This window comes from Streptomyces sp. NPDC054796 (genome assembly GCF_053611545.1).
In genome coordinates this window covers 57,672-113,401 of the sequence record NZ_JBSHAO010000023.1, presented here as the reverse complement: position 1 = coordinate 113,401, position 55,730 = coordinate 57,672, and the positions used below count along the sequence as shown (strand labels likewise).

General features: G+C 72.9%; 48 protein-coding genes, 1 tRNA gene and 1 pseudogene (1 of these 50 only partly in view). 25 read left to right on the top strand and 25 right to left on the bottom strand.

The features are described from left to right. Positions 1-170: 170 nt before the first annotated feature. Complete coding sequence (locus ACWGJ2_RS20585) at positions 171-248, top strand: 50S ribosomal protein bL37 (protein WP_370443954.1); 78 nt, start codon at positions 171-173, stop codon at positions 246-248. A gap of 130 nt (positions 249-378) precedes the next feature. On the opposite strand, the gene ACWGJ2_RS20580 is transcribed toward ACWGJ2_RS20585, so the two are convergent. Continuing rightward, positions 379-1,134, bottom strand: a complete 756-nt coding sequence (locus ACWGJ2_RS20580) for a MerR family transcriptional regulator (protein WP_453347578.1) — start codon at positions 1,132-1,134, stop codon at positions 379-381. 282 nt (positions 1,135-1,416) lie between these two features. Here ACWGJ2_RS20580 and uvrA point away from each other — a divergent pair. Beyond that, a pseudogene (uvrA, locus tag ACWGJ2_RS20575) lies at positions 1,417-1,686 on the top strand (ABC-ATPase UvrA); the annotation flags it as partial. Between the two features lie 76 nt (positions 1,687-1,762). On the opposite strand, the gene ACWGJ2_RS20570 reads toward uvrA, so the two are convergent. Beyond that, positions 1,763-2,437 carry a class I SAM-dependent methyltransferase gene (locus ACWGJ2_RS20570; protein ID WP_453347577.1) on the bottom strand — a complete coding sequence of 225 codons (675 nt, stop codon included), beginning with the start codon at positions 2,435-2,437 and terminating at the stop codon, positions 1,763-1,765. 95 nt (positions 2,438-2,532) lie between these two features. On the opposite strand from ACWGJ2_RS20570, the gene ACWGJ2_RS20565 reads away from it, so the two are divergent. Next, a complete protein-coding gene (locus ACWGJ2_RS20565) occupies positions 2,533-3,570 on the top strand; it encodes a phosphotransferase enzyme family protein (protein WP_453347576.1) in 1,038 nt (345 codons plus the stop codon). A 54-nt stretch (positions 3,571-3,624) separates the two neighbouring features. Here ACWGJ2_RS20565 and ACWGJ2_RS20560 read toward each other — a convergent pair whose 3' ends face one another. After that, on the bottom strand, positions 3,625-4,065 hold the full coding sequence (locus ACWGJ2_RS20560) for a nitroreductase family deazaflavin-dependent oxidoreductase (protein ID WP_453347575.1): 441 nt from the start codon (positions 4,063-4,065) through the stop codon (positions 3,625-3,627). A gap of 400 nt (positions 4,066-4,465) precedes the next feature. Between ACWGJ2_RS20560 and ACWGJ2_RS20555 the strand changes: the two genes are divergently transcribed. Further along, the gene (locus ACWGJ2_RS20555; RefSeq protein ID WP_453347574.1) at positions 4,466-4,972 is read left to right on the top strand and encodes a MarR family winged helix-turn-helix transcriptional regulator; all 507 of its coding nucleotides are present in this window, start codon (positions 4,466-4,468) and stop codon (positions 4,970-4,972) included. A 184-nt stretch (positions 4,973-5,156) separates the two neighbouring features. Here the strand turns inward: ACWGJ2_RS20555 and ACWGJ2_RS20550 are convergent, their stop codons facing one another. Then, on the bottom strand, positions 5,157-6,416 hold the full coding sequence (locus ACWGJ2_RS20550) for a PP2C family protein-serine/threonine phosphatase (protein ID WP_453347573.1): 1,260 nt from the start codon (positions 6,414-6,416) through the stop codon (positions 5,157-5,159). Between the two features lie 499 nt (positions 6,417-6,915). Here ACWGJ2_RS20550 and ACWGJ2_RS20545 point away from each other — a divergent pair, with 499 nt between their 5' ends. Next, positions 6,916-7,257: an ANTAR domain-containing protein gene (locus ACWGJ2_RS20545; RefSeq protein WP_453347572.1), complete on the top strand. Its 342-nt coding sequence runs from the start codon at positions 6,916-6,918 to the stop codon at positions 7,255-7,257. 95 nt (positions 7,258-7,352) lie between these two features. Here ACWGJ2_RS20545 and ACWGJ2_RS20540 read toward each other — a convergent pair whose 3' ends face one another. Continuing rightward, positions 7,353-8,438, bottom strand: a complete 1,086-nt coding sequence (locus ACWGJ2_RS20540; RefSeq protein WP_453347571.1) for an alpha/beta fold hydrolase — start codon at positions 8,436-8,438, stop codon at positions 7,353-7,355. Between the two features lie 230 nt (positions 8,439-8,668). Next, positions 8,669-9,385: a class I SAM-dependent methyltransferase gene (locus ACWGJ2_RS20535; RefSeq protein WP_453347570.1), complete on the bottom strand. Its 717-nt coding sequence runs from the start codon at positions 9,383-9,385 to the stop codon at positions 8,669-8,671. Positions 9,386-9,527: 142 nt separating this feature from the next. On the opposite strand from ACWGJ2_RS20535, the gene ACWGJ2_RS20530 reads away from it, so the two are divergent. From ACWGJ2_RS20530 to ACWGJ2_RS20515, 4 genes are all read left to right on the top strand, one after another. Beyond that, the gene (locus tag ACWGJ2_RS20530) at positions 9,528-10,151 is read left to right on the top strand and encodes a TetR/AcrR family transcriptional regulator (RefSeq protein WP_453347569.1); all 624 of its coding nucleotides are present in this window, start codon (positions 9,528-9,530) and stop codon (positions 10,149-10,151) included. 221 nt (positions 10,152-10,372) lie between these two features. Continuing rightward, a complete protein-coding gene (locus tag ACWGJ2_RS20525) occupies positions 10,373-11,245 on the top strand; it encodes a HalD/BesD family halogenase (RefSeq protein ID WP_453347568.1) in 873 nt (290 codons plus the stop codon). Between the two features lie 53 nt (positions 11,246-11,298). Then, positions 11,299-12,147 (top strand): class I SAM-dependent methyltransferase, encoded by an 849-nt coding sequence (locus tag ACWGJ2_RS20520; RefSeq protein ID WP_453347567.1) that lies wholly within the window; start codon positions 11,299-11,301, stop codon positions 12,145-12,147. Between the two features lie 118 nt (positions 12,148-12,265). Next, positions 12,266-14,143: a choline/carnitine O-acyltransferase gene (locus ACWGJ2_RS20515; RefSeq protein ID WP_453347566.1), complete on the top strand. Its 1,878-nt coding sequence runs from the start codon at positions 12,266-12,268 to the stop codon at positions 14,141-14,143. Between the two features lie 78 nt (positions 14,144-14,221). Here the strand turns inward: ACWGJ2_RS20515 and ACWGJ2_RS20510 are convergent, their stop codons facing one another. The 4 genes from ACWGJ2_RS20510 to ACWGJ2_RS20495 form a co-directional block, all read right to left on the bottom strand. Further along, the gene (locus ACWGJ2_RS20510) at positions 14,222-15,760 is read right to left on the bottom strand and encodes a nickel/cobalt transporter (protein ID WP_453347565.1); all 1,539 of its coding nucleotides are present in this window, start codon (positions 15,758-15,760) and stop codon (positions 14,222-14,224) included. 71 nt (positions 15,761-15,831) lie between these two features. Next, the gene (locus ACWGJ2_RS20505) at positions 15,832-17,205 is read right to left on the bottom strand and encodes a hypothetical protein (RefSeq protein ID WP_453347564.1); all 1,374 of its coding nucleotides are present in this window, start codon (positions 17,203-17,205) and stop codon (positions 15,832-15,834) included. A 248-nt stretch (positions 17,206-17,453) separates the two neighbouring features. Next, positions 17,454-18,992 (bottom strand): DUF4331 domain-containing protein, encoded by a 1,539-nt coding sequence (locus ACWGJ2_RS20500; RefSeq protein ID WP_453347563.1) that lies wholly within the window; start codon positions 18,990-18,992, stop codon positions 17,454-17,456. 415 nt (positions 18,993-19,407) lie between these two features. Further along, entirely contained in the window at positions 19,408-20,241 is an 834-nt protein-coding gene (locus ACWGJ2_RS20495; protein WP_453347562.1) for a TetR/AcrR family transcriptional regulator, read from the bottom strand. A gap of 183 nt (positions 20,242-20,424) precedes the next feature. Between ACWGJ2_RS20495 and ACWGJ2_RS20490 the strand changes: the two genes are divergently transcribed. The 3 genes from ACWGJ2_RS20490 to ACWGJ2_RS20480 are packed head-to-tail and all read left to right on the top strand — an operon-like array spanning position 20,425 to position 24,196. Then, positions 20,425-21,036 carry a (2Fe-2S)-binding protein gene (locus ACWGJ2_RS20490; protein ID WP_453347561.1) on the top strand — a complete coding sequence of 204 codons (612 nt, stop codon included), beginning with the start codon at positions 20,425-20,427 and terminating at the stop codon, positions 21,034-21,036. Then, positions 21,033-22,016, top strand: coding sequence for an FAD binding domain-containing protein (locus ACWGJ2_RS20485; RefSeq protein ID WP_453347560.1), 984 nt, complete (start codon positions 21,033-21,035; stop codon positions 22,014-22,016). The genes ACWGJ2_RS20490 and ACWGJ2_RS20485 overlap by 4 nt, the downstream gene beginning before the upstream one ends. Next, positions 22,013-24,196: a xanthine dehydrogenase family protein molybdopterin-binding subunit gene (locus ACWGJ2_RS20480; RefSeq protein WP_453347559.1), complete on the top strand. Its 2,184-nt coding sequence runs from the start codon at positions 22,013-22,015 to the stop codon at positions 24,194-24,196. Before ACWGJ2_RS20485 ends, ACWGJ2_RS20480 begins: the two co-directional genes overlap by 4 nt. 142 nt (positions 24,197-24,338) lie before the next feature. Here ACWGJ2_RS20480 and ACWGJ2_RS20475 read toward each other — a convergent pair whose 3' ends face one another. From ACWGJ2_RS20475 to ACWGJ2_RS20460, 4 genes are all read right to left on the bottom strand, one after another. Continuing rightward, complete coding sequence (locus tag ACWGJ2_RS20475; RefSeq protein WP_453347558.1) at positions 24,339-25,640, bottom strand: maleylpyruvate isomerase family mycothiol-dependent enzyme; 1,302 nt, start codon at positions 25,638-25,640, stop codon at positions 24,339-24,341. Beyond that, on the bottom strand, positions 25,637-26,251 hold the full coding sequence (locus tag ACWGJ2_RS20470) for a sigma-70 family RNA polymerase sigma factor (RefSeq protein WP_453347557.1): 615 nt from the start codon (positions 26,249-26,251) through the stop codon (positions 25,637-25,639). The genes ACWGJ2_RS20475 and ACWGJ2_RS20470 overlap by 4 nt, the downstream gene beginning before the upstream one ends. 287 nt (positions 26,252-26,538) lie before the next feature. Further along, positions 26,539-27,921, bottom strand: a complete 1,383-nt coding sequence (locus ACWGJ2_RS20465) for an aminotransferase class III-fold pyridoxal phosphate-dependent enzyme (protein WP_453347556.1) — start codon at positions 27,919-27,921, stop codon at positions 26,539-26,541. A 15-nt stretch (positions 27,922-27,936) separates the two neighbouring features. Then, positions 27,937-29,445 (bottom strand): CoA-acylating methylmalonate-semialdehyde dehydrogenase, encoded by a 1,509-nt coding sequence (locus tag ACWGJ2_RS20460; RefSeq protein WP_453347555.1) that lies wholly within the window; start codon positions 29,443-29,445, stop codon positions 27,937-27,939. A gap of 175 nt (positions 29,446-29,620) precedes the next feature. Between ACWGJ2_RS20460 and ACWGJ2_RS20455 the strand changes: the two genes are divergently transcribed. Then, complete coding sequence (locus ACWGJ2_RS20455) at positions 29,621-31,315, top strand: PucR family transcriptional regulator (protein WP_453347554.1); 1,695 nt, start codon at positions 29,621-29,623, stop codon at positions 31,313-31,315. Positions 31,316-31,356: 41 nt separating this feature from the next. Here ACWGJ2_RS20455 and ACWGJ2_RS20450 read toward each other — a convergent pair whose 3' ends face one another. The 4 genes from ACWGJ2_RS20450 to ACWGJ2_RS20435 form a co-directional block, all read right to left on the bottom strand. Further along, positions 31,357-33,318: a hypothetical protein gene (locus tag ACWGJ2_RS20450; protein WP_453347553.1), complete on the bottom strand. Its 1,962-nt coding sequence runs from the start codon at positions 33,316-33,318 to the stop codon at positions 31,357-31,359. A gap of 261 nt (positions 33,319-33,579) precedes the next feature. Next, positions 33,580-36,732, bottom strand: a complete 3,153-nt coding sequence (locus ACWGJ2_RS20445) for an AfsR/SARP family transcriptional regulator (protein ID WP_453347552.1) — start codon at positions 36,730-36,732, stop codon at positions 33,580-33,582. A gap of 356 nt (positions 36,733-37,088) precedes the next feature. After that, positions 37,089-37,514: a DUF3662 domain-containing protein gene (locus tag ACWGJ2_RS20440; RefSeq protein WP_453347551.1), complete on the bottom strand. Its 426-nt coding sequence runs from the start codon at positions 37,512-37,514 to the stop codon at positions 37,089-37,091. A 324-nt stretch (positions 37,515-37,838) separates the two neighbouring features. Then, positions 37,839-38,651, bottom strand: a complete 813-nt coding sequence (locus ACWGJ2_RS20435; protein ID WP_453347550.1) for an amidohydrolase family protein — start codon at positions 38,649-38,651, stop codon at positions 37,839-37,841. A gap of 225 nt (positions 38,652-38,876) precedes the next feature. Between ACWGJ2_RS20435 and ACWGJ2_RS20430 the strand changes: the two genes are divergently transcribed. Together ACWGJ2_RS20430 and ACWGJ2_RS20425 are read left to right on the top strand one after the other, a co-directional pair. Then, positions 38,877-39,617 (top strand): Clp protease N-terminal domain-containing protein, encoded by a 741-nt coding sequence (locus tag ACWGJ2_RS20430; RefSeq protein ID WP_453347549.1) that lies wholly within the window; start codon positions 38,877-38,879, stop codon positions 39,615-39,617. Positions 39,618-39,718: 101 nt separating this feature from the next. Further along, positions 39,719-40,372: a CatB-related O-acetyltransferase gene (locus ACWGJ2_RS20425; protein WP_453347548.1), complete on the top strand. Its 654-nt coding sequence runs from the start codon at positions 39,719-39,721 to the stop codon at positions 40,370-40,372. A 146-nt stretch (positions 40,373-40,518) separates the two neighbouring features. Here the strand turns inward: ACWGJ2_RS20425 and ACWGJ2_RS20420 are convergent, their stop codons facing one another. Beyond that, entirely contained in the window at positions 40,519-42,405 is a 1,887-nt protein-coding gene (locus tag ACWGJ2_RS20420) for a PIG-L family deacetylase (protein WP_453347547.1), read from the bottom strand. A gap of 194 nt (positions 42,406-42,599) precedes the next feature. On the opposite strand from ACWGJ2_RS20420, the gene ACWGJ2_RS20415 reads away from it, so the two are divergent. Beyond that, complete coding sequence (locus ACWGJ2_RS20415; protein WP_453347546.1) at positions 42,600-43,541, top strand: Rieske 2Fe-2S domain-containing protein; 942 nt, start codon at positions 42,600-42,602, stop codon at positions 43,539-43,541. A gap of 213 nt (positions 43,542-43,754) precedes the next feature. Next, a complete protein-coding gene (locus ACWGJ2_RS20410) occupies positions 43,755-45,080 on the top strand; it encodes an FUSC family protein (protein WP_453347545.1) in 1,326 nt (441 codons plus the stop codon). A gap of 22 nt (positions 45,081-45,102) precedes the next feature. On the opposite strand, the gene ACWGJ2_RS20405 is transcribed toward ACWGJ2_RS20410, so the two are convergent. After that, the gene (locus ACWGJ2_RS20405; RefSeq protein ID WP_453347544.1) at positions 45,103-45,702 is read right to left on the bottom strand and encodes a short chain dehydrogenase; all 600 of its coding nucleotides are present in this window, start codon (positions 45,700-45,702) and stop codon (positions 45,103-45,105) included. Positions 45,703-45,771: 69 nt separating this feature from the next. Here ACWGJ2_RS20405 and ACWGJ2_RS20400 point away from each other — a divergent pair, with 69 nt between their 5' ends. Next, positions 45,772-46,785 carry a LysR family transcriptional regulator gene (locus tag ACWGJ2_RS20400; protein ID WP_453347543.1) on the top strand — a complete coding sequence of 338 codons (1,014 nt, stop codon included), beginning with the start codon at positions 45,772-45,774 and terminating at the stop codon, positions 46,783-46,785. Positions 46,786-46,809: 24 nt separating this feature from the next. Here the strand turns inward: ACWGJ2_RS20400 and hemC are convergent, their stop codons facing one another. After that, entirely contained in the window at positions 46,810-47,736 is a 927-nt protein-coding gene (gene hemC / locus ACWGJ2_RS20395) for a hydroxymethylbilane synthase (RefSeq protein ID WP_453347542.1), read from the bottom strand. 200 nt (positions 47,737-47,936) lie between these two features. Here hemC and ACWGJ2_RS20390 point away from each other — a divergent pair, with 200 nt between their 5' ends. After that, positions 47,937-48,071, top strand: a complete 135-nt coding sequence (locus tag ACWGJ2_RS20390) for a hypothetical protein (RefSeq protein WP_453347541.1) — start codon at positions 47,937-47,939, stop codon at positions 48,069-48,071. A gap of 57 nt (positions 48,072-48,128) precedes the next feature. Here the strand turns inward: ACWGJ2_RS20390 and ACWGJ2_RS20385 are convergent, their stop codons facing one another. The 3 genes from ACWGJ2_RS20385 to dgoD form a co-directional block, all read right to left on the bottom strand. Next, the gene (locus ACWGJ2_RS20385; RefSeq protein WP_453347540.1) at positions 48,129-48,866 is read right to left on the bottom strand and encodes a FadR/GntR family transcriptional regulator; all 738 of its coding nucleotides are present in this window, start codon (positions 48,864-48,866) and stop codon (positions 48,129-48,131) included. 38 nt (positions 48,867-48,904) lie between these two features. Then, complete coding sequence (locus ACWGJ2_RS20380) at positions 48,905-49,546, bottom strand: bifunctional 4-hydroxy-2-oxoglutarate aldolase/2-dehydro-3-deoxy-phosphogluconate aldolase (protein WP_453347539.1); 642 nt, start codon at positions 49,544-49,546, stop codon at positions 48,905-48,907. Between the two features lie 73 nt (positions 49,547-49,619). Further along, the gene (gene dgoD, locus ACWGJ2_RS20375; RefSeq protein WP_453347538.1) at positions 49,620-50,765 is read right to left on the bottom strand and encodes a galactonate dehydratase; all 1,146 of its coding nucleotides are present in this window, start codon (positions 50,763-50,765) and stop codon (positions 49,620-49,622) included. Positions 50,766-51,085: 320 nt separating this feature from the next. Here dgoD and ACWGJ2_RS20370 point away from each other — a divergent pair, with 320 nt between their 5' ends. The 6 genes from ACWGJ2_RS20370 (at position 51,086) to ACWGJ2_RS20345 (ending at position 55,100) form a co-directional block, all read left to right on the top strand. Further along, positions 51,086-51,604, top strand: coding sequence for a hypothetical protein (locus ACWGJ2_RS20370; RefSeq protein WP_453347537.1), 519 nt, complete (start codon positions 51,086-51,088; stop codon positions 51,602-51,604). Between the two features lie 96 nt (positions 51,605-51,700). Continuing rightward, positions 51,701-52,198, top strand: coding sequence for a winged helix-turn-helix transcriptional regulator (locus ACWGJ2_RS20365; RefSeq protein WP_453347536.1), 498 nt, complete (start codon positions 51,701-51,703; stop codon positions 52,196-52,198). Between the two features lie 133 nt (positions 52,199-52,331). After that, positions 52,332-52,916, top strand: coding sequence for an SRPBCC family protein (locus ACWGJ2_RS20360; protein ID WP_453347535.1), 585 nt, complete (start codon positions 52,332-52,334; stop codon positions 52,914-52,916). Further along, positions 52,916-53,971, top strand: coding sequence for an LLM class flavin-dependent oxidoreductase (locus ACWGJ2_RS20355; protein ID WP_453347534.1), 1,056 nt, complete (start codon positions 52,916-52,918; stop codon positions 53,969-53,971). The genes ACWGJ2_RS20360 and ACWGJ2_RS20355 overlap by 1 nt, the downstream gene beginning before the upstream one ends. A gap of 69 nt (positions 53,972-54,040) precedes the next feature. Beyond that, a tRNA-Pro gene (locus ACWGJ2_RS20350) sits at positions 54,041-54,114 on the top strand. A gap of 380 nt (positions 54,115-54,494) precedes the next feature. Then, complete coding sequence (locus ACWGJ2_RS20345; protein ID WP_453347533.1) at positions 54,495-55,100, top strand: lytic polysaccharide monooxygenase auxiliary activity family 9 protein; 606 nt, start codon at positions 54,495-54,497, stop codon at positions 55,098-55,100. Between the two features lie 151 nt (positions 55,101-55,251). Here ACWGJ2_RS20345 and ACWGJ2_RS20340 read toward each other — a convergent pair whose 3' ends face one another. Continuing rightward, positions 55,252-55,730 carry the 3' portion of a hypothetical protein gene (locus ACWGJ2_RS20340; protein ID WP_453347532.1) on the bottom strand. Its footprint extends 169 nt past the window's final position, so only the last 479 of its 648 coding nucleotides appear in the window; its start codon lies beyond the right edge, outside the window — the gene reads right to left on this strand; it ends in the stop codon at positions 55,252-55,254.

Below are 55,730 nucleotides of genomic sequence, written 5' to 3'. Positions count from 1 at the left end.
GGTGATGCGGGTGGCCCGTGCGGCCGTTGCTCTGCCTGTGGCACCGTGAGGTGCTTCACGGGGCAGGTGAGGGCCGGGCCGCTGGGCACGGGGACCCGTGATCGCCAAGAGGGACACCCGTATGAAAGGGTGGAAACTTGGCGAAAAGCATCACCCAGAAAGGAGACGCCATGTCCTCGAAGCGCCGCCGCAAGAAGAAGGCACGTCGTAAGAACGGGGCCAACCACGGCAGCCGTCCCCAGTCCTGAACGGACGGGTTCCGACGGACCCTACCTGAGAGTTCCCCGCGCCCGGCCGCGCACCGCCGCTCCGGACGCGGGGACTCCACGGGGCGGCCCCGCCGCCCCCCTCCCGGCCGGACTTCCCCGCCCCCGGCCGCTACGGCGCGACGAGGCCCTCGTCGGTGAGATACCGGTGCAGCCGCCCCGCGCCTTCGAGCATGGCCGCCCCCTTGCGCACGCCCTCCGCGCGCCGCTGTGCAATCGCCGCGCGCAGCGCGTCGCTGCTGCCCGTCCGCCGGAGCCCGTCGAGCACAGGGCGGATCCGGGGCAGCGGGTAGTGGCTCTGGCGGAGGATGCTGATCAGCCGCGCGTCGCGGACGTCGGCCGCGTGGAAGCGGCGGTAGCCGGTGGCCCGTTCGCGTTCCGGGGTGAGCAGTCCGGCCGACTCCCACACGCGCAGCGCCGACGTCCGCACCCCTACGGCCGCGGCCACGTCCCCGATGCGCATCCCCGACGACGGCGAAGCCGGGGCGCCTGGCTTCTGCCGCGCGAGGGCTTCCAGTGCCTCGCTCGCCGCTTCGAGCGAGAGCCGCTGCCCGTGCAGCGCGGCGTGGTCCGCGTGCACGAGGGCGAGCGCCCCTGTCACGTCGCCTTCGTGGACGGCCAGCATGACGGCCCGCGCCGTGCCAGGCCCGTACCCCTTCGCCAGCGCCCGGTAGGTGAGCAGCGCCCCCTCGTGTCCGGCGTCGAACGTGCGGTAGCCGGAGGGGGTGCGCGCCGCCGGGGGCAGGATGCCCGCCTCCTCGTAGTTGCGGACCTGCTGCGTCGAGATCCCCGCCGCGCGTGCCAGGTCGACGGGCCGCAGCCCCGCCCTCTCCCGGCGTCCCTTCCCCTGCGCCTGCTTCCCGCTCATCGCCCGTCCCCTTCGGCCATCGGCTTCACCCCGAGTTGAAGGTTATGCGGGCCTCTCCCCTGTCTGTTCAGGCCCCCGCCGGGAAAAAGTCCACACAAGAAGTTCAATGGAAAACTTGAAAGTATGGACGTCATCGACAGCAAGCGCACATCCGAGGCTCCCGTCCACCGTGCGGACGGCTCGATCCGCGTGCGGGGCGCGCGCCTGCACAACCTCAGGAACGTCTCCCTGGACATACCGAAGAACCAGCTCGTCGTCCTGACCGGCCTCTCCGGCTCGGGCAAGCTCGCCAGGGAACTGGGCGCACGCGCGACGGGCCGCACCCTGTACCTGCTCGACGAACCCACCACAGGGCTGCACGCGGCGGACACGGCCCGGCTGCTCGACGTGCTGCAACGGCTCGTGGACGCGGGCAACACCGTCGTCGCCATCGAGCACGACCTCGATGTGGTCCGCGCCTCCGACTGGGTCGTCGACCTCGGTCCCGCGGGAGGCGCGGCGGGCGGCGAGGTGATGGCGGTGGGCAGCCCGAAGGAGGTGGCTCCCGCGTAGTGCCCCGGGCTCGGGTGTGCCTGCCGGCCCGGCTCCCGCCCGGCCCGGCAGGCACACCCGTACGCGGTGCGGGCGTTCAGCCGCGTGGACCGTCCTGGCGCATCAGCAGATGGCCCCGGCGGAAGCGCTCCTCCTCGCCCGGCTCGCGCAGCATCCGGCCGATCTCGGTGAAACCGGCGGCACCGGCCAGCGCGGCGAGGTCGTCGACCGGCCACCGGTAGGCCGTCGCCACCTTGTGGTCGAACGGCGTCACAGGGCCGCCCTCCGACTCGAAGAAGGCGAGCAGGAGGTGGCCGCCCGGCGCGATCACCCGCTGGAACTCGGCGAGGTACGCTGGCATGTCCTCGGGCGGGGCGTGGATGACCGAGTACCAGGACACGATGCCGCTCAACTCGCCGTCGGGCAGGTCCAGAGCGTCCATGGAGCCGACCTCGAACCGCAGGTCCGGGTACGCCTCGCGGGCGAGGGCGATCATCGCGGGCGACAGGTCGACGCCGAAGACGTCCAGCCCGAGGTCCCGCAGGTGCGCGGTCGTCTGCCCGGGGCCGCAGCCCAGCTCGGCGACGCGGCCGGGACCGGAGCCGGAGCCCGTGCCGGGCCCGGTGGCCCGCACCTGCTCGGCGAAGGCGGCCAGCACCGCGCGGTCCAGCGGAAAGCCGTCCAGCGCGTCGCGGGCGAGTTCGGCGTAGAGGGTGGCCACGGCATCGTAGGCATCGGCCGTCGCGTCGAGGTGTGCGGAGGTTTCGGTCACGAGCGAGGAGACTAGAGCGTTCCCCGGCGCGCCCCGCGCCCGGGTGCCTTCCCCGGACACGCCCGCCACGGCGGCCACTTGCGACACTGTGTCCCGTGATCGCGAAGCCCGGCGCCGGGGACGGCGCGCTCGTACGGCATCTGGAGGATCTCTACGGCCTGGAGGTCTCGGAGGTCGCCTTCCTGAACCTCGGCGCGGACGCCGACGCCGCCGCGTACCGCGTCGTCGCGGACACCGGCGTCCACTTCCTCAAGCTCCGGCGCGGCGGCGTGGACACCTCGAAGGTGGAGTTGCAGGACTTCCTCGCCCGCGCGGGGGCGGCACGCGTCGTCGCTCCCGTGCCCGACCGTCACGGCAGGCTCGTGACGGATCTCGACGGGCACGCCGCCGTCCTCCAGCCGTTCGTCGAGGGGCGCAGCGGCTTCGAGACGGAGCTGACGCCCGAGCAGTGGACGGAGCTGGGTGCCTCGGTCCGCGCGCTGCACGAGATCGGCGACCTGCCGACGGCGCTGCGCGCGTCGGTCCGCGTCGAGACGTACGGCGGCGAGTGGCGCGACAAGGTGCGTGCCCGGCTCGCCTCGGGCCCGCCGGAGCAACTGCCCGACGCGCCGGCGCGGGGTCTGGCGGCGCTGCTCGTGGAGCACCACCGGCAGCTGTCGGGCATCGTCGCGCGCGCCGAGCGGCTGGCGGCTGTGCTGCGGGACCGGGGGCGTGCGACGGTGCTGTGCCACGGGGATCTGCACGGGGGCAACGTCATGGCCGGGGACGACGGTTCGCTCACCGTCGTCGACTGGGACGACCCCGTGCTGGCGCCCAGGGAGCGCGATCTGATGTTCGTCGGCGGCGGCGTGGGCGGCACCTGGAACCGGGCTGAGGAGTGCGCCGCGTTCTACCGGGGGTACGGCAGGGACGGGACGGACGGGGCGCCCGACCGCGAGACGCTGGCCTACTACCGTCTGGAGCGCATCGTGCAGGACGTCGCCGAGTTCTGCGACGCACTGCTTTCCGGCGAGGGCGACGACGGCTCGGTGACCGGCGCCGATGACCGGGCTCAGAACCTGCGGCACTTCGCGGGCCAGTTCCGCCCTGGCAACGTCATCGACATCGCGGAACGCACCTACGCGGCACTGTGACGGGGGCGCGGCGCCGGTCCCACCCGGACGGTCCAGCGCAGCGCCCCCCGCGATCTAGCCGTCGACGGGCTCCAGGACGAAGACCGGGATCTCGCGGTCCGTCTTGCTCTGGTACTCGGCGTAAGGGGGGAACGCCGCCACCGCGCGGTCCCACCACTCGGCCTTCTCTTCGCCGGTGACCTCGCGTGCGACGTACTCCTTGCGCACCGGACCGTCCTGGAGTTCCACCGTCGGGTGGGACAGCACGTTGTGGTACCAGACCGGGTGCTTCGGCGCGCCGCCCAGTGACGCCACGGCCGCGTAACGCCCGTCGCGCTCCACACGCATCAGCGGCGTCTTACGGATCTTGCCGGACTTGTTCCCCTTGGTGGTCAGCACGATCACCGGCATTCCGTTCATCGTCGTGCCCTCGGTGCCGCCCGAGCGCTCGTACTGCTCGACCTGGTTCCGTACCCACTCCGTCGGGCTGGGCTCGTACTCGCCGGTCAGTGGCATCCCGCTGGTCCTCTCTCCACGTGTGGACACCGCCCGTCACGGGCGTGTTCAGGCGCCAACAATGCCAGGGCCCGCGCTATTTCACGGGCCTCCGGAACGGCGCGCCCCGTACGCGGCCCAGGCCGGCGCCGGGGCGGGCCGATCACCCGGAGGCACCGGGAAGCACCGGGAGGCGCCAGGAGGCACCCGGAATGACATCGCCCAGGGCGGGAACAAGCGAGGGGCAAGGATAGGGTTGCCGCGTGGCGGACGCCTCAGTGTGCCGATGGCCATCTCGCGCATCCGGGGCAGCAGCACCTCCGCGCGACGCGCGCCCTGTCCGCTTCCCGGGAACGCAAGCGAGCAGGCAAGCGCGGACCCCCCGCCCGGGGCCGCGCCGCCGAGATGGAGTGTCACTGTCATGGGCGCGAACCGCACACCCCCCGGCCATGACCCGCACGAGACCGCCCAGACGGCCACCGAGGTCATCGAGTTGCTGGAAGTACTGTGGGAACGCGGCAAGGACGCCGCGTCCACCGCGCCGGTCTCCGCCTCGCAGCTCCGGGTCATGCACTGCATCGACCGGGACGAGGGCATCAACCTGCGCACGCTCGGCGAGGCACTGGGCGCCGCGTCCTCCTCCGTCAGCCGGCTGTGCGACAGGCTCGAAGCGCTCGGTTTCGTGGAGCGGCTCCCCAGCCCCACCAGCAGGCGCGAACTGGAGCTGCACCTCACAGGGCACGGCAAGGCGTATCTGAGAAGGCTGCGGAGCCAGCGCGAGGACGCCCTGCTGGCCGTCCTCTCCTCGATGCGCCCGAGGGATCGCGAAGCACTGCTCAAGGGGCTCAGGAGCTTTCGCGGGGCGGTCGATGCCTCGCTCCCAAAATCACGTCCCGCGAGCGGTGACAGCGCCGTCAGACCCGCCTGACCACCTCGGCCCTCTCTCCCTCGCTCCACGCACACCCGGCAGCGCACGGTCCACGCACGCCACGGGACACCTTCCGTGCCCGCGCACCCCGGCACACCGCAGAGTGCCGGGACACGATCCAATTGTTGTCATGCGTGGACAGTTGTCAAGCGGCAAGTGTCTTGGGGTGGCCCGCGGTTCGGGCTCACCCCTCCGGCGACGACCGCATCCGGGCCGCCACCCCGTCCTCCTCGCGTCCGTCCCGCCCGTCGTGCCCGTCGCGCTCGTCCCGTCCGTGCCAGTCGAGACACATCACGAGGGCGTCGTCGTGCACCGGAGAGTTCTCCCGGTACTCCCCCAGCTCGCGGAGCACCGCGCGCGGCACCTGCGCGGCGGGCAGCAGCCTGGTGGCCATGAGCGTGCGGCCGAGGGCGCGTTCGCCGTACGACTCGCCCGCGGAGGACGAGGTGTCGTAGACCCCGTCGCTCCCGATGAGCAGCCGGTCGCCGGGACGCACACGGAAGCGCTCGGCCACGTACCGCGTGTCCTCGAACATGCCCAGCGGAAGCTGCGCCTCGCAGGACAGGGGCTCCACGCCGTCACGCAGCCGCCAGATGCGCGGCGAACCGGCGTCGATCGCCTCCACCTCGCCCGTCGCCAGGTCGAAGCGCAGCAGCAGCACGGACAGATGCGCTGCCCCCTGGTACTGCGCGTAGATCGCCTGGTCGGCGAGGACGGCCTGGCCCGCGAGGTCGAGACCGGCGCGCCGGGCGTTGCGCAGCGCGTTGACCCCGAGGTTGGTCAGCAGTGAGGCGTCCATCCCCTCGTTCATACCGTTGACGACGGAGAGGGTCAGATGGTCGGCGGTGACGGCCCAGTCGAAGCTGTCGCCGAAGATCGCGTAGGCGGGTTCCAGGTGCGCCCCGAGCGCGAACTCGGGCCGCACGCAGGAGCGCCCCGGCAGGAGCTGCCACTGCATCTCGGCGGCGAGGGTGAGCCGCGCGGTGCGGCGCGCGAGCAGGTACAGGTCGGTGTCGCGCTCGGCCACCAGGACCTCGTGCCCGAGCGCCTCGCAGATGTACTCCAGCCCGCTCAGCAGCTCCTTGCCGCACTCCTCCTCGGGGAGGGTGACGGAGAGCACGCCCATCCGGTCCCCCCGGATGGTCACCGGGAGATGCGCCGTCACGCGCCCGCCCCGCGCTTCGGGCACGAGCACCGGCTCCTGGGCGCCGAAGGCACGGCCCTGGGGGGTGTTCCACGCGGACACGGGCGCGGGTGCCGCGCCGGGCGCCGGGGCGGTGCCGGAAGCGCCCACTGCCTGGAGCGTGGTCAGCCCGTAGTCGATCATGCGCAGCTCGACGCCGGAGGCGCCGTAGTGCTCCCGCAGCGCGTCCGCGATGACCTCCGGCAGCGTGTCCGGCAGCGCGGTGCGCAGTGCCCGTTCGACGGCGAAGAGTTTGTCCACCACGTCTCCCAGTTCTCGTGCAGTCCTCGTCGCCCACGCGACCGTCGTCGGACGGGCCGGCACACGCCACCGGCGGCGCCACCGCGAAACGGCCAGCTAACCACGTCGCGCCCGCCTTCCCGCGCGTACCCCGGCAGGCCGTCGCCGTTCAGGACCCGGCCGTACGCCCGCACGCCCGCCCGGCGCCCCGCTCGCGCTTCCGGGCCCCCGGCGTAGGGCGGATCACACGTGTGCGGTGGAATGCACAGGGCAGAGAAAACATGCCGCCCGACAACAATTGCCCTCTGGAGACCATCGTGGACCACGTCACCCCGGCCTTCGGCACCCGGGTCCGGCGTGCCGGTGCCCCGGCGCACGGTGTCTCCGGCGAGGCCGAGTGGACGAGATCCAGGTGAACAGCGCTTATACCTCTTGCGGCGACGAATCGGGGGACACGGCCGCGGACACGCGGGATGCGCAGGACGCGCGGGAAACGTGCGATGTACGGGAAACGCCGGACGTGCGGGGAGTTCCGCGCGACGAGCTGGTCGGCGAACTGCGGAAGGAGGTCAGGCAGTTGCGGCAGGCCATGAAGACGCGGCCCGTCATCGATCAGGCGTGCGGCATCATGATGGCCTCCTGGCGGTGCGACGCGGACACCGCCTGGGGGATCCTGGTGGACACCTCCCAGCGCACCAACACCAAGCTCCACGCCGTCGCGGCGCTGGTGGTCGACAGCACCCACACCCGGCCCATGCCCTCCTGGCTGCGCAGCGCGCTCCTGGTCTCCCACGGCCGGGTCACGGGCACCGCGGGGAGCGAGGACGGCGGGCCCGGTGACGCGGACGGGGGCACCGGCTGAGGGGGTGGGAGCGCCCGCTGAGGAGTGGTGGCCAGGGGCGTCGGACGCTCTCCTCCGAGAGCCCGCGCGGCGCCCCTGGCCACCCGGCCACCCGGCTACTCGGCGGGCCGGGCCGGGTCCGGGGAGCCGGGCAGGACCTGGAGCCAGTCCGTGAGGAGGGCGTTGACCTCCTCGGGGCGCTCCTGCTGGACCCAGTGCCCGCAGCCTTCGAGCAGGTGCGAGGAGAACAGCCCGGGCAGGGTGGTCGGGTACGCGGCGATCGCGTCGGACATCCAGGTGGTGGAGGCGTCCAGGGCGCCGCCGATGAACAGGGAGGGCTGGGTGACCGGCTGCCCGTGCCAGGCGGCGAGGTCCGCCCAGTCCCGGTCGACGTTGCGGTAGCGGTTGAGCGCCCCCGTCAGTCCGGTGCGCTCGAACTCCTCCGCGTAGACGTCGAGATCGGCCTCGGACAGCCAGCCGGGCAGGGGCCCGGCCGGGAAGCGGTCGGCGAGGCGCCCGCCGGGCGGGACGAAGAAGACGTGTCCCCCGCTGTCCCCGCCGCTCTCGCCGGACGGCATCGTGTCGCCGGAGACCGCGGCGTAGAAGCCCGCCAGCCACGCGCGCACGTCGGGCTCGGCCTCCGCCTCGGCGCGGCCCGGCTCCTGGAAGTAGCTGACGTAGAACTCCTCGTCCCCGCCGATCGCCGCGAAGGTGCTCGTCGGCCGGGGCCCGCCGGGCGGTGAGTAGGGGACGCTGAGCAGGCCGACGGCGGTGAACACGTCCGGGCGCAGCAGCGCCGAGTGGGCGGCGATGGGCGAGCCCCAGTCGTGGCCGATGACCGTCGCGGTCTCCTCGCCGAGGGCGTGCACGACACCGACGTTGTCGGCGACGTGGGCCAGCATCCGGTACGCGTCCACGGCTTCGGGCCTGGAGGAGCGGCCGTAGCCGCGTACGTCGATGGCGACCGCGTGGAAGCCCGCGGCGGCGAGCGCCGGGAGCTGGTGGCGCCACGAGTACCACGACTCGGGGAAGCCGTGCACCAGCAGGACCAGGGGCCCCGTGCCCGCCTCGACGAGGTGGATACGGCCTCCCCGCACGTCCACCAGCCGGTGCCGTGCCTCCGGCACCAGGGTGCTGGGGCGCGTGCGGGGTTCGGCGCGGGGCGTGGACGGGTCGGCGGGCGGGTCGGTGGGCTGCGGCATCCGTACTCCCTGTGGGCTGGTCCGGTACTCGGGTACCTGGTGGCAACGGTCCTCCGCGACCGCCCGCCACGTCACATCACGATCATGGGGGGCCGTTGCGGAGCGGGCGAGCCGCGTTGCCGAAACGGCAACGGAACTCGCCCATACGCGTGGGCCGGCGCGCGCCGGACCACCGGCATCGGACCATCGCCGTCAGGCCGCGTTCGTCAGCGCCTCGGACTGAGCGTCCGTCAGCCCGATCTCCGCCGGGCGGCCACGAGCCGCCAGCGGGGGCTGCCGTCGGGGCGGCGGCCGAACTCCTCCATCGGCAGCAGCTCCACCTCGAAGCCGGCCCGCACCAGGTCGTCCCGCACTCCGCTCAGGGGGAAGGTCCGGTAGTACATGACGAAGGGCGGGCGCCACAGGGCGTTGCGCACGCGCATGGCCACGTCGAACCCGAGGAGCGTCCAGTACAGGGGAGAGCGCAGCGGCGGAGGCGCGCCGAGAGGGAAGGCGAAGACGCCGCCCGGGCGCAGCGCCGCGTGGACCCGGGCGAAGAGGCCGGGGCGCTCGGAGGGCAGGAAGTGGCCGAAGGCGCCGAAGCTCACCGCGAGGTCGAACGCCCCGGCGAAGGGGAGGGCGCGCGCGTCGGCCCGTACCCAGTGCGCGGCGGGGTCGGCCTCGCGCGCCGCCGCCAGCATTCCGGCGCTCAGATCGACGCCGGTGACCTGCCCGTGGCACAGGGGCCGCAGCGTGCGCAGGCCCGCGCCCGTGCCGCAGCACACGTCGAGGCCGGAGCCGAAGGGGCCCAGCGGGCGCAGCGTCTCGGTGATCGCGTCGAGGACGCGCGCGGGCGTGCGGAACGGGGTGTGGTCGAACTTCGGAGCGAGGAGGTCGTATCCCCGCTCGACGGAGGAGAGTGCCTGCACCGTCAGTTCGCGGAAGGTGGGGCCCTGGGGTGTGAACACCGGGCCAGGATAGGTCTGGACAGGAGTTGGCCACGCGCCTAAATTGTTGGCCGGTCGGCCAGAAAATCAGGCCGAGGGTTTCGGAGGACTGCGCGGGCCGGAGAATCGGTGTTCCCGGGAGGCGGGGAGGAGGAGCGAGCAGGTGAAGGGCCCGAGGACGGAGCGCTCGTTCATCGAGAAGGCGCGCCGTGCGCAGATCATCGAGGCCGCCGTCGAGGTCATTGCGGAACGGGGGTACGCAATGGCGTCGCTGGCGCGGATCGCCCAGCACGCCGGGATCAGCAAGGGCGTCATCTCGTACCACTTCGCCGGCAAGGACGAGCTGATCGAGCGGCTCGTGGAGCAGGTGTACGGGGAGATCGGCGCCTTCATCGGGCCCCGGCGGGACGGTCGGGCCGAGGCCGCCGCACGGCTGCGCATGCACATCGAGTCACTGGCGGAGTACATGCGCAGCCACCGGGCCCGGCACATCGCGCTCATCGAGATCTTCGGCAGCTTCCGCACCGGGGACGGCGCGCTGTACTACGGCGTCGAGAGGGCCGAGCCCGTCTACTCCACGCTGGAGGAGATCTTCCGCGACGGCCAGCGGTCCGGCGAGTTCCGGGACTTCGACGTGCGGGTCATGGCCGTCAGCCTCCAGTCGGCCATCGACGGCATGTTCGCGTACTGGAGGGCCCACCCGGACGTGGATCTGACGGCCTACGCGGGCGAGCTGGCAGACCTCTTCGCGCACGCCACCCGCGCCGGGGGCCCGGCGGGCCACTGAGCACACCCCGCCCGCCCGGCTCTCCGCGCACAGCAAAGAAGCCCTCCGTGTCATCACACGTGCGACGTGTGACGTGTCACAGACAACGGGTCGGCGGTATGGAAGCGTCAACTGCGTTACCGCTCAGTAGAGTTGCCGGTGATCCGAAGGCGGGCCCGCGCGGGCGCACGGCTCGGCGCTGTCGGCTCGGGGGCGACGGGCCGCACGCGGAGAGGGATCGGATGAGCACTTCGGAGCAGCGGCGAACGCTCGACCACCTGGTCGACACCGCCCGCTACCCCCTGTCGGAACCCGAGAGCCCCGGTGCGCGGGCCGTGGTCGACCGTGCCCGGCGTGAACTGCTGGACGTCGGCTGCACCGTACTGCCCGACTTCATCCGCCCGTCGCTGCGCGAGACCCTGCGGCAGGACTGCGCGGCCATCGCACCCCGCGCGCACTACGACGTCGAGACGGTCAACGTCTACAACACGGCCGCCGACCCCTCCCTCCCCGCCGACCACCCCGGGCACATGTCCTTCGACAGGGGCAACGCGTTCGTCCCCCGCGACCGCATCCCCGACGAAGCGCTCGTCAGCCGCCTCTACTCCCACGAACTGTTCAAGGACTTCCTCGCGCGCTGCTTCGAGCTGGAGCGGCTGCACGAGCTGGCCGATCCGCTCTCGGGCCTGGTCGTCAACGTCGTCGCGCCCGGCATGGAGCACCCGTGGCACTTCGACACCAACGAGTTCACCGTCAGCATGCTCACCCAGGAGGCGCGGACGGGCGGGGTCTTCGAATACTGCCCCGGCATCAGGTCGGCGCGGGACGAGCACTTCGACGATGTCAGGGACGTGCTGACCGGGCGGGGCGAACGGCTCGTCAGGCGGCTGCGGCTGCGCCCCGGCGACCTTCAGCTCTTCATGGGCCGCTACTCGCTGCACCGGGTGAGCCCCGTGCGGGGCGACACGGCGCGCCACTCGGCGATCTTCGCGTACAGCGAGCGCCCTGGCGTGATCGGGAGCGTGTCCCGCACCCGTCAGCTCTTCGGCCGGGTGCTGCCCGAGCATCTGGAGGCGGAGGGCAGGGCCGTGCGGGGTGACCGGCTGCTCGACTAGGACGGCGGGCCCCGCACACCGTATGCGACGGAATCCTCGGAGGAGTAAGCCCCGTGCGCTTTGACGCCACCGGAAAAGTCTCGCTCGACCACATCTACAACCGCCCCGATCCGCGCGCCTACTTCGGCTCGCTGCGCCGTCTCGACTACTGCGTCCCCCAGCAGGCCAAGCCCTACTTCGCGAAGCTCATCAAGGAGTACCGCGACTCCCAGCACGTCGCCGTGCCCCAGATCCTGGACATCGGCTGCTCGTACGGTGTGAACGCGGCCCTGCTCACCTACGACATGACCATGGACGAGCTGTACGCGCGCTACGGCGGCGGCTTCGAGGACGGCATCGACCCGGACGCGCCGCATGAGCCGGATCCGGAGGCCGACGGCTCCCGCGCGGCGCTCCTCGCCCGGGACAGGGAGCTGACGAGGTCCCGTCGCCCCGCGCACGCGCCCCGCTTCGTCGGCCTCGACACCTCGGGCAACGCCCTCGCGTACGCGAGGGAGGCGGGCTACCTCGACGACGCGGTGCACGCCGACCTGGAGCGGCACGACCCCACGCCGCGACAGCGCGCCCAGCTCGCTGGAACCGACCTGGTGATCTCCACCGGCTGCCTCGGCTACGTCACCGAGCGGACGCTGACCCGCGTCGTGCGGAGCCTGGAGGGCCGCAGGCCGTGGATGGCGCACTTCGTCCTGCGGATGTTCCCCTTCTCCCCCGTCGAACGCGCGCTGGACGGTCTGGGCTACCGGACCGAACGCGTCGAGGGGGTTTTCAAGCAGCGGATGTTCGCCTCCCCCGAGGAACAGGCGCAGATGCTGGAGACGCTGTCGGCTGCCGGTGTGGACGCCAGGGGCCTGGAGACGGACGGCTGGCTGTACGCGCAGCTCCATGTCTCCCGGCCCGTGTGAACGTCCGCGCCCCGAACGGGGAAGGCTCAGGCCCGGAGGCCGCCCCCGTGAAGCCCACGCCTCATGCCCCACGTGCCACGACCACCGGAAACGCAGAAACGCGGAAACGAGAGCCGAATTGAAGACCAGTCAGGAAACAGCCGTCCCGGCGACCTTCGCGAAGGAGGACACGCTGCCGCGCGTACCGCTGCCCACACTGGAGGCGAGCTGTGAGCGGTTCCTCGCCTGGTGCGCGCCGCTGCTCTCCGCCGACCAGCGTGCGGCGACCGAGGCCGAGGTGGACGCCTTCCTCAGCGCCGACGGGCCGGGGCGGGTGCTGCACGCCGCGCTGGAGGAGTACGACGCGCGCGAGGACACGCACAGTTGGCTCGACACCTTCTGGCCTTACCGCTATCTGGGCCGCAGGGACCGGATCGCGCTCAACGCCAACTTCTTCTTCCTCTTCGAGGACTCCGGGCAGTCCCAGTTGGAGCGCGCCGCCGGGCTCGTCGCGGGCGCCGTCGACTACAAGCGGCAGGTGGACGAGGGGCTCATCGAGCCGGTGGTGCAGCGCGGGCAGCCCCAGTCCATGGAGCAGATCAAGTACCTGTTCTCCAGCACCCGCATCCCCGGCGCCGAGCAGGACACCTCCCGCACCCCCTACTCCGCCGAGTGGCCCGGCCCCTCCGAGGCACGGCACATCGTCGTGTTCTTCCGGGGCCGCATGTTCCGGCTGGACGTGCTCGGCGCCGACGGTGTGCCGCACAGCCTCGACGATCTGACGGCCGGACTGCGCGCCGTCACGGAGGCGGGAACCGGCACGGAGGCGGGAACCGGCACGGAGGCGGGAACCGGCACGGAGGCGGGGAAGGACGCGCGCTGCGCGGACGCGTCCGTCGGGCACCTCACCACGATGGCCCGCGCGGAGTGGGCCGCCGCCCGCGCGTCGCTGCTCGCCTGCCATCCGCGCAACGCGGACGCGCTGGACGACGTCGAGACCGCGCTGTTCTGCCTCTGCCTGGAGGACTTCGCGCCCGCGGACGTCCAGGAGGCGTGCGACGAGCTGCTGTACGGGGACCGCGGCAACCGCTGGTTCGACAAGGCGCTCTCGCTGATCGTGTTCGCCGACGGGCGCGCGGGCATCAACGTCGAGCACTGCGAGCTGGACGGCACCACCATCCTCGGCTTCGTCGACGCGCTCCTGAGCAGCCCCGCCGAGGAGCAGTCCCGCCGCTCGGGCGCCCGCACGCAGGGCGCGCCGGCGCCGCGGCCGCTCGTGTTCGAGCTGGACGAGGAGCTGCGGACGCGGGTGCGGGAGGCGGCCGGCGCTTTCGCGGACTACGGCGCGGCCACCGCGACCCGGTGCGTCTCCTTCGAGGACTTCGGCGGCAACACGGCCAAGGCGCTGGGCGTCTCGCCCGACGCGTTCGTCCAGATCGCCTACCAGCTCGCGCACCAGCGCGCCAAGGGGCACCTGGGCGCGACGTACGAGTCGATCGCGACCCGCCAGTACCGGCACGGGCGGACGGAGGCGATGCGCGTCATCACCCCCGAGATGACCGCCTTCGTGGCGACGATGGAGGACCCCGCGACGGACGCGGACACCCGGCGCGCCGCGTTCCGCGCCGCCGGCGAGGCGCATGTGCGGCGGGCCAAGGAGTGCCAGGCCGTCGAAGCGCCCGAGCAGCACCTGTGGGAGCTGGAGCTGATCCAGCGGCGGCGCGGCGCCGAACTGGGGGTGACGGAGCAGCCCACCCTGTTCCGCACGCCGGGCTGGCTGACGATGCGGGACGACTATCTGAGCACCAGCTCGGCGCCGTCCACCCACATCCAGTTCTTCGGCTTCGGCTCGACCAGCAGCCGCTGCATCGGCGTCGCCTACGTGCTGCTGCCCGAGCGCTTCAACCTCTACCTGAGCACACCGCGCGCGGTGGCGGGTCCGATGGAGACCTTCGCCGAGTGCCTGGGCGACGTGCTGACGGAGCTGCGGGAGCTGCTGGCGTCCGAGGCCGGGTAGCGCCGCTCGGGGCTCGGACCGGGTGTGCCGCCGGGGCTGGAGTGACGGCCCCGGCGGGGCTCCCTGTGACGGGGTGCCCTACGCGACGGCCGCGAGTCCCCGCAGGGTGAGGAAGGCGCCGAGCAGGACGACCAGCGCGGCGGTGCCCGTGGGCGCCCTGCGGTGGAGCACGCCGAAGAGGCGCTCGTAGCGCGGCGCGGCGGACATGAGGCGGCGGCCTAGTCGGGCACCCGCGCGTACCAGGAGCACGGCGACGGCCACGAGGGTGAGGGCGAGGCCCACACCGTAGGCGGTCACCAGCAGAACCCCGAACCAGAGCTGGCCCAGCGCGCTGGACCCGACCAGCACGAGCACGGCCGACGGGCTGGGCACCAGTCCCCCGGCGAACCCCAGGAGCAGCGTGTCCCTGGTGCGCGGCCCATGCGGGTGGACGTGCGGGTGGGCGTGGGCGTGGTGGTGGCCCTGGTGCCCGTGGCCATGGATGTCGGCGTGGCCGTGGCCGTGGGCGCCGTGTGCCGTGAGCGCGCGGCGGAGCAGTGCCGTCCCCGCCAGCGCGACGAGCACCCCGCTCAGCACCGTCAGCCAGGGCAGCGCGGACGGGGTGACCCGGGAGCCGCCGACGACGAGCAGCCCGAGGATCAGCACCCCCGCCGTGTGCGTCACCGTCACGGCGGCCCCGATGCGCAGCACATCGGGCAGCGAGCGGCGGCGCCCGCCCGCCACGTAGGCGGCCATCACGGTCTTGCCGTGACCGGGTGCGAGCGCGTGCGCCGCGCCGAGCAGCATGGCGAGGAGGAACGCGACGAGCCCGAATCCGAGGGTGAGCCGGTGGCCGCCGACGAGGTCCGTGAACCGCTCGGTGAGCCCGTCGGCGCCCCGTGCCAGCGCGCGAGCGCCCGTGGCGCCGTCCTCCCCCGCGTCCGCGTCCCCCGCCCCCAGCGCCGGTCCCCCGCGACGGACGCCGAGTGCGGCGGTGCGCTGCCTCGGCGGGGCCGTGAGGGTGCCGTCGGGGTAACGGGTCAGCCGGGCCGAGGCCGAGCGCGCCGGGGTCCCGTTCCGCTCCAGCCGCGTACGGTCCCCGCGCGCCGTGATCTCGCGCCAGCCCGGCCCCGCTTCGCCGACGGCGGTGGCGCCGGTGAAGCGCAGCGACGTGACGTCGTCCGTCGCGCCCTCCCCCGCGAGCGTCAGGGGCGCCGTCAGCAGGCACTCCAGGCGCAGGGTGTGCAGCCCCGCCTCGCCGGGGCGCCGCAGGGCCCGCGCCCGGTCGTCGCGCGAGGCGAACTCCAGGGCACGGCCGTCGACGGTCGTCCGGGTCCGGCGCGCCGCGCGCTCGCACATCCGGCGCGCCCAACGGCCTCGCTCGTCGGCGCTGGACCGGCCGTCGCCGTCCTCGTCGATCCGGGGCTCAGCCTGTGCGGCCGGGATCTCGGCCAGGTCCTCGACGTGGTCGACGCGCAGGTTCCGGGGCGAGACGGTCAGGCCGTCGTATCCGTTGACCGTGAAGTTGCCCAACGGGTGCGCGGCGGCGGGCGGAGCGGCCACGAGGGCGAGCCCGGCCGCCGCGAGCAGCGGTGCGAGCAGCGTCGCCGCCCGCCGCCGCACGGTGCGACGGTGCACGCCGGTACGTCCCGCGCTCCGTGTGGTCGGAGGCGCGTCCCGCCGGGCCGAGGGCGATGTCTGCGGCCACGTCACCGGGCCGCCTCCGCCCGCTCCGTGAGGACCTCGCGGGCCTTCGGCGTCAGCGCCGTGCGCAGGCGGAGCGCGGCGCGGCGGTGCGTACGGGCCTGCGCGCCGTCGCCGAATGCGTGGGCGATCTCGGAGCGGTGGTAGTGGAACATCGCGTTGCGGTAACCGCCGTCGGTGAGGCCGTCCGTGGCCAGCCGGGCGAGGCGCAGCGCCCGCGCGTCGTGCCCCTGCCGGTGCAGCGCCCAGGCGAGCGCGTCGGCGGTGTGCACGGTGTGGCGGCGGTCCCAGGCGCCGCGCGCCGCGCGCAGCGCCACGGCGCCGTCACCGTGGTCTGCGGCCACCAGCGCGGTGTCCAGGTCCGTGTCCACGCGGTGGGCGCGGGCCGCCTTCGTCCAGGCGCCGAGCAGCGCGTACTGCTCCTTCGCGCGGTCCTTCCTGCCGCGTGCCTCGTACAGTTCGCCGAGCAGCGCGAGATGCGCGGGCAGCGGCTGCCGCGCGGCGACGGCGCGCACGTCCCGTACCGCCGCCGCCTGCTTGCCCTCGGCCGCCCTGACCTGGCCCCTGCCGAGCAGCGCGGGAAGGTGTCCCGGGTCGGCGCGCAGTGCGGTGGCGTAGTGGCGCAGTGCGGCGTCCGCGCGGCCCTCGGCGCGGTCGAGTTCGGCGAGCGCGGTCGCCACCTGCGCGAGGTCGCCCGGGGAGGCGGCGGAGTCCAGCGCCCGCTCCAGCACGCGCCGGGCCCCGGCGCGCTCGCCGCGCAGCTCGCGCACATAGGCGAGCCGGGTGAAGACGGGGATGCCGGGGCGGCGGGCGTCGGCCTGGAGGGCCGCGTCGTGGGCCGCCCCGTACCGTCCCAGTTCGACGAGCGCGTCGACGCGGACGGCCAGCGCGAGTTCGCCGTACGGATTGGCCGTCAGTGCCTCGCGGGCGAGGCGCAGCGCGGAGCGGAAGTCGTGCCGTGCGGCGGCGAGCGCGGCCTGTCCGGCCAGGGCCGCGTCGTTGCCGCCGGCGGGCCGCAGGGAGAGGGAGCGGGCCAGGGCGCGCTGGGCGCGGGTGCAGTAGCCGGGCTCTGCCGTGCGGCGGGCCTGTTCGACGTAGCCGGTGCCGAGCGCCGCCCAGGCCGCCGCGTCGCGCGGCTGGGCGCGCAGGTGCTGCCGCAGTCCGGTGAGCCGGCGCTCCAGACCGGCGCTGGTCAGGGGCGCGAAGGCGGGCGGGGCCGCAGGGCCGCGCAGGGCGGGGTCGTCGGCCGCCGGGGTGTCCTGGCCGCCCGGACCGCCTGGCCCGCCCGGCACGGGGAAGCTGGTGAACCAGGCCGCCGCGGTCAGCAGCAGGGCCGTCACCACGACGATCAGCACGCCGCGCAGGCCGCGTGTCCGCATGGCGTCCCTCCTCGCTGTACGGCCGTACGAGCGGCCGGCCGGCCGGTGGTTGGTTGGTTGCTCGGGCTGTGGCTGACGGCTGGTGGGGGCCGGGCGGGTGTGCGCGGCCCGCTCCCCCGCCGCTGGAGGGGGGAAGGAGCGGGCGGCGGGCCTCCCCGTGGCCCGCCGCCCTCAACTCCCGTCCCCCGAGAGGGAGTTGCCTCCCCGGACCGCCCGTCCATCAGCGGCCGGTCCGGGGGCGCCCACGGTCACCGCGGTGCGGCACTCCGTGAACGGTTTCGGCGCCACCACAGCAGCCCGAGCGCGACGACGAGCAGGGCAGCGGCGCCGCTGGCGGCCGAGGCCAGAAGCAGGCTGCCGTCGTCGGACGACGTGGTGGCGGAGGAGGCCGAGGAGTTGTCGCCGCCCAGCGCGCTGGTGCCGCTGCCACCCCGCGCGGGCTCCTTGAGCGGTCCGCGCGAACCGGAGTGCGGCGAGGCCACGTAGGGGAAGGTGTCGTCGAACTTCCTGTCGTTGACGTCCACCGCGTCCCCGAGGTCGTTCTTCTGACCGGCCAGTTCTCCTCGGACGACCTGGAGCGAGATGTCGAGGACGTCGTCGGTCAGGCGCCGCCCGTTGGGATAGCCCGCCTTGTCGCCGTCCAGCACACCCAGCCGTTTCGGGTCCTGGGCGGGCTTGACCGAGGTGTTGAGGCGCAGCGCCTCGTGCGGCCTGACGTCCGCGGGCTTGTTGAGTCCCGGCACTCCTGTCAGGAAGACCTGGGCCAGGTCCTTGCGCGGCACGGCCGGCGCCTTGAGCTTGTAGACCTTCTCCAACAGCCTGGCCAGTTCGGGGTCGTTGACGTAGGGCGCGAACTGCGCGTCGTCCCACGGCGTGGACGCGTTGAACTTGTCCTTGTCCTTGCTGGGCACGACGACCTCGTTGACCAGCGGCATCCCGAGCCGGGACACCTGGCGCCAGCCGTTGGCGGCGCTGCGCCGGTGCGTGGTGCTCCAGACGCCGATGACGGGCTTGTCGGAGCTGGCCGTGAGCTGCTCGGTGGGGATCTGGAGGGCCAGCGTGTTGACGTTGTAGCCCTTCAGGGTGTCCTGGCCGACCTCGGAGAGGTTTCCGCCGTAGAGGAGGTCAAAGACGCGCAGGTCCAGGTAGAAGGGGTCGTCGGCCTGACCGGCGAAGGCCGTCCCGCCGTTGGAGGTCTTGCGCACGGCCTGCGCGCGCAGATCGTCGTAGCGGGGCATCGAGGCCCGCCCCACATTGGAGGGCGCGACGGGCGCGTCGTCGGCGAGCGTGTCCGTCGACAGGTGCTTGCCGTCCTTGAACTTCAGGACCTGCACGTCGTAGGTCTGCCGGAAGTTGAGGTCGGGGTCGTCCAGCGAGGTGACCTTGTCCGAGTTGTAGAGGAAGGTGTCCCCGTTGCGGACCTCGTCCTTGAACGTCCAGCGGTAGATCAGCTCGGACTGGCCGTCGCCCGTGTTGTCCACGTGGATCTGGTAGCGGGCGTCGTCGGCGAACTTGTAGAAGTTCGGGCCGCCCGCGGGTTCTTCAAAGGGCAGCCAGTTCGCCATGAGCGTGGTGGTACCGGTCTTGTCCGGGCTGGTGAAGGCGTACACGTCGGTGTTGTCGTACTGCGGCTGACCCGAGATCAGCGGGGCTTCGCGGTGACTCGACGCGGTGGCCGGGGCGGGGCCGAGTGCGGCCGTCCCGGTCGCGAGCGAGGTGGCCACCAGCGCGATCCCCCCGGTCAGCAGCGCCCAGGCCGGTACCCGGCCGGTTCGTGCTGTCGACATCGCGGCGTCCTTTACGGATGCGGTATGGAGTGGAGCGGTGCGGAGCGTGGAAGGGTGCGGGGACGCGACGTCGAGGCGCGCTCTGCGCGTCGGCTACGTGCGTCGTGTGCCGGATACGTCGTTCCGTACGTGCGGTACGTGCGGTACGTGCGGTACGTGCGGTACGTGCGGTACGTGCGGTACGTGCGGTACGTGCGGTACGGACCGCGGCGGCTGTGGGAGGCGGTGGGCCACCGGGACGCGCATGGGCAACCGCCGCGGTCCACCGGGCCGCGTCCCGATGCCCCTCATTCGGCCCCGGACCGCTCCTGGATTGCACTACGGCGGAGTTGGCCGAAAACCGCCGTCCGGGGGCCGTCCGCCGACCGCCCAGGGGCGCGCTCCCGGACACCGGAAGGCAGCGCCTTCCTCCGGCTCAGGCGACGTGGCCGTCGGCTCCCGACCGTTCACCGGCACCGCGCACGGCCTCTACCGGCCCTGCGCCGTGCTGCTCCGCGCCGCGCTGCCCGGCGGCCGTCTGCCCGCCCCGGCGCAGCGGCGCCTCGGGAGCGGACGCGGCGACGCGGTCCATCCACTGGACGAGCAGGAGGCGTTCGGCGTCGGTGAGGGAGGTCAGCTGCGGTGCGACGGCGCGCAGCGCCACCGCGATGCCTACGGGGGACGTGTCGGGCGCGCCCTCACGGGGGTCGGTGGTGACCGCGGCGATCACGGACTCGCGGGCCAGCTCGGACAGCACCGGATCGCGCTGGTCCTCCGGGAGCGCGATGAGCGTGAACGTCATGCCGCACCCCGCTGAGTGGATCAGATGCGCGGCACGCTCCTCGCTGACCCGCAGCCGCCCCGCCTCGGCGATCCGCTTGACCGTTCCGGCCAGCATCGCGGAGGCACGCCGGGCCGCCCGCGTCTCGACCCCCGGCCGGCCGTCGCCGTAGATCAGCGAATAGCAGGCGGGATGGGACAGGCCGAAGCCGATGTGCAGGTCCCAGCCACGGCGCAGGTCCTCGACCGGGTCGGCGGTGTCCGGCAGTGCCGCCTTGTCGCTCAGATAGCTCTCGAATTCGTGCCCGGCGACCGCGTCGAGCAGCCCGTTCTTGTCCCCGAAGAGCCGGTAAAGGGTGGGTGACTGCACCCCGGCCGCGGCGCACACCGCCCGCGTGGAGACCGCCTCGCGCCCGCCCTCGGCCAAGAGGCCGGCGGCGGCCTCGACCAGCCGCTTGCCGATCTGCTCGCGCGTGAGGTCCCTCTCCATGCGGGCCACGGTAACAGCGTCATGACGCGATGTTGGCACCGATAACGGGGCCATGCACTCATCATTGCGTTGCCGGTGGCAACATGCTTTCGTTATCACTGACAGCGCAGGGGTGGGGGATGTCCCTCCCGCCCGCTTCGGGCGCGTCGCCAGCTCCATCAACCGACAAGGAGACAGAGACGCATGCCGGACAACGAGCAACCCACAGTGGACGGGCAGAGCCGCCGCAGCGTGCTCGTGGCCGGCGCTGTCACGACAGCGGGCATGGCCGTGCCGGGGAGCGCGGCTGCTGCCACCGGCTCTTCCGGAGCCGTTCCCCCGGCCGTGGAGGCCGACGTGACGTTATTCGTCAACGGCCGGAAACGGCCGGTCAGAGTCGAGGCCCGGGTCACCCTGCTGGACGCGCTGCGCGAACGGCTCGGCCTGACGGGCACCAAGAAGGGCTGTGACCGAGGCGAATGCGGTGCCTGCACCGTGCTGATCGAGGGCGAGCGCGTCACGTCGTGCATGACCCTGGCGGTCATGGAGGACGGCCGGGCGATCACCACGGTGGAGGGCCTGGCCCGCGGCGAAGAACTGCACCCCGTGCAGGCCGCGTTCATCCGCCGTGACGCCTTCCAGTGCGGTTTCTGCACCCCCGGGCAGATCATGTCCGCGGTCGCGTGCGTCGAAGAGGGTCACACCCGCTCGGACGACGAGATACGCGAGTGGATGAGCGGCAACCTCTGCCGTTGCGGCTGTTACCCGAACATCGTCGACGCCGTCAGGGACGCCGCGAAGGAGGCCGGCCGATGAGGCTCTTCGACTACGCGCGCGCCTCGCGCGCTTCCGAGGCCGTCGATCTCGTCGCCTCCCGCGGGGAAGCCGCGTTCCTCGCCGGCGGGACGGAACTGACGAACCTGCTGAAGGACGGTGTTCTCACCCCCGGCCTGGTCGTCGACGTCAACGACACCCCTCTGTCCGGGATCGAACTGCGCGAGGGCCGACTGCGCATCGGGGCCATGGCGCGGATGCGGCAGGTGGCCGACCGGCCGGTGGTCAGGGAGCGGTTCCCGGTGATCTCCGAGGCGCTGCTGGCGTCGGCGTCCCCGCAGGTGCGCAACCGGGCGACGATCGGCGGCAACCTCATGCAGCGCACCCGCTGCGGCTATTACCGCGACGCGGTCGGCCCGTGCAACCGGCGCCGCCCCGGCAGCGGCTGCCCGGCCATCGCCGGGCAGAACCGCGCACACGCGATCCTGGGCGGCAGCGACCACTGCATCGCCGTGCATCCCTCCGATCTGGCCGTCGCGCTGTGCGCCCTGGACGCCGTCGTGCTCACCCTCGGGCCGGACGGCCGCCGGTCGATCGCGGTCGGGGACCTCCATCTGCTGCCCGGCAACACTCCGCACCGGGAGACCGCGCTGCGGCACGGCGAGATGATCACCGGCGTCGAGGTCCCCGAGCACCCTGTGGCGCGCGGCTCGCGGTATCTGAAACTGCGCGACCGCTCCTCGTTCGAGTTCGCGACGGTCTCCGTGGCCGCAGCGCTGACCATGCGGGAGCGGGTCGTGACCGACATCCGGCTGGCCTTCGGCGGAGTCGCGCCCCGCCCCTGGCGTTCGGCCGAGGCGGAGGACGCGCTGCGCGGCCGGCCGCTGACCGATGCCACCCTGGCCGAAGCGGGCAGGGCCCTGGTCCGCGGGGCGAGAACGCGCGAACACAACGCGTTCAAGGTCGAGTTGGTGCAGCGCGCCCTCGCCGACGTTCTCAGCGGCCTGGGAGGCGACCGATGAGCCCGGTCATCGGGAGCCCCGTTCCACGGCTGGACGGCCGCGCCAAGGTCACCGGCGCGGCCACCTACGCCGCGGACGCCCGGGTCAGCGGAGTTCTGCACGGTCTGCTCGTGATGGGCACCATCGCCTCCGGGCACATCACCCGCATCGACACCCGCGAGGCCGAGCGTTCGCCGGGCGTCGTCGCCGTCTTCACCCACCTGAACATGCCGCGCCTCGCGCGGCCCACCTATCTCAGCTATCTGAAACGCTATGTCCCGCTACAGGACGCGGACATCCACCACAGCGGGCAGCCCGTGGCCTACGTGGCCGCCGAGACGCTGGAGCAGGCCCAGCACGCCGCGACGCTCGTGGACGTCTCCTACGAGGAGTCGGAGTCAAAGCCCCGGGCCTTCGTCGCCGACGCGATGGACGAGGCATTCGTCCCGGACGCGGGCCTCGCTGGCCCCAACGAGACCACCCGCGGGGACGTGGCGGCAGGGCTGGAACAGGCCGACGTCGTCATGGACGTCACCTACACGACGCCCACGCACCACCACAATCCGATGGAGCCGTCCACGACCACCGCCGAGTGGGACGGCGAGCGGGTGACGATCCACGAATCAGCGCAGGGCGTTCACGCCACCAGGTTCTGCGTCTCCCAGGCGCTGGGTGTCCCCGAAGCCGACGTGCGGGTGCTGTCTCCGTTCCTGGGCGGCGGCTTCGGGGCCAAGGGCCCGACGTGGCCGCACACCCTGCTCACCGCGGCCGTCGCACGGGAGCTGGGACGGCCGGTCAAACTGGTGCTCACCCGCGCCCACACCTTCACCTCCAACGGCCAGCGGGCCGAATCCCACCAGCGCCTGCGGCTCGGGGCCCGGCGGGACGGAACCCTCACCGCCATCGACCACGTCACCACCAACCAGGTCACCCGCACCGAAGAGGGCATCTTCTCCACCTGCCACTCCACGCGCATGCTGTACGCCTGCCCCAATGTGCACGTTGCCCAGCGGGCGGTCCGGCTCGACCTCCCCGCGCCGAGCTTCATGAGGCCACCGGAGGCCGTCGGTGGCTTCGCCCTGGAGTCGGCCCTCGACGAACTCGCCTACGAGCTGGGCATGGATCCCGTCGAACTCCGGCTGCGCAACCACGCCGCCGTCAACCCGGAGACCGGAAACGGCAGCAAGCACCTGATCGAGTGTTACCGCCGGGGCGCCGACGTGTTCGGCTGGGACCGGCGCACTCCACGTCCGAGGTCGATGCACGACGGCGACACGCTGATCGGCTGGGGCATGGCCACCGCGGCCCACACGACGGGCGGCAGACCGTCCGCCGGTGCCGAAGTGGAGCTGTCCGCATCGGGCAAGGCAGTGGTCCGGGTCGGCACCCATGACATCGGCACCGGCACCTACACGGTGATGTCCCAGGTGGCCGCGCAGACCCTGGGCCTGCCCTTGGACGACGTCGACTTCCGGCTCGGGGACACCGACTACCCGTTCGCCTTCGCGTCCGTCGCCTCCGGCACCGTTCCCGGAGTCGGCATCCCGGTCGAGCGGACCTGTGCCGCGGTCCGCGGGATGCTGATCGACATCGCGGTCGCCGATCCGCGCTCACCCCTGTACGGCGTTCCGGCCGACCGGATCACGGCGGAGGACGGGTTCCTGTACGAGACCGGCCTGCCCCGGCGCCGCGAGGGGATCCGTTCGGTCCTCGCCCGGCACGGCAAGCCGGTCAAGGCCACCACCGAGGCGTCCGGGTCGAGTCCGCTGGGTTACTCCGTCGGCGCGGAGTTCGCCGAGGTGCGCGTCGATCCGCGGGTCGGACGGATCCGGGTGACGCGCATGGTCGGCGCGTATGACGCGGGCCGGATCCTCAACCGCAGAACCCTGCGCGGCCAGGCCATCGGCGGCATCGTCTGTGGGCTCGGCTTCGCCCTCACCGAGCACACCCTGATCGACCCCCACCGGGCCCGCGTGGTCAACCCGCACCTCTCCGGCTACCTGCTGCCGGTCCACGCCGACGTCCCGCACATCCGGACCGTCTTCGTCGACGAACCCGACCCGGCCATGGGGGAACTCGGCGCACGCGGCTTCGGGGAGACCGCGGGCACGGGAATGCCCGCGGCGATCGGCAACGCCGTTTACCACGCCACCGGACGCCGGATCCGCGATCTGCCCATCAGCCGGGACAAACTGCTCTGACGGGCCGACAGACAACGGCTGGGAGCGACCGGGCCGGATGCCGGTGGTACGGCGGCGGCGCGCCGCCTGGTCGGCGGAGACGGAGGCGAGCGTGACGAAGTGCGCCGAGCCGGGGCCGGAAACGGGGCGGACGGTTGCCGCGCTACGGCCCGGCGAAGGCGGGAGCCGCGTACAGCGCCTCTTCGGCCAACCGCCCGGAGCCCGTCGTACGGGCGGTCCCGGCCAGTCGCGCGGGGTCGCCGCGGCCTCCGACGAGGAGGCAGAACTCGACGGTTCCGAGGACGAGCCGCGCGTCGGGCTCCTCCGTGCCGCCTCCGGGGTCCGCGCCCGTCGAGCCCGCCGGGCCCGTCGTCTCCGTCGGGAGGGAGGCCGCGCCCGCCTCGCCGACCAGCCAGACGCCGCCGCCCCTGCCCGTCAGCTCCAGCCGCAGCACCCGCGTGCCCAGCGGCGTGCCGCACACCCGCATCGCGGGCGGCAGCAGGCGCACCCCGAGGTCGGCGATGGGCGCGAGGTGCCGGGCGGCGGGCGGGGGCAGCCGGAATCCGCTGCGCCCGGCGATGTCGGCGGTGTGCACCCAGGTCTCGAAGGCGCGGCCCAGCGCCTGGTCGGCCACCGGCACCTTCGGTGCCCTGCCGAGCGCGACCCTCCGCTGCCCCTGCTCCTCGCCGACGCGCGCGAGCGCGGACCGCAGCGCCTCGGCCTGGGCGCGCCAGGCCTCGTGGACGTCCTCCGGCCGCTGACGCTCGGCCCACGCGGTGTACGCCGCCGTACGGAGGGCGACGGCATCGCCGCGTCCGGAGGGGGTACGCACGGAGCCTTCCGGTTCCGTGGCCGGGCCGCCAGGGCCGCCGCCGGGGTCGTCCGGATCGCCGGGGTCCACCAGGCCGTCGGGCAGGACCGGTGGGGCGCCGAGGCGATGCGCCAGCAGGCTGTCCGTCGCCGCCAGATGGGCCACCACCTGTGCGGCGCTCCAGCCCGGTGCCGCCTCCGCGCGCCAGTCGTCGGCGCCGAGTTCGCTCAGCAGCGCGTCCAGGGTGGCGAACTGCGCGGCGTACGGCCGGGCGAACTCCGGCAGTCCTCGCGGCGCGGGCGGCCTGCGCCGATAGGCGGACCCGGTCACGCCGTCCCACAGGGCGGGCGGCGGCGCGGGCCACGGCCCGTCGCCCGTGCTGTCGGCCTCCGCCAGCGCGGCGACGGCGCGGTGCGCCGCGCGCACGTCGGCCGCGCAGCGCGCGCAGTGCCGCAGATGTGCTTCCACTTCGGCTGCCTCCTCGGCGGAGCAGGCGTTCAGCAGCCATGCTCCCCAGAGGGATTCGGCCGGGGCACACCCCGCGGATTCGCCCGACCCGCCACGGCCCGCGGCCCCCGAGCGGTCCGGGGCTCCGGAGGGGCCCGAGCGGCCGGAGGGACCCGCAGGCTCTGGGCTCGCACCGGCACGGCTCATGGCGCGGTCCCTTCCGCCGCGAGCGCCGCGGCCATGAGGCGCAGGGCGGCCCGGAGCCTGGTCTTGGCCGTGCCCTCGGGGATGCCGAGTTCGGTGGCCACCTGACGGTACGTCCGGCCTCCGTAGTAGGCCAGGAGCAGCGGCTCGCGCAAGGTGTCGGGGAGTTCGGCGGCGACGGCCCTGATCCGCAGCGTCAGCATCCCCTCCTCCGCCGCCTCCGCGGTCTCGTCCCCGCGCGGCGGCTCGTGGCGCTCGTAGCGCACCTGCACGCCGCGGCGCCGCTCCTCGCGGCGGATCCAGTCGACGGCGCGGTGGTGCGCCAGCACGGCCAGCCAGGAGCGGAGGGGGCCGCGCTCCGGGTCGAAGGAGAAGGGCCGCTCCCAGAGGTGGGAGAAGACCTCCTGGACGACGTCCTCGGCCGCCGCCCTGTCCCGGGTGACCCGGGTGGCGACGCCCATGACCAGCGGGGCGTACCGCTCGTACACGGCGCGGAACGCGTCCTCGTCGGCCGCCAGCAGCCGGGCCTGGATCTCCAGCCGGTCCTCCGGGTCCGCGTCCTTGTCCCACGGCTCGGTCCCCGGCGGGTGCTGTCGGCCCTCACGGGCCACCATGGCCGAAGTATGGCGCGGCGGCGGGGGTTCCGCGCTGCGAACGGGCCCCTACGCGTACGCCGCCGCGCACGGTAGGGGCGGTGCCGGGCGCGGCTACTCCGCTTGCGGGGTGCTTTCCCGCTCCAGCGTACGTCCGCCGTCTTCTCCCGGCGCTCACAACGGGGGGAGGCCGTCCACGTCCGGCCCCTGCGCGGGGCGGCCGACGAGGCGGGACGCGGCAGGAAGGGGAGGGACGGGGGCCGGACGGTCGCCCGTCCCTCCCCTCCCCTCCCCTCCCTACAGCTCCGCTACGACTCCGCCGCCACCAGCGCGTCCACCCGGCTCAGGACGCGGTCGAGGATGCCGAGCCCTTCCCGTGCCTCGTCGTCGCTGACCGTGCAGGGCGGGACGACGTGGATGCGGTTCGAGTTGGTGAAGGGCAGCAGGCCCAGGGACTTCGCGGTGGCGACCGCCTCGGCCATGACCGGGCTGCTCCCGCCCGTCGGGGCTACGGGGGTGCGCGACGCGCGGTCGGTGACCAGCTCGACGGCCCAGAAGACGCCGCGCCCGCGCACCTCGCCCACGCTGGGGTGCCGCCGCGCGAGCCGGTCGAGTTCCGGTCCGATGACCTCGGCGCCGACGCGACGCGCATGCTCGACCACGCCGTCCCGCTCCATGACGGTCATGGCGGCGACGGCCGCCGCGCACGCCAGCGGATGCCCCGAGTAGGTGAGCCCGCCGGGGTAGGGGCGGTCGGCGAAGTGTCCTGCTACCCGCTCCCCCATCACGACGCCGCCGAGCGGCACATAGCCGGAGTTCACGCCCTTGGCGAAGGTCAGCAGGTCCGGGACCACGCCCTCGTCGCCGGAGGCGAACCACGCGCCCGTGCGGCCGAATCCGGTCATGACCTCGTCGAGGACGAGGAGGATGCCGTACCGGTCGCACAGCTCCCGCACGCCCGCGAGGTAGCCGGGCGGGGGCAGCATGACGCCCGCGGTGCCGGGGATCGCCTCCAGGAGGATCGCCGCGATGGTGCCGGGGCCCTCCAGTTCGATGACCTGCTCCAGGTGCGCGAGCGCGCGCCCGCACTCCTCGGCCTCGTCGGCGGCGCCGAAGTGGCTGCGGTACAGGTACGGGCCGAAGAAGTGCACGACCCCCGCGGTGCCCTCGTCGTTCGGCCAGCGCCGGGGGTCGCCGGTAAGGTTGACGGCCGTCTGCGTGCCGCCGTGGTACGAGCGGTAGCGGCTGAGCACCTTGGGGCGGCCCGTGACGAGGCGGGCCATGCGGACGGCGTGTTCGTTGGCGTCGGCGCCGCCGTTGGTGAAGAACGTGCGGTCCAGGTCGCCGGGCGCGTGCTCGGCGATCAGCCGCGCCGCCTCGGAGCGCTGGTCGTTGGCGTGCTGCGGGGCGACCGTCGCGAGGCGGCGGGCCTGCGCGGCGATGGCCTCGACGACGTCGGGGTGCTGGTGGCCCACGTTGGTGTTGACCAGTTGGGAGGAGAAGTCGAGCAGCCTGTTGCCGTCCCCGTCCCAGACGTAGGAGCCCTCGGCGCGGGTGATGACCATCGGGTCGAGCGCGGCCTGCGCCGACCAGGAGTGGAAGACGTGGCGGCGGTCGAGCGCGTACGTCCTGGCGGGGTCGTCGGGCAGCGCCCCCGGAGCCGAGGGGGACGTGGGATCGGTGAGTGTCATCGGTGGTGCCCCCTCTCAGGCGTTCTGCGGGAAGCCGAGGTTGAGGCCGCCGTGGCTGGGGTCGAGCCAGCGGGTGGTGACGGCCTTGCCCCGGGTGAAGAAGTGCACGCCCTCCGTGCCGTGCGCGTGGGTGTCGCCGAAGAGGGAGTCCTTCCAGCCGCCGAAGCTGTAGTACGCCATGGGCACGGGGATCGGCACGTTGATGCCGACCATGCCGACCTCGACCTCGTTCCGGAACCGCCGGGCCGCGCCGCCGTCGTTGGTGAAGACGGCGGTGCCGTTGCCGTAGGGGTTGGAGTTGATCAGGTCCAGCCCCTCCTCGTAGGTCTCGACGCGGAGCACGGAGAGCACCGGGCCGAAGATCTCGTCGGTGTAGCAGCTCATGCCGGTGCCGACGCCGTCGAGCAGGGTGGGGCCGAGCCAGAAGCCGTCCTCGCCGCCGTCGGGGCGCACGGTGCGGCCGTCGACGACGACCGTCGCGCCGTCCGCCTCTGCCTGGTCGACGTACGAGGCCACCCGGTCGCGGTGCGCTGCGGTCACCAGCGGGCCCATGTCGCAGCCGCGGGTGCCGTCGCCCGTGCGCAGCGTCCTGGCCCGCTCGGCGATCTTCCCGACCAGCTCGTCGGCGATGCCACCGACCGCGACGACCGCCGAGATCGCCATGCAGCGCTCTCCGGCCGAGCCGAAGCCCGCGTTGACCATGGCGTCGGCCGCCAGGTCGAGGTCCGCGTCGGGCAGCACGAGGGCGTGGTTCTTCGCTCCGCCGAGTGCCTGCACCCGCTTGCCGTTGGCGGTGCCGGTGGCGTAGACGTGCCGCGCGATCGGGGTGGAGCCCACGAAGCTGACCGCCTTGACGGCCTTGTGGGTGAGCAGTTCGTCGACCGCTTCCTTGTCGCCCTGGAGCACGTTGAAGACCCCGTCGGGCAGCCCCGCCTCGGCCCACAGCTCCGCGATCCACAGCGCGGCCGAGGGGTCCTTCTCGCTGGGCTTGAGCACCACGGTGTTCCCGGCCGCGATGGCGACGGGAAAGAACCACATGGGCACCATGGCCGGGAAGTTGAACGGCGCGATGATGCCGACCGTCCCCAGCGGCTGCCGGGTGGAGAACGCGTCCACGCCCGTCGAGGCGTTCTCCGTGAAGCCGCCCTTGAGCAGGTGCGGGATGCCGCAGGCGAACTCCACGACCTCCTGGCCCCTGGTGACCTCGCCGAGCGCGTCGGAGAGCACCTTGCCGTGCTCGCTGGTGATGAGCGCGGCCAGCTCGTCCTTGCGCTCGTTGAGCAGCTCCCGGAAGCGGAACATGACGGCTGTGCGCTTCGCGAGGGACGTGTCGCGCCAGGCGGGGAAGGCCGCCGCTGCCGACTCGATCACGGCACGCGCTTCCTCGCCCGCTGCCAGCGCCACCTCGCCGGTCACGCGCCCGGTCGCCGGGTTGGTCACCGGAGCGGTACGGCCGCTCGTGCCGGAATACCTCTTGTTGTCGACCCAGTGGACGATGTGCGACGACTGACCGGTCTCGGGCACCGCGGATTCCTCGCCTTCGGATGATCGGGATGAGCTGTGGTGGGCGGGGGCCGACGGAGCCTCGCCGGTACCTCTAGGGCTCGCGGACCTCTCCTCAGCCCCCTCACCTGCGAGGATGCCAGGACCCTGGCCGACGTTCTGTAGTGGGAAGCGGATAATTCTTTACACTGTGTCGATGATCCCGACCGTCCGCGAAGTGCTCGCGCTCCCCGTCCTGGCCGCGGGCAGGCCCCGCGTGGCCGGCGGCCACCGCCACCTGGACCGCCCGGTGCGCTGGGTGCACGTCAGCGAGTCCACCGACCTCACGCACCTGCTGGAGGGGGGCGAGCTGGTGATGAGCACGGGCCTGCCCCTGGCGGGCGACGCCGAAGGCGCGTCCCGCTATCTGCGGATGCTGGGCGAGCGGCGGGTCGCGGGGCTCGTGGTCGAGCTGGGCACCCACCTCAGCGCGCCGCCCGACCGCCTCGGCGCCTGGGCGGACGAGGCGGGGCTGCCTGTGGTGGTGCTCGGCGCCGAGATCCGGTTCGTGGAGGTGACGGAGCAGGTGCACCGGCTGATCGTCGCCGATCAGTACGAGGAGGTGGAGTTCGCCCGGACCACGCACGAGGTGTTCACCTCGCTCAACATCGCCCGCGCCTCGACCGAGGACATCGTCACACGCGCCTCGCAGATCCTCGGGGCGCCGCTCGTCCTGGAGGATCTGAGCCGCCGCGTGCTCGCCTTCTGCGCGGCGGGCACGCCGACGGCACGGCTGCTGGACCGGTGGGCCGAACGCTCCCGCCGCCACGACGCCCAGGACGGCGCGGGCCCTGAACCGGCCGCCGCGTGGTCCTCGGTACGGCTGGGGGTCGGGGCAGACCGCTGGGGGCGGCTGGTGCTGCCCGTCGACGGGGGCGGAGCGGACGGGTCCGAGGCGGGCGCCGGACACGTCGGATCCGGGACGCGGGCCGGTGCGCGGGACGCGTCACGCGTCCGCATGGTGCTGGAGCGCGCTGCGCAGTCGCTGCAACTGCACCGGATGATTCAGCAGGAACGCGACGCGCTCGTCGTCCACGCCCTCGGCGGCCTCCTCGACGATCTCCTGAGCGGGCGCGTGGCAGACGACGCGGAAGCCGTCGCCCGCGCGGGCGCCCTCGGTCTGGCGGCGAGCGCCCGCTACGTCCCCCTCGTCATCCGCGCGCCCGCCCCGGGACGGCCGGCGTCCGCCGGGGCACAGGGCCAGGGTGAACTGGCCCAGGGCGAACGCGACCGGCGCCTCCTCGAAGCGACCCGTCAGGCCGTCGCCGCAGCGGGCCACACCGCACTGGTCTCGATCCGCCGCAAGGGCGCGGTCTCCGTGGTGATGTCGTGCCCCGACCCCGTGGGCGCCGACGCCGCACTCGGCGAGGTGTGCAGGGGGCTGCGCGAGCGGCTGCGCGTACATGACGGCACCGGCGCCTGGGTCGCGGGCACGGCCCCCGCCTCGCCGAGCCTCGTCGCCGCGGCGCGGGGGCTGGCAGAGGCGGACCACGTCGCGGAGGTCGGGCTCACCATGCCCGAGGCCGCGCGGCTCTACCGCTCGGCCGACGTACGGCTGCGCGGCCTGGTGGCACTGCTGCGCGACGACCACCGGGTGCAGGCGTTCGCGGAGACCGAGCTGGGCCGCCTCCTCGACCACGACGCCCGCACCGGCGAGGATCTGCTGACCCTGCTGCGGACGTACCTGGAGTGCGGCGGCTCCAAGACCGCAACGGCCCGCCGCACGGGCCTGAGCCGCCCCACCCTGTACGCGCGGCTCCACACCGTCGAACGGGTCCTCGGCGCCTCCCTCACCTCACCCGAGTCCCGTACTTCTCTGCACACGGCGCTGATGGTCGTGGACGCGCGCTGAGCCGTACCGCGGGGCGCCCCCGCAGTAACGGGCGGTAATGCCTACTCGATGACGGGGCGGTCGGAGCGGTCGCAGCCGATGTAGGGCTGGTTGGCGTAGAAGGCGTAGTTGCCCTGCATGGCCATCTCACAGAAGCGTTCGACCGTCCAAGCGTGGTGGGACAGATGGCATACGAAGTGGCGTCCCGCTTCGGTCGGTCCGTCGAGAGCGATGGCCATGAAGTGCGCCGCCAGCTCGGATCGGAGCGGGTCGAAGGTGCCTATGTCGTCCAGCGTGTGGCGATCGATGAAGCCGAAGATGCGGTCGATGAGAGCAAGGGCGTTGTTACGGACAGGGCCGAGACGATCAAGGATGGATTGGAAGACGAGGCAGGGGGTGACTGTGACGAGCGAGTTGTCGTGAGTGACGGTCAGAGGAGCGCATTTCGCCGGGCCGGGCAACGTAGGGGTTCCGGTCATGCGGAGAGCTTCGTCCCAGTAGCTCTCCAGAGGGGCAGGCGAGAAGTAGAGATCGGACGTGGCGTGACGGCCGATGAGCATCATTTCCAGGATGGGGTGGCGTTGATTGCTGAGGTGCCAGACGTTGAGATCGGCGAGGAGAACGGAGGTGCAGCCAAGGTCATCACGCAAGGTGGCATCGTCCATGACGGCGCAAAGGCGGGCGTAGACCTGGGCCAGTTGGTCGCCGTTCATACGGCCTTCGGCGAGTTGGGGCATGGAGGTGCCGAGCTCGGCGGAGCCCGCGATGTCCCGCCCGGTGTCGATGACGTCGGTGCCGGGTCCGGTCATGGAGAGGTCCCAGGCGGTTTGGCGGGGGCTGCCGGTGTGGTGGTTCTCCTGGGGGAGGTAGCCGAGGACGCCTGAGTCTGCGAGTTGCTGGCGGAGAAACCCTTCACGGCTCTGGTCCAGCATGCGGTGGGTCGCGGCGTCACCGAGACCGGCTTCCTGAACGGCCATTTCCAGATGGGTCTTGTAGGCGGTGTAGAGACTGCCGATGGCCGCGAAGATGGCGCGTTGCGCGACCGGAGGATGAAGCAGGCTTTCGTGCAGGGCTTGCCACCAGGCGGTGTACCACTGGCCCCCGGTAGTGGTACCGGTCATGCGGGCGAAATTGTGTTCGTAGTAGAAGAATTCGTCGTGCGTGGTGGCCAGGTCGGTGCTACAGAGGTCGTCGCCGCGTATCAGGAGCTGGGTGAACAAGATGCCGCAGGAAACGTTGGGAGCGGCGTAGACATTGCTCAGCCGATGGTCCTCGGCGACATGGGCCCACGGTCCGCCGGGGACGAGGGTGCCGTCACGTTTTTCCAGGACGTCGCGCGCAGCAGGGGGCAGCAGTGCGACTTCGGCGAGGGCTTTGGGGTGGGCAGGTCCGCAGACGACGCCTTTCAGGCCAAGGTCGCCGGAGGATGCCTCAGGGTGTCCGAGGAGCCCACCGAGGCTTTGGCTCAGGCGGGCGCAGCTGTCGGCGACGCAGACCAGAGCGTAGGCGGCGTGGGGGTCGTTACTGACGGCAGCGGCGAGTGCGCCGTGGACGGCGGGAGTGATCGGGGTGTGAGGGAAGGTGGGGGTGACCGTGCTGGTGGTGGATTGGGTGACGAAATCCAGGACGAGGCGGGTGTGGGTGGCCAGAGCCTCTGCGTGTCCCGTGTCGCTGCCGTAGGTGGTGAACTGCTGGGGGAGTTCGGCTCGGAGAAGGCGGACGCGGCGGGATGTGGCACGCGGGGAGTTCAGACGGAGAGGGGCGGGGTGAGCGGCATTGTGCTGGTAGGGCGTGCGGGGGGCGGTGCACACGTTCCAGGTGGCGTCCGCGGTGGCGCGTGCGCAGTAGGGCATGCCCCGGTCGGCGAGATAGTCGCTGAGGTCGGCTCCGGGACGAAAGCCAGTGGCGGGGACGGGGTCGGATTGCCCGCCACCACAGGTGCAGGTGCCCTCGACGGTGCGAGGGCTGTGACAGAGGATGATGTCTGTATTGGGAGTGAGGGCGAGGTGGCTGGGAAAGTCCATGCGAGTCTCCCGGCAAGCGGACGCAATTCGAACATCTGAGCACGGCGCGGAGCGGGGCTCATTGGCGATTCGGATTGGCCGAGTGTCCGTCCAGGCCCCTGCTGAGCGTCACATGTCCAGTACGAGAAAACAGCGCCGAAGCCGTGATGAGAAGCGCGAGGGGCTCCGCTTCCCGTGAAAGTGGTGAACCCGATGCCCCATTGGGCCATGGTCAGTGGGCGCAAGGCACCCCGCGACGGCGCCGTACCGCGCTCGGCGGCATCACGCACGGCTCGCGCGTCCGCCCCGTCCGCCGCGCCCACCGCGTCCGGAAGTGGCCTGGTCGTCGCCCGAGGAGCGCAGTTCTCCCTCCAGGCGGGACGCCTGGAGGGGGCGGTGCTGGGCGCGGTAGAGGGTGAGGGCCTGCTGCCAGGCGTCCCGGGCTGGCGCGGCGTGGCCCATGGCGTGGTGGACGTCGCCCAGGCAGGCCAGCGCGTCCGCCTCCTCGTAGGTGTCGCCGAGTTCGCGGCGCAGGGCGAGGGCCTGCTGGTAGTGCTCCAGTGCCTGGGCGTGCGCGCCGCTGCGGTGGGCGAGGTAGCCGAGGCTGTCCTGGGTGAACGCCTCGCCCTCGCGGTAGCCGAGCCCGCGGCACAGCGCGAGGGCCTGTTCGCAGTAGTACCGCGCGTAGCCGTGGCGCCCGAGCCTGGCCAGATACCAGCCGACCGCGTTCAGCGCCTCCGCCTCCCGCAGCGGCTCGTCGAGCACCCTGCGGATACGGAGGTTCGCGACGGCGTGGGACAGCGCTCTGCGGTCGTCGCCCCGGTGTTCCCAGGCGAGGGCCAGGTTGAGGTTCGTCTGGGCCTGGCCCGAGGCGTCGTGGGCCGCGGCGTAGAGCGCGAGGGCGCGGTGCAGTTGGTCCAGTGCCTCGGTGTGCTGTCCGAGGGGGACGTGCGCGCGGCCGAGGAGCCGGTGGGCCAGGGCCCTGTCCGCCGGGTCGCCGAGCGCGTCAGGGGTGGCGAGGGTGGCGCCCAGCACGGTGACACGGTCGTTGTGGCGGCCCCTTCGCCACTCGAAGGTGTCCAGGGACCAGGCCAGCCGCCATGCGTTCCCGTACCACCCGTCGGACCCGTCGGGCTCCGGGGACGGGCGGCCGGGACCGTGCCCGCTGCCCTCCGTACCCTCCGGCCCTTCCGACGGCCGCCGCTGGGCGCGTCCCCGCTCGACGGCGAAGCGGTGGATGTCGAGGAGGCAGGCGTGCTCCGTCTCGAACCACGCCATGGCGGCTGCCGCGTCGGCGAGCGGCTGGGGTGCGGGGAGCACCGCCGGGGGCGTCCGGTCGATCGGCGTCCGGTCGATCGGCGTGCGCTGCGGGGACAGCAGCCGGTCGGCCGCGTGTGCGGTGTCGGCGTAGCAGGAGACGAGGCGGGCGAGTGCCGCTTCGCGGTCGGGCCGCGTCAGGTCGTGTTCGCCGCGCTCGGAGGCGTAGAGACGGACGAGTTCGTGCATGCGGTAGCGGCCCGGCGCGTGTTCCTGGAGCAGGTGCGCCGCCTCCAGTCCGCGCAGGAGCGAGCGCGTCGACGCGGCGGTCAGCCCCGTCAGCGCCGTGGCGGCGGCCAGCCCGATGTCGGGGCCGGGGGCCTGCCCGAGCAGCCCGAACACGCGGGCCGCCGAGGGCTGGAGCGCGCGGTAGGAGGTGGAGAAGACGGCGCGCAAGTCGGCGGTGAAGTCGTGCGCGTCGAGCGCGTCGAGCCGCGCTGACCGGCTGCGGAGTTCACCGGCCAGCACGGCGAGGGGGAAGTCCGGGTGGGTCGTGGCGCGGGCGGCGACGAGGCTGACGGCCAGGGGCAGGCCCGCGCAGTGGTCGGTCAGCGCCGCGACGGCACCCGGCTCCGCCGCCGCCCGCTCGGCGCCGATGTACCGGACCAGCAGTTCCCGTGCCTCGGCCTCGGTCAGCGTGTCCAGGGGCACAGCGCGTGCCCCGTGCGCGGTGATCAGGCCCGTGAGCTGGTTCCTGCTCGTGACCAGCACCGTGGAGGCGGCGGTCCCCGGCAGCAGCGGCAGGACCTGTCCGGTGTCGCGGGCGTTGTCGAGGACGATCAGCATCCGCTTCCCGGCCGCCAGGCTCCGGAAGAGCGCCGCCCTGCTGGGCAGGTCCACCGGCACGGCCGCCGCCGCCACGCCGAGTGCGTGCAGAAAGCTCAGCAGCACATCCTCCGGTGGCACCGGTTCCGCCGCGACGGCGAAGCCGCGCAGGTCGGCGTAGAGCTGCCCGTCGGGGAACGCGGCGGCGTTCTGGTGCGCCCAGTGGACGGCGAGCCACGTCTTGCCGATGCCGCCGGTACCGCCGACGACGGCGAGGGGCATCGCACCGCCGGACGCGCCCTCGCCGCCCAGTGCCTTGTCGAGTTCGGCCAGCCGGGGGGCTCTCCCGACGAACAGCGGCATGGGCGGGGGCAGTTGGCGCGGTACGGCCACGGGGACCGTGGGCGGGACGGGCGCCTCGGTCGCGCCCGGTGACGTGTCCGTGCCGCCCCGCTCAGCCGCCCCCGCCTCCGCCCCCACTCGCACCCCCTCGCGGTCCTCGGCGCCGGGCTCTTCGGACTCCCCGTGCTCCCCGGGCTCCTCCGCCGCTTGCCCCGCCCGGGGCGTCAGGGAGTCAGGTGGGACCGGTGTGCCCGGTGTGCCCGGTGGGTCCAGCGCGGGGTCGTTGGTGAGGATCCGCTGGTGCAGCGTCCGCAGCGCCGGGCTCGGGTCGGTCCCCAGCTCCTCCGCGAGCCGTTCCCGCACCCGCTGGTAGTGGGCGAGGGCCTCGGCGGGCCGCCCGCCCCGGTACAGCGCGAGCATGAACTGCGCCGCGAGCCGCTCGTCCAGCGGATGGGCCCGCACGCGGGCGGGCAGCTCAGCGACCAGTCCGGCGTGCTGACCGAGCCGTAAGCGCGCCTCGCCCAGGTCCAGTTCCGCCGCGAACCTCTCGCCGCGCGCCGTCTCCCGTAAGGAGTGGAACCACGGGGTGTCGAGCGCCGCGAAGGCGTCGCCGCGCCACAGGCCGAGCGCGCGCTCGAACAGCGCCGCGGCCTCGGCCACCTCGTCGGCCGCGCGTGCCGCCCCGACGAGGTGGCGGAACCGGTGCAGGTCCACGGACGTGGGGTCCGCCTCGACGAGGTAGCCGCCGTGCCGCCGGGCGAGCCGCGCCTCGTCCGCGGCGGGGGCCAGCGCCTGGCGCAGCCGGGAGAGATAGCTGTAGAGGGTGCCCTGCGGCCGTCGCGGCGGCCGGTCCCCCCATACGCGGTCGACGAGACGGCCCACGGGCACCGGGCGGTTGACGTCGGCCAGCAGCGCGGCCAGGACACACCGCTGCCGCACGTGTCCCAGATCGACCGGTTCTCCGTCGATACGCGCCTCGACGTGGCCGAACACCACGAACTCCACCGCCATCACGCGCCCACCCTCCGCTGCGGCACCCTAACCTCAGCAAAGGCGCTGTGAACAGGGGATTCAAGGTCTCTTCAAGGTTCGTCCAACGTTGGACCGTCAAAGTCTTCAGCACGGGGGGGGAGCGTGACCGTGCCGCTCGCCGGGGAGGCGGCACGGCCACGCTCCCGCGTGGCCTTCCGGCGCACGCGGCGTCCGGGGGACGCCGTCGGGGACCTGGGCCCCGAGGCCCAGGGACGGGTCCAGGGGACACGGTGCGCCGGAAGGCCGGGCGCGTCGCAAGCCGGGGCGCGGGAAGACCGGGCGCGTCACAGAGCAGGGTGCGCGGGAAGAACGGATGCGGGCGCCGGACCGGCGCGTCAGACGGTCACCGCCGGCAGGGCGCGGGTCAGGTCGTCGGTGCGCGCGGGCGGCCGGGTGGGGTCGATGTGGCTGCGGATGCGGTAGCGGAAGCCGCTGCCCGCTCCGCCGTAGCCCCGCAGCCGCACCCGTACGGGCCCTGCGAAGGTGTAGTGCCGCTCCGCCGCGTACTGCCGGATCCGGGTGGCCAGCCGCTCGGCCAGCACCTCCGCGTGGCCGTCGAGTTCGCGGTAGCTCTCGCGCGGCAGCTCGATCGTGAAGTGGTTGGGGACCACGGTGCGGCCCCGGCCCACGATCACCGCGTTCTCGTCGCAGGCGCGCAGCAGCCCGGCCACCACCTCGATCGGCTTCTCCTTCTCGCGACGGACGGCGGCCCACAAGGTGGCCGTCCACCGCTCCATGGCGCGTTCGATGCTCGCGATCATCGCCGTCTCCCTCCGCTGTCCCTCGCCGTGTGTCCGGTGTGTCCACCGTCCGGCGGGCCCGTGCTGTGACGTTCCGTCAGCGCCGTTTCCCGCCGCCCGGCTTCCGCACGCTCCAACAGCGCGAGGGGCCGCGGGGACACGCACCCCCTGGGCCGTCCGGCCCCCTGTGGCTCCCCTGTTACGGGGACGGCGTACGACGGTGACCCGCCCGCGGACGGCCTGGGAGGGGCGGACGGCCCCAGGAGGGGGAGGGTGACGGGGGGGGCGGCGTACGGCCGTCCGTGAGGCGTGCGCGAGACCCCTTCGGCTCCCGCGCGCCCGCCGCTACAGCCCGAAGACCCTGCGGGCGTTCCCCGCGAGGAAGAGGTCCCTTGCCTCCTCGTCGAGGGCCAGCTCCGCGAAGCCCGTGAGGGCCTTCTCGGCGGGGATCATGGGGTAGTTGGTGCCGAAGAGGACCTTCCGCCTGCCGTGCCCGCCCAGATACGTCACGAGTTCGGCGGGGTAGCGGCGGACGGTGTAGGCCGAGGTGTCGATGTGGACGTTCGGGTACTTGGTGGCCACCGCGATCATCTCGGTCGTCCACGGGTAGCCGATGTGACCGGCCACGATGGTCAGCTCGGGGAAGTCCAGTGCCACGTCGTCCAGGTACGGGATCGGGCGGCCGGTCTCCGAGGTGCGCAGCGGGCCCGTGTGGCCGACCTGGGTGCAGAACGGGATGCCCAGTTCGACGCACTCCGCGTAGAGCGGATAGTAACGCCGGTCGTTGGGCGGCAGTTCCCACAGCCACGGCACGACACGCAGCGCCCTGAACCCCAGCTCGCGCACCGCTCGGCGCAGCTCGCGCACCGCGTCCATCGGCCGGCGCAGATCGACCGACGCCACCCCGAAGAGCCTCCCGGGCGCCTGGGCGACGAACCCCGCGACCTCGTCGTTGGAGATCAGCGCACCCTCCGGCCCGTGCCAGGCGCTGATCAGCGCCTGGTCCACTCCCCCGGCGTCCATGGCCGCGAGCGTGCGCGCCACGGGCAGGTCCTCCGTGAGGGCCGGTTCGCCGGTCCAGCGGCGCAGCGACGCGAACATCTCGTGGCCGCTGAAGCGCGGTGTCGGGTGCTGGGCCCATACGTCGATGACGGGCACGGGACGGTCCTTCCTCCGACGTGGCCTCCGGCACCGGCCGCGTTCCTGGGTGCCGGGACGGCGCCCGCGGCGCGGACCGTTCCGCGCCGCTCACCGGTCAGGCTGCCCGGAATACCGGCGGGACACAACAGCCCCGGCACCGCCCCAGCGCCCAAGAACGGCTTCGACCCATCGATCGTCAACTTGTGGTTGACGGTACCTCTGGCGTCAACCTATGGTTGACGCATGACGCAGCCCATAAGCTCGAACCACCCCGTACGCCTCGACGATCTGATCGAGGCCATCAAGAAGGTCCATTCCAGCGCCCTCGACCAGCTCTCCGACGCGGTCATCGCCGCCGACCACCTGGGCGAGGTCGCCGACCACCTCATCGGGCACTTCGTGGACCAGGCCCGGCGCTCGGGCGCCTCCTGGACGGAGATCGGCGCGAGCATGGGCGTCACCAAGCAGGCGGCCCAGAAGCGCTTCGTCACCAAGGGCTCCGACCAGCCGCTGGACCTCGACCCGAGCCAGGGGTTCAGCCGCTTCACCCCGCGCGCGAAGAACGTGCTGATGGCGGCGCAGAACGAGGCCCGCACGGCGGGCAACGACGAGATCGGCCTCGCCCACCTCGTCCTCGGGCTCCTCGCCGAGCCGGAGGCCATCGCGGCGGCGACGCTCGTCGCCCTGGACGTGCCGCTGGACACCGTCCGGGAGGCCGCGACCGCCGCGCTGCCCCCGGCCGCCGCCTCGGTCCCCGAGCTGATCCCGTACGACGCGAAGTCGCGCAAGGCGCTGGAGCTGACCTTCAGGGAAGCGCTGCGGATGGGGCACAACTACATCGGGACCGAGCACATCCTGCTCGCCCTCCTCGAACTCGAGGACGGCCAGGGTGTGCTGACGGGTCTCGGCGTGGACAAGGAGAAGGCCGAGGCTGTCATCACCCGCGCGGTGGCCGCGGTCGCGGCCCGCCGGCAACAGCAGTGACGACAGCGGCGAGGTGAACGCCGGGAGGGGGCGCGGGCGCGGGAGGCCCGGCGCCCGATGGGACGATCAGTCCTCTGCCCCCTACCCGAGAGCGACATCCTGTGACCGCCACACCTCCGATTCCCGCCGACCCGACGGTGCTTCACCCCTTCCCCGACCAGCCGCGCGTCGTCCTGCTCAAGCCGCTGGTGACGTCCGAACTCATCGAGGCCGGGGAGTTCTCGTACTACGACGACCCGGACGACGCGACCGCGTTCGAGACCCGCAACGTCCTCTACCACTACGGCCCGGAAAAACTGGTCATCGGCAAGTTCTGCGCGCTGGGCACCGGGACGCGGTTCCTCATGAACGGTGCCAACCACCGCATGGACGGCCCCTCCACCTTCCCGTTCCCCATCATGGGCGGCTCCTGGGCCGAGCACTTCGACCTCATCACGGGGCTGCCGGGGCGGGGCGACACCGTCGTCGGCAACGACGTCTGGTTCGGCTACGACACCATGGTGATGCCCGGCGTCCGCATCGGGCACGGCGCCGTCATCGCCTCCGGCTCCGTGGTCGTGGACGACGTGCCCGACTACGGCATCGTCGGCGGCAACCCGGCCAAGCTCCTCCGGAGGCGCTACAGCGACGCGGACATCGCCCGCCTCCTGGACATCGCCTGGTGGGACTGGCCCGTCGAGCACCTCACCGAGCACCTGCGGGTCGTCATGTCCGGCACGGTGGACGAACTGGAGGCGGTCGCGCCGGGCGGGTGACAGGCGACAAGTAACAGATTGCAGAATCTGTTATCTGATACTTGATACCTGACATCTGTTAGCTGTCAGCCGTCAACTGTGACCTGTCACCCCAACACCTCCGAGCCGCACGCGTCCGGGCATCCAGCGCTAGCCCCGGTCCGCGTTCACCTCCGCTCCCCCGGGTCGCGGGGCCCGGCCGCCAGCGGGACGCCGGTGCGGCGGGACTGGACGACCGAGGCGGGCGAGTCCTTGCTCTGTGCCGCCTCCAGCGGGATCACCGGCGGCGTCTGCGGGCGCTCGGGCGGCGCGGTGAACCCGTCGAGCCGGGCGCCGCCCCAGACGTACGGGTCGGCCTGGGCGCTCCCGTAGGGGGACCAGGCGAGCCGGGTCTGACCGGTCTTGTCCTGCGTATCGGAGTCGTACAGGAGGAAGTTGGCGGTCAGGTTCCGTGGGTCGACGGCCGCAGGGAGGTCGCTCAGCGGGATCTCCGCCTCGACGGTGTAGCCCGCGTACGCCGCACCGTCCTGCTCCCCCTCCTTCTCCTTGAGGGTGGAGGCGACGTCCATGCCCGGTGCCGTGGCCGACGCGGGGCCCTGGTGGTTGTCGGCGTCGCGGCCCGCGCAGGGGCCGCCCTCCTTCGTGTAGGGGAGGATCCCGGCCTTGAAGGTGGTCGAGGTGTCGTCCGAAGTGCCGCGCGGGTCGAGGTCGATCTCGACGGAGTCGGTGCGCCAGTGCCGTTTGCAGTCGGACTGCTCCAGCGCCGTGCCGCGCTCGTCGTCGGTGACGTCGAAGAGGACGTAGAGGCTGTCACCGTGCCACGCGGTACGGGCCGTCGCCGCGCAGTCTGCGGTTCCCTCGCACTCCTCGTTCTGCCAGTGCCGCAGCGGCAGTTCGGGGCCCGGGTACTCGTCCGGGCCCGCCTTGCCGTCGACGGCGGGCCTCCGCTCGGCGCGGGGCACAGTCGTCGAGGGGTTGTCGGGGTAGTCGGGCTGTGCCTCGTTGGCGAGCCAGGGCATGCCCGCGCGGGTGGCCCAGTCGCGGAACTCCGCGTAGAGGGGCTTCAGTTCGCCCTGGGGCCGCACCTCGGCCTTCACGGGTTCGCCGTGTTCGGCCAGTACGGAGAACCACTCGCAGCCCAGCTCGTCCCGTGGCGTGGTGACCTTCGGCGGGAGCATGGTGTCGAAGCCCTGGGTGCGGAAGACGCGGGCGGCGTCGCGCTCGACCTGCGCCCATGTCGTGCCCGTCTCACGGGAGATGGCGCCCGTCCACGCGCCCGTGACGGGAAGGCCCGTGTGCGGGTCCTCGCCACGGTGCGCGGCGCACTTCTTGCCGACGGGACCCTCGTAGGCGCCGTTCTGCGCGAGCAGCCGCGACGACTGCCAGGGGCGGTACTTCTCGCGGCTGATCTGTTCGGGGAAGGCGGTGCGCTTGCCCGCCAGCTGGAACGCCTCCGTCGCCAGCCGCGCCCCTTCCTGGTGGGCGCCGTGCTGGTCGAAGGGGCGCGGGTCCATGGTGACCACGGTCTTCGGTGTCGTCGCCCTGATGAGCCGGACGAGACGCTCCAGGGTGTCCTGGCGGTTCTCGCCGACGGCCCAGAGCTTGTCGGCCAGGGGTGCCGAGAGCGTGTACCAGAAGTCGGGCTTGTCGAGGTAGAAGACGTTGCGCACCCCCGCGTGCGCGACGGCCTCGCGTTCCTCCGTCTCACGGATCAGTCCGAGCTGGGGGCCTTCCTCCGGGCCCACCGCGTTCCCGCCGCCCTCGCCACGGGTGATCGTGACGACGCCGGTGCTCAGGCCGTGCCGCTCCTTGAGCTGGCCGAGGGTGGCCAGCGACATGGATTCGTCGTCAGGGTGGGCGCCGATGAACAGCACGTCCGTGTGTGCCGGGTCCTTCTTCTCCCGCCCGGCCTCCTCTTCCCCGGCCTGCTCCTGCCCGGTGAGGGGGTGCCGTGGTGCGGCCTCGGCCGGGGGCGGGGCGGCGGCGACCGCACCGCCGAGGAGTCCCGCCAGCGCCAGCAGGGCCGGTCCGGCCCGCCGTACAGCGTTCTTCATGTCTTGAGCTCTCTCTCCCGTGGGGTCGTGCACGAGCGGGGATCTCAGATCCGCGATGGAACGCCTCGTATGGTGCCCCGCCGTCCGGCCGGTGAGAAGTGCTCATGACCGTCCGGCCGGGCGGACGGGGTGTTCGCCGCGGGCCCCCCACACCGCACCGTTTGAGCGGCAGGCCCGCGGCTACTCGCCCCGCCATGCGGTTCACCTTCTCGCAGCACCGAAGCCCGGCGCCCTCCGCCTCCGCGCCGGACGGCGCCGTACGGGTCTCGCCGTCACGCGTCACGCTGCCGGGGGCGCTCGACGCCCTGGAGCGGGCCGAGTCGCTCGACCGCGCGATCGGCCCCGTACAGCCCGTGGTGCGCGGACTGCCGCTGGGACGACGGCTCCGCGACGTCCTACACGGCCGCCCGCTGGGGCATCCGCTCCATCCCGCGATGGTCCAGCTTCCGATGGGGGCCTGGCTGTCGGCCGCCGTGCTCGACGCGGTGCCGGGAGCGGAGAAGAGCGCCCGCCTCCTGGTGGGCGGGGGCGTGGTGGCGGCTCTTCCGGCGGCGCTGGCCGGGTGGGTGGACTGGTCGGAGCAGCACGAGCAGCAGATGCGCACCGGCCTGGTGCACGCGGCGTCGAACGCCCTGGCCGTCGGCCTGTACGCGGGCTCATGGGTGGCCAGGGGCCGCGGGCGCGCGGGGCTGGGCCGTGCGCTGGGTGTCGCCGGGCTCTGCGCCGCGGGCGGCGGAGGTCTCCTGGGCGGCCACCTCGCCTACCGGCAGGGAGCGGGCGCCAACAAGACCGAGCCCGTGCCGCATCTGCTGGAGCCCGGCTGGCACACCCTGTGCCCCGTGACGGAGCTGACGGTGGGTGAGCCCGTACGCAAGGAGCTGGGCGAGGTGCCCCTTCTGGTCGTGCGGGAGCCCGACGGCGAGGTACGTGTGCTCGCCGACCGGTGCAGCCACCTCTCCGGTCCGCTCTCCGGAGGCGAGATCTCCGACGGCTGTGTGACGTGCCCCTGGCACGGCAGCGTCTTCCGCCTGTCGGACGGCTGGAACGTACGGGGTCCGGCCACCGCTCCCCAGCCCGCCTTCGAGACACAGGTCAGGGGCGGACTCGTGGATGTCCGCCTTCCCGGCGCGGGCTGACGGTCCAGGCTCCCTCCGCACCCGCATACCCCGACACCCCGCCACCGCGTGCCCGCGCGGGCGCATGCCATGGCCCGGTGACGAAAGTGTGTCCCGCGCCACGGGTCACGGCTGTTCCCCGTGAGGCTTTGCGGGGACTCGCCTTCTGCCCCGGCGCCGACGACACGGCCCGCCGGGGGAACGCGACCGTGGACGAGGGGAGTTGAGGGAACGTTGCGGGCTGCGCGAGAGGCCGGGGGCGCGGGGAAGGGCAAGGGGACCGCGAAGGCCGGACCCCGGCAGGAGCGGCAAGGGCAGCAGGAACGGCGGAAGCAGCAGCAGGCCCAGCAGCGAGGGCAGCAGGAGCCCATGGTGCGTCAGGGCCGGTCCGTCGCCGAGCGGTGGCAGGCGGCCCTGCGCGCTCCGGGCCGCCTGTGGCGGGGCCTGAAGCGGGCCAAGGAGCACTCGGGGCCCGAGCGGGACACGCTGTTCCTGCTGTTCAAGAGTGCCGTCGCCGGGGTGCTCTCCTGGGCACTGGCCCAGTACGCGTTCGTCTCCCCGCAGCCCACCTACGCGCCCTTCACCGCGCTGCTGGTCGTCCAGTCCACCGCGTACCGCTCCCTGTTGCAGTCGGTGCGCTACGTGATCGCCGTCGTCCTCGGCGTGCTGGCGGCCGGGGCCGTCGGCCCGACGCTGGGCGAGAACGCCGCCGCGTTCGCGGTGATGCTCGGCCTCACCCTGGCCGTGGGACGGTGGAACCGGCTGGGCAGCCAGGGCATCCAGGTGTCGGTCGCGGGGGTCTTCGCGTACAACGCGCTCTCGGGCACGCACGAGCAGATGCTGTGGCAGATCATCCTCATGGCGCTGCTGGGCGCGGGCGTCGGCATCGCCGTCACCCTGCTCCTGCTGCCGCCCCTGCGCTACCGCGCCGCCACGCAAGGGGTCCACGAGATGTCCCACACGGTGGCCACCCTCCTGAACGACATCGCCAGGGGGCTCGGCGAGGGCCTGCCGGAGCGGGATGTGGTGGCCGACTGGCTGCACCGTGCCCGTCGGCTCGACGCCTCCGTCGACAGTGCCCGGTACGCGGTGGAGTCCGGCGCCGAGTCCGTCGTCTACAACCCCCGTCGGCTGCTCCCCCGCAACACCCTCCCCACGAGTTTCGCCGGGTACCGCACGTTCGTCGAGGCCCTCGCGCGCGCCAGCGAGCAGATCCGCAGCATCTGCTACGGGCTGCTGCGGATCATCGACGACGAGTCCGGGCCCACCCCCGACGACGACTTCCTGTGCCCGTACGCGGACCTCCTCGGCACCCTGTCCCGGGCCGTCGGCCAGATCGGGGCGCACGAGGACGGCCGGCACCGGCGCAACCCCTTCGACCAGGCGCTGGAGGACGGGCGCGCCCGGCACCGCGAGCTCACCGCCGCCGCGGAGGGCACACCGGCCTGGGCGAGCCACGGTGTGCTGCTGACCGACGCCGACCGGCTCATCGAGGAGTTCGCCCACGCCCACTCCGAGGGCGCCGTCCAGCCGCACCCGGAACACCACCACCGGGACTGACGGGGACCGTCGCGCCGGGACGTCAGGACAGTCCGTAGATCTGGCCAGTCTGGCCGCCTTCGACGGAGCGGACGTATGCCTGCGCGACCTGCGCGAGGTCGACAGGAGGCACGCCGGGGAAGAAGTCGCCGTAGTCAGCGAGGCTCTCGGTGAAGACCGTGGGGCTGACGGCGTTGATGCGCAGCGGGGCGATCTCGATGGCGGCGGCCCGTACGAAGGACTCCACGGCGCCGTTCGCCATCGAGGCGGCGCTGCCCGTGGGGATGGGGTCGCGGGCCAGCACGCCGGTGATCAGCGTGAAGGAGCCCCGTTCGGCGATCCGGGGCAGGCCCTGGCGCACCAGCTCGATCTGGCTGAGCACCTTGCCGTGGAACGCGGATTCGTAGTCCTGCGGCGTCATCTCGCTTACGGGCTTGTAGGGCACGTCGCCCGCCGCGCTGGCCACCGCGTCCACGGGGCCGACGCGTTCGTAGAGCGCGGCGGTGGCGGCGGGGTCGGCGATGTCGCAGCGCAGGTCGCCGCTGGTGCGGCCGACGGTGAGGACTTCGTGGCCGCGTCCCGCCAGTGTCTTGTGGACGGCGGCGCCGAGCTTTCCGGCGGCCCCGATGAGGAGAATCTTCATGCCCGCGACGCTAGAACCGTCCGGACGCGGAGGGAAATGCCGTCCGCGCCGCAGTTATGCTTGCTGGTTATGAATGTGGAGCTGCGGCATCTGCGCGCGCTGGCCGCGATCGGCGACGAGGGCACGATCACCGGGGCCGCGGCGGCGCTGCGCGTCAGCCAGCCCGCGCTCTCCCGCACCCTCGACCAGATGGAGCGCAGGCTCGGCACGCGCCTCGTCGAACGCACCACGCGGCACCTCGCGCTCACCGAGGCGGGGCAGCGGCTGTGGGAGCACGCCCACCGCATCCTGCGCCAGCTCGACGACGCCCTCGCCGAGGCCGCGTCCGGCGGTCCTGGACCGCTGCGTGTCGGGTTCGCCTGGTCGGTGCTCGGCCGCCACACGGTGCCACTGCTGAGCGCGTGGCGCGAGACGCACCCGGACACTCCCGTGCGGGTGCGGCGCTGCGACGACCCGGAGGGCGCGCTGCGCCGGGGCGAGGTCGATGTCGCGTTCCTGCGCACGGGATCCGCGCCGTACGGGCCCGGCCCGACGGCGCGCACGGAGCTGGCGGCCATCGACCTCTACACCGAGCCCCGTGTGGCGGCCGTCCCCGACAGCGGCCCGCTCGCGGGACGGCGCACCCTGCGGCTGGACGACCTCACAGGACGGCCGGTCGTGCTCTGCGCCACCGCGGCGACGACGGGTGCCGAGCTGTGGCCGGGCGCGGGCCACGGGCGGGCACCGCACACGTTCGAGGTGCCCGGTGTCGACGAGTGGCTCACCACCATCGCGACCGGCGAGGCCGTCGGGGTCACCTCGGAGGGCACGGCGGAGAGCCATCCGCATCCCCGTATCCGCTATCTCCCGCTCGTGGACGCGCCTCCCGTGACCGTCCGCCTGGTGTGGCCGCGCGAACCCGTCCACCCGGCGACGCACGCGTTCCGCGACTTCACGGCCCGCCTGCCGCTCTCCCCCGCCTCCTCGGCCGACGCCGACGGCCCACACGGCCGGGACCACCCCGTGGTACCACCCCGGACGACGAGGGGAAACCACCCACCCGCCCGTCCCGCGGCACGCTCGTCCCGCCACTCGAACCACTGAGGGGACGTGCCGCCGACCTCGGGGTCAGTGCGCGATGCTGTCGATCAGGTCGCGGGCGCCCTGGCGCAGGAGGGCGACGGCGACGGAGGTGCCGAGCGTGGACGGGTCGAGCCGTCCCGCCCACTCGTGCGCGTTGAGGACCGTCTTGCCGTCCGGTGTGAACACGCTGGCGCGCAGGGAGAGTTCGCCGCCGCGCGTGGTGGCGTATCCGGCGATGGGGCTGTTGCAGTGCCCCTGGAGCACGTGCAGCAGCATGCGCTCCGCCTGCGTCTCGCGGTCCGTACCGGGGTGGCCGAGGCCGCTGACGATCTCGCTCGTCGCGGTGTCGTCCTCGCGGCACTGGAGCGCCAGGACACCGGCCCCTACCGGCGGCAGCATCGTCTCCACGGACAGGATCTCCGTGATGACGTCCGTACGGCCGATGCGCTCCAGCCCCGAGACGGCCAGCAGGAGGGCGTCAGCGTCCCCCGCGGCGAGTTTCTCCAGGCGCCTGTTCGCGTTCCCCCGCATGGGCACGCACTCCACGTGCGGGTGGGAGGCGGCCAGTTGTGCGACGCGGCGCACCGACGAGGTTCCGATGCGGGTGCCGGGCGGCAGCTCGGCGAGGGTGCGGCCCTCGCGGTCGATGAGTGCGTCGCGGACGTCGTCGCGTTCGAGGAAGGCCGCGAATGTCGTTCCCGCCGGCAGCGGACGGTCGGCGGGGATGTCCTTCACACAGTGCACGGCGAGGTCGGCGGCACCGGCGAGCAGCGCGGCGTCGACCTCCTTCGTGAAGGCACCCTTGCCCTCGACCTGCGAGAGGTCCCCCATCCAACGGTCGCCGGTCGTCTTGACCGGCACGACCTCGGTACGCAGCCCCGGACGCAGCACGGCCAACTCGGCGCGGACGCGCTCCACCTGGGCGAGGGCCATCGGGGAGTCGCGCGAGACGATGCGGAGCGGATCAGACATAGAGGCACGATAGCCCCTCCAGCGCCCGCCGCGTCGAGGGCGAAGAGCCCTTCGACGAGCGCGCGGGGCCCTTCAACCGCCCTGCGGAGAAGCCAAGTTCACCCGTTCGGCCGCTCTCGTCGGGTAATCTGCCTCTCGCATCCCGACTCACTTGGTCAGACCCGCTGGGGGAGGTCAGTCCAAGGAGGGAGGTGTGAGGCTTGAACGAACAAGAGCGTTCGAAGCCGGAGAAGACGGCCACGCCGCGAGGCGGGTTCGGCCGCCAGGTGGCGGCGGGACTCGTGAGCAGGGCCGTCTGGTGGTTCCTGCTCGTGCTGTTCAGCGGCGACGAGTAGCGCGACGAGCGACGAGTAGCGCGACGAGCGGGGCCTCGGCGGAAGCCCCGGCCCCGCTCACCCCTCGGGGCGCGCGACACCCCGTCGCCCCGTGAGGTCCCGTACCGCGAGATCCGCGTCCGCTTCGGCCTTGGTGAGGAGGTCGGCCATGGCGGCGCAGGCGCGGTCCGCGTCGCGGGCCCGGACGGCTTCGAAGACGGCGCGGTGGCTGGGGACCGGGTCGTCGGCCACGCCGTGCGGCGCGTGCACGATGCTGTCCCGCGCGCGCAGCACCGGCTCCATGAGCTGGTCGAGCCGGGCCAGCATCTCGTTCCCCGAGGCGGTGAGCAGCGCACGGTGGAACGCGACGTCCGCTGCCGCCGCCTCGGCGGCGTCGTCACCGGCCTCGCCCATGGCCGTCAGCGCCCGCTCCAGCGCCGACAGGTCCTCGTCGGTGCGGCGTTCGGCGGCGTGCCGCACCGCGGCGGGTTCGACGATCATCCGCAGCTCGCCGAGGTCGCGCAGCAGGCTTTCGCCCTTGCCCGCGGCCACGCGCCAGCGGATGACGTCCGCGTCGAGCATGTTCCACTCACCGCGCGCCCGTACGAACGTCCCGCGCTTCTGCCGCGCCGCGACCAGCCCCTTGCCCGCCAGCACCTTGAGGGACTCACGGATCACCGTGAGGCTGAGGTCCCACTCCCGCGCCAGCGCCCGTGGATCGAGCGTGTCTCCCTCGGCCACCTCGCCGGAGACCAGGCGGTAGCCGAGGTGTTCGACCACCTGACCGTGCACGCCCCGGCCCGCGTACGACGTCATCCGCGCCGCTCCCCCTCTCTCCGCACTCTCCGCACTCGTCACGGCTGGGTGTCCTCGGCGCACACGGCGATGAACTCCCGTGCGCGTGCCCGCAGCGCGCCGAGATCGCCGCCGTGCGCGGCGTCACCGACGAGGGGCGAGCCGACGCCGACGGCGGTCGCGCCCACGGCGAGGTAGTCGCGGGCCACAGTGGCGTCCACGCCTCCGACGGGTACGAACGGCACCTCCGGCAGCGGGTCGCGGAGCGCCTTGAGGTAGGAGGGGCCGCCGGCCGAGGCGGGGAAGAGCTTCACTGCGTCGGCTCCGGCCCGTACGGCGGCGACGGCCTCGGTGGGGGTGAACGCGCCCGCCAGGACCGGGAGTCCGGCGTCGGCCGCGACCCCGACCGACTCGGCGACGGCTGGGGTGACCATCCAGCGCGCCCCCGCCTCGGCGGCGGCGTGCACGTCGTCGGCGGTGAGCACCGTGCCCGCGCCCAGCGCGGCACCGGGGGCCAGTTCGCGTGCGGCGCGGGCGATGACGCCGAGTGCCTCGTCGGTGTTCAGCGACACCTCGATGAGGGACACGCCCTCCTCCGCCAGCGCGAGGACGGTACGCAGCGCCGCCTCCGCGTCGCTGCCGCGCACGATGGCGACGAGACGTTCGCGGCGGAGCCGGGCGAGGAGGGCGGGGCTGTCCATGGCGGGGATCTCCAGGTGGTGCGGGGTTGCGGAATGCGGGGGTGCGGGGGTGCGGGCGAGGCGGCGGTGGTGGTCACCACTCGGCGAACGAGCCGTCGTGGTGCCGCCAGACGGGATTGCGCCACGTGTCGTAACCGTCCGCCGCTCGCACGGCGCGCTCGTCCACCTCGACGCCGAGGCCCGGCGCGGTGGGCCGGGCGAGGTACCCGTCGTGGAAGCGGAAGGGCTCCTTGTCCGCGACGTAGTCGAGCACCTCGGCGCCGGTGTTGTAGTGGATGCCGATGCTCTGCTCCTGGATGAGGAAGTTCGGGGTGCAGAAGCCGATCTGGAGGCTGGCCGCAAGGGAGACGGGGCCGAGGGGGCAGTGCGGTGCCACGGGCACGTCGAAGGTCTCCGCGAGCGCGGCGATGCGGCGGACCTCGGAGATGCCCCCGGCGTGGGAGAGGTCCGGCTGGAGGACGGCGACCCCGGCCTGGAGCGCGGGCAGGACGTCGCTGCGGGAGTAGAGCCGCTCGCCCGTGGCGATCGGCACCGGGGAGGCGGCGACGAGGCCGGCGAGCAGGTGCGGGTACTCCGGCAGCAGCGGCTCCTCGGCGAACAGCGGGTTGTACGGGGCGAGGTGGGGCAGCACCTTGCGCGCGTTCGCGGCGGTGAAGCGCCCGTGGAAGTCGACGGCGAAGTCTCCGTCGGGGCCGAGCACCTCGCGGGCGGTCTCGGCGCGGGCAACGATGCCCTCGATGTCCCGTACGGTGGCCAGCCGGTTCATCCGGCCGCTCGCGTTCATCTTCACAGCGGTGAAGCCCGCCTCCACCTGCCGCTGCACGTGCTCGCGCAGCTCGGAGGGCTCGTCGCCGCCGACCCAGCTGTAGGCGCGGACCTTCTCGCGCACCGGGCCGCCCAGGAGCTGGTGCACGGGGGCGCCGTAGTGCTTGCCCGCGATGTCCCACAGCGCCTGGTCGAGCCCGGCGACGGCGGAGGAGAGGACGGGGCCGCCGCGGTAGAAGGAGCCCTTGGTCATCTGCTGCCACAGGTCCTCGACACGCAGCGGGTCCGCGCCGGTCAGGAACTGCCCGGCCAGCTCCTCCACGGCGGTGCGCACCGTCGCGGCACGCCCCTCGACCACCGGCTCGCCCCAGCCGACATGCCCCTCGTCGGTCTCGATCCGGCAGAGCAGCCAGCGCGGCGGCACGGCGAAGGTCTCGACACGGGTGATCTTCATGGGGGCTCCTGACGGAGGGCGGGCGAGAGGCCTGCGAGAGAGTCCAGTCCCGCTATTAAATATGAATTAATCGTCGAGGCCAAGGGCCGCCGAGGTGTCAGCCCGACGAGGCCGCCCCCTCCGGACCCGCCCTGATCAGCGGTGTTTCCCCCGGCCCGCGGTGCGAGGCAGGCACTTCCGCGGTGCGGAACGTTGCCGGGAACGGGAAATGCGGCGGCGGCCACCTCCCGGGGAGGATCGCGGAGAAGGCCCACGGGCGAGGCCGACCCGCCGGGTCCGCGCCCTGCGCATGGCTCACCAAGCAGGCGGCGAAAGGCACGATGGCAAGCAAAGACAACAGAGTCCGTCCCGGTGCGAAGGACCGCGGCCCCTCGCTGCGGCGGGTCAGCTCGGCGGACTACGAATCCACTCCCCCGCGCATGATCGACCCCGCGCCGCTGACCCGGCTGCTGGCGGCCTGGTCGGGCACGGGAACCGAGGAGGCCGCCGCGCAGACGGCGCGGGAGCTGGCCGAGGACGACCGCGACGGCCCGATCCACCTCGTCCGCGTACTGGCAGCACTCGACGTGGCCGCGCGCAGGACCGGCGGCAGCCTGGCCCACCTCACCGACACCCCCGCCGTCACGGCCATCTGCGGCGGAACGCTCCACCATCTCGTCGAGGTCCTCCACTCCGGCGGCCTCCAGGCGGCCACCACGGCGGCCCGCGACCTGGACGCCCAGGCCCGCTTCCTCGCCCTGACCGCGCTGCGCCCCCACTGGCAGGCCCCGCTGCACGCCCTCACGGCGCCGCTCCACGACGCGCAGGTGATGCCCCGCAAGAGGCCGTGGGGATTCTGACGGAGGAGCCGGGCCCCGCGGACCCCGGCGGCCTGAACAGCACAGCCCCGCCCGGCACTCCTCTCCGCACGCCCCGGCGCTCCTATCCTTACGGCCATGAAACGCACCTCCTTCGCGCAGTGGCCCTGCTCGATCGCGCGCACGATGGACCTGCTGGGCGACTGGTGGACGCCGCTGGTGCTGCGCGAGGCGTTCTACGGAGTGCGCAGGTTCGACGAGTTCCAGCAGTCCCTGGGCATCGCGCGCACCACCCTGGCGGGGCGGCTGCGGCGGCTGGTGGACGAGGGGCTGCTGGAGAAGCAGCTCTACCAGGAGGAACCGGCGCGCTACGACTACGTCCTCACCGAGATGGGCCGGGACTTCTTCGGCGTCCTCGCGGCGATGTCACGGTGGGGCGACCGCTGGCTGGGCGACGGGGAGGGGCCGCCCGTCGTCCTCCACCACGACCGGTGCGGCCAGGAGAGCCACGCCGAGGTGACCTGCGCGGCGTGCGGGGAGGCCATGACGGCGGAGAACACCCGCCCCCGGCTGGGCCCCGGCTTCCCGTCGAAGCTCGCACAACGCCCCGACATCCAGGAGCGGTTCACCCGCTGAGCCACCCCCGCCCGGTCGCCCGGCCGTCGCGCGGGAGAACTCTTGACGGGTGAGTCCAACTACGAAACTCTCATGCTCAGCCCCGTTTCTGAGGGTCTTCCACAGTTCCGTAGGCATGAGGAGGCGTCCGACGATGGAGTGGACCGGCGCGCGCTACGCGGACGGGCCGACCGCACAGGCCCGCACCTGGATCGGCGCACCGCCGGAGGCGGTGTGGGAGCTGGTGTCCGACATCGCCCTGATGCCGCGCACCAGCACCGAGCTGCGGTCGGTCGAGTGGCTGGACGGCGCGAAGGGCCCCGCGCCGGGAGCGCGCTTCCTGGGGCGGAACGAGCACGAGGCGTTCGGCACCTGGGAGACCACCTCCCAGATCGTGGAGTGCCGCGCGCCCGAGGTCTTCGCCTGGTCCGTCCAGGACCCGGCGTCCCCGTCGGCCACCTGGCGCTTCGCCCTCGAACCCCGCGACGGCGGCACCCTGCTCACCCAGTGGGTACGGATGGGCCCGGGGAAGTCCGGCCTCTCCTACGCCATCGAGCGGATGCCGGAGAAGGAGCAGAAGATCGTCTACGTACGCCTCAAGGAACTGGAGGCGAACATGACCGCCACCTTGGCCGCCGTCAAACAGCGGGCGGAAGGTGTACGAGCCGGGGGCACGGAACCCGGAGACGTACGGGCGGAGGACGTACGGGCGGAGGACGTACGGGCGGAGGACGCCTGATGCGTACCGCGACCACCGTCGAGGCGTCGGGCGGCAGTTGGCGGGAGACGGTCGCCTTCGTCACGGAGGCCGAGAAGCTGGGCCTGGACATCTGCTGGGTGGCCGAGGCGTGGGGCTCGGACGCGCCGTCGCCCCTGGGTTACCTGGCCGCGCGGACGGAACGTCTGCTGCTCGGCTCGGGCGTCATGCAGCTCGGCACCCGCACCCCGGCGGCCGTCGCGCAGACCGCGATCACGCTGTCGCAGCTCTCCGAGGGCCGCTTCCTGCTCGGTCTCGGCCCCTCGGGGCCGCAGGTGATCGAGGGGCTGCACGGTGTGCCGTTCGCCAGACCGCTGAGCCGGACGCGGGAGACCGTGCGGATCGTGCGGCAGGCGCTCGCGGGCGAGAAGATCGCCTGGGAGGGCCGGGAGTTCCACGTCCCGCTGCCCGGCGGTGAGGCCCGGCCCATGCGGCTGTCGGCCAGGGCCGAGCACGACATCCCCCTCTATCTGGCCGCGCTCTCCCCGAAGATGCTGGAGCTGACGGGGGAGGTCGCCGACGGCTGGCTGGGCACCAGCTTCGTCCCCGAGGGCTCCAAGGCGGCCTACTTCGACCACCTGGACGCCGGGTGCGCCAGGGCCGGGCGCAGCCGCGCCGACCTCGACATCTGCCAGGGCGCCGAAGTCGCCTTCGCCGAGGACGAGGAGGCGCTGCGCGCGATGGTCGCGGGGCGCAAGAAGGAACTCGCCTTCAGCCTGGGCGGGATGGGGTCGGCCTCCACCAACTTCTACCACGACGCGTACAGCCGTCAGGGCTGGACCCAGGCCGCGGCCGAGGTCAGGGAGCGCTGGCAGGCGGGCGACCGCGAGGGTGCCGCCGCGCTCGTCACCGACGAGATGGTGCTGGGAACCACGCTCATCGGTACCGAGGACATGGTCCGCGCGCGGCTGCGCGTGTGGCGTGACGCGGGCGTGGACACGGTCCGCCTCTACCCCGCGGGCGACACCCTGGACGCCCGCCTCACCACCCTGGGCCTGGCCCTGGACCTGATCCGCGACCTCGACCTGCCCGGCTAGGGCGCCCCACGTTGGCGACAGGCCCCCTGACCTGCTGATACACTCCTTCTCGTGCCTACGGGCGCAGCACGGGACGTGGCGCAGTTTGGTAGCGCACTTGACTGGGGGTCAAGGGGTCGTGGGTTCAAATCCCGCCGTCCCGACAGGCAAAGAAGCAAGTGAGGGCGGGTCTTCCGACACGGAGGGCCCGCCCTCATTCGTCGTGACCTGGAGCCGTCCGCACAGCTCGGCGCTCCTCCACCGCTGGAGACCTCGCCTTGTCGTCGGCCTGCCTCGGCATCACCGAGGAGGCCCGTATGCCATCGGCGCCGTGGACCTCGCCATGACCGCCCCCGGCGGAGCCAGCCGCCCGTCCGTGTAACCAACTCCGTTTCTTCCATTGACATTTCACTCGGACGCCCTAATTTTGGGAGCGCTCCCATGATGGCCTTGCAACTGGAAGGAGCTCCCCCACATGCGCAGACAGAGATCATTAACCCGGCGTTCGCGGTTGTCCCTCCGTCGGCCTCTCCAGGCGCTCGTCATGCTGTTCGCCGTGGTTGTCGGCGCACTGACCTGGTCGGCCCCCGCACAGGCTCACGGCACCATCGTCAACCCCGCCACCCGCGCGTACCAGTGCTGGAAGACGTGGGGCAACGACCACACGAACCCGGCCATGCAGACCGAAGACCCCATGTGTTGGCAGGCATTCCAGGCCAACCCCGACACCATGTGGAACTGGATGAGCGCGCTCCGCGACGGCCTCGGAGGCCAGTTCCAGGCGCGGACCCCCGATGGGACGCTCTGCAGCAACAACCTCTCGAGGAACGACAGCCTGAACAAGCCCGGGCAGTGGAAGACGACCAACGTCAGCAACAACTTCACGGTCAGTCTGTACGACCAGGCGTCCCACGGCGCCGACTACTTCAAGGTCTACGTGAGCAAGCAGGGCTTCGACCCCAAGACCCAGAACCTGGGCTGGAGCAATCTCGACTTCATCACGCAGACCGGCCGCTACGCCCCGGCGCAGGACATCAGCTTCAACGTCAACACCTCCGGCTACACCGGACACCACGTCCTGTTCGTCATCTGGCAGGCCTCGCACATCGACCAGGCCTACATGTGGTGCAGCGACGTGAACTTCGGCTGAGCAGAGAGCGCCGCACACGGCACCGGCCCCTGCCGGGCGCCGGTAACTGCCGCCCGGCCCGCCGAACTCCGTCGGGACAGGGGACCCATCGGGTCACCCTGCCCCGACGGGGCTTCTTGCGCTCCTGGCAAATCGCTCGGTGGACAGCGGGTCAACGGCGAGGTGAGTTCCGCGGCGGGCAGTGTCCACGCCTCCCGTGCCACGACGAGGCGGTCGTCGGCGGGCTCAGCCTGCTGCTGGTCGTGGCCAGCAGGTTCTTCCTCGGCGGCACCAGGTGGATCCGTCGGCCGCCGTGGTCCGCCGCGTCGTAGCCGCGCAGTGCTTCGGGGGCGGGATGGTGCTCGACCGTGGAGCGGTGCTCCAGGGTGTTGAAGGCTGCGTGTACTTCGCCCGGAACCGCCTCGTACTCGCCCCGGCGGACGGCTGCTTCCGGGGCTGCGGCGATCATCACGTCCGGAGCATGGTGAACGGCGGCCGAGTGGGCAGGGCGGGCGGCCGGGAACGCGGCCCGCACCCGGTCGGCGAGCATGCCGGAGGAGAGCTGTGCGGGCATACCGGTCTCGGGGCGCGCCGCCGCCCCGAGCACATGTCTCCACCGCTGCTGGAAGTCGACGATGGCGGCGCGACTCT

Coding starts and splice junctions, on each gene's coding strand:
- ACWGJ2_RS20455 (WP_453347554.1), top strand. CDS start 29,621: ATGATCCCGACCGTCCGCGAAGTGCTCGCGCTCCCCGTCCTGGCCGCG.
- ACWGJ2_RS20440 (WP_453347551.1), bottom strand. CDS start 37,514: ATGATCGCGAGCATCGAACGCGCCATGGAGCGGTGGACGGCCACCTTG.
- dgoD (WP_453347538.1), bottom strand. CDS start 50,765: ATGAAGATCACCCGTGTCGAGACCTTCGCCGTGCCGCCGCGCTGGCTG.
- ACWGJ2_RS20580 (WP_453347578.1), bottom strand. CDS start 1,134: ATGAGCGGGAAGCAGGCGCAGGGGAAGGGACGCCGGGAGAGGGCGGGG.
- ACWGJ2_RS20475 (WP_453347558.1), bottom strand. CDS start 25,640: ATGAGCCGTGCCGGTGCGAGCCCAGAGCCTGCGGGTCCCTCCGGCCGC.
- ACWGJ2_RS20500 (WP_453347563.1), bottom strand. CDS start 18,992: ATGTCGACAGCACGAACCGGCCGGGTACCGGCCTGGGCGCTGCTGACC.
- ACWGJ2_RS20385 (WP_453347540.1), bottom strand. CDS start 48,866: ATGACGTCGTACGCGGGCCGGGGCGTGCACGGTCAGGTGGTCGAACAC.
- ACWGJ2_RS20525 (WP_453347568.1), top strand. CDS start 10,373: ATGAGCACTTCGGAGCAGCGGCGAACGCTCGACCACCTGGTCGACACC.
- ACWGJ2_RS20480 (WP_453347559.1), top strand. CDS start 22,013: ATGAGCCCGGTCATCGGGAGCCCCGTTCCACGGCTGGACGGCCGCGCC.
- ACWGJ2_RS20380 (WP_453347539.1), bottom strand. CDS start 49,546: ATGGACAGCCCCGCCCTCCTCGCCCGGCTCCGCCGCGAACGTCTCGTC.
- ACWGJ2_RS20540 (WP_453347571.1), bottom strand. CDS start 8,438: ATGCCGCAGCCCACCGACCCGCCCGCCGACCCGTCCACGCCCCGCGCC.
- ACWGJ2_RS20495 (WP_453347562.1), bottom strand. CDS start 20,241: ATGGAGAGGGACCTCACGCGCGAGCAGATCGGCAAGCGGCTGGTCGAG.
- ACWGJ2_RS20370 (WP_453347537.1), top strand. CDS start 51,086: ATGGCAAGCAAAGACAACAGAGTCCGTCCCGGTGCGAAGGACCGCGGC.
- ACWGJ2_RS20560 (WP_453347575.1), bottom strand. CDS start 4,065: ATGCCACTGACCGGCGAGTACGAGCCCAGCCCGACGGAGTGGGTACGG.
- ACWGJ2_RS20485 (WP_453347560.1), top strand. CDS start 21,033: ATGAGGCTCTTCGACTACGCGCGCGCCTCGCGCGCTTCCGAGGCCGTC.
- ACWGJ2_RS20470 (WP_453347557.1), bottom strand. CDS start 26,251: ATGGTGGCCCGTGAGGGCCGACAGCACCCGCCGGGGACCGAGCCGTGG.
- ACWGJ2_RS20420 (WP_453347547.1), bottom strand. CDS start 42,405: ATGAAGAACGCTGTACGGCGGGCCGGACCGGCCCTGCTGGCGCTGGCG.
- ACWGJ2_RS20450 (WP_453347553.1), bottom strand. CDS start 33,318: ATGGACTTTCCCAGCCACCTCGCCCTCACTCCCAATACAGACATCATC.
- ACWGJ2_RS20355 (WP_453347534.1), top strand. CDS start 52,916: ATGCGTACCGCGACCACCGTCGAGGCGTCGGGCGGCAGTTGGCGGGAG.
- hemC (WP_453347542.1), bottom strand. CDS start 47,736: ATGTCTGATCCGCTCCGCATCGTCTCGCGCGACTCCCCGATGGCCCTC.
- ACWGJ2_RS20490 (WP_453347561.1), top strand. CDS start 20,425: ATGCCGGACAACGAGCAACCCACAGTGGACGGGCAGAGCCGCCGCAGC.
- ACWGJ2_RS20555 (WP_453347574.1), top strand. CDS start 4,466: ATGGGCGCGAACCGCACACCCCCCGGCCATGACCCGCACGAGACCGCC.
- ACWGJ2_RS20585 (WP_370443954.1), top strand. CDS start 171: ATGTCCTCGAAGCGCCGCCGCAAGAAGAAGGCACGTCGTAAGAACGGG.
- ACWGJ2_RS20465 (WP_453347556.1), bottom strand. CDS start 27,921: ATGACACTCACCGATCCCACGTCCCCCTCGGCTCCGGGGGCGCTGCCC.
- ACWGJ2_RS20445 (WP_453347552.1), bottom strand. CDS start 36,732: ATGGCGGTGGAGTTCGTGGTGTTCGGCCACGTCGAGGCGCGTATCGAC.
- ACWGJ2_RS20400 (WP_453347543.1), top strand. CDS start 45,772: ATGAATGTGGAGCTGCGGCATCTGCGCGCGCTGGCCGCGATCGGCGAC.
- ACWGJ2_RS20365 (WP_453347536.1), top strand. CDS start 51,701: ATGAAACGCACCTCCTTCGCGCAGTGGCCCTGCTCGATCGCGCGCACG.
- ACWGJ2_RS20345 (WP_453347533.1), top strand. CDS start 54,495: ATGCTGTTCGCCGTGGTTGTCGGCGCACTGACCTGGTCGGCCCCCGCA.
- ACWGJ2_RS20405 (WP_453347544.1), bottom strand. CDS start 45,702: ATGAAGATTCTCCTCATCGGGGCCGCCGGAAAGCTCGGCGCCGCCGTC.
- ACWGJ2_RS20360 (WP_453347535.1), top strand. CDS start 52,332: ATGGAGTGGACCGGCGCGCGCTACGCGGACGGGCCGACCGCACAGGCC.
- ACWGJ2_RS20505 (WP_453347564.1), bottom strand. CDS start 17,205: ATGCGGACACGCGGCCTGCGCGGCGTGCTGATCGTCGTGGTGACGGCC.
- ACWGJ2_RS20430 (WP_453347549.1), top strand. CDS start 38,877: ATGACGCAGCCCATAAGCTCGAACCACCCCGTACGCCTCGACGATCTG.
- ACWGJ2_RS20415 (WP_453347546.1), top strand. CDS start 42,600: ATGCGGTTCACCTTCTCGCAGCACCGAAGCCCGGCGCCCTCCGCCTCC.